General features: G+C 66.6%; 59 protein-coding genes (2 of these 59 cut by a window edge). 31 read left to right on the forward strand and 28 right to left on the reverse strand.

Translation table 11 applies throughout. From position 1 onward, the window contains the following. Positions 1-16, reverse strand: the 5' end (the start) of a protein-coding gene (locus Q7V45_RS01240) for a DUF445 domain-containing protein (protein WP_304845645.1). The gene continues 1256 nt to the left of window position 1, outside the view; the window shows 16 of its 1272 coding nt (coding positions 1-16); the start codon lies at positions 14-16; the stop codon falls past the left edge of the window. A 179-nt stretch (positions 17-195) separates the two neighbouring features. Between Q7V45_RS01240 and Q7V45_RS01245 the strand changes: the two genes are divergently transcribed. Then, positions 196-1086 carry an NAD(P)-dependent oxidoreductase gene (locus tag Q7V45_RS01245; protein WP_304845647.1) on the forward strand — a complete coding sequence of 297 codons (891 nt, stop codon included), beginning with the start codon at positions 196-198 and terminating at the stop codon, positions 1084-1086. Positions 1087-1217: 131 nt separating this feature from the next. On the opposite strand, the gene Q7V45_RS01250 is transcribed toward Q7V45_RS01245, so the two are convergent. From Q7V45_RS01250 to Q7V45_RS01290, 9 genes are all read right to left on the reverse strand, one after another. After that, positions 1218-1820, reverse strand: a complete 603-nt coding sequence (locus tag Q7V45_RS01250) for an alpha/beta fold hydrolase (RefSeq protein ID WP_304845651.1) — start codon at positions 1818-1820, stop codon at positions 1218-1220. Further along, positions 1817-2470: a glutathione S-transferase family protein gene (locus tag Q7V45_RS01255; protein ID WP_304845654.1), complete on the reverse strand. Its 654-nt coding sequence runs from the start codon at positions 2468-2470 to the stop codon at positions 1817-1819. The genes Q7V45_RS01250 and Q7V45_RS01255 overlap by 4 nt, the downstream gene beginning before the upstream one ends. Positions 2471-2496: 26 nt before the next feature. Further along, positions 2497-3756, reverse strand: a complete 1260-nt coding sequence (locus Q7V45_RS01260) for an Nramp family divalent metal transporter (RefSeq protein WP_304845657.1) — start codon at positions 3754-3756, stop codon at positions 2497-2499. Positions 3757-3898: 142 nt separating this feature from the next. Next, a complete protein-coding gene (locus Q7V45_RS01265) occupies positions 3899-4693 on the reverse strand; it encodes a phosphodiesterase (RefSeq protein WP_304846113.1) in 795 nt (264 codons plus the stop codon). Further along, entirely contained in the window at positions 4693-5064 is a 372-nt protein-coding gene (locus Q7V45_RS01270; RefSeq protein WP_304845660.1) for a hypothetical protein, read from the reverse strand. Before Q7V45_RS01270 ends, Q7V45_RS01265 begins: the two co-directional genes overlap by 1 nt. Further along, positions 5061-6737, reverse strand: coding sequence for an NAD+ synthase (locus tag Q7V45_RS01275; RefSeq protein ID WP_304845663.1), 1677 nt, complete (start codon positions 6735-6737; stop codon positions 5061-5063). The genes Q7V45_RS01270 and Q7V45_RS01275 overlap by 4 nt, the downstream gene beginning before the upstream one ends. 9 nt (positions 6738-6746) lie before the next feature. After that, positions 6747-7517: a gamma-glutamyl-gamma-aminobutyrate hydrolase family protein gene (locus Q7V45_RS01280; RefSeq protein ID WP_304846116.1), complete on the reverse strand. Its 771-nt coding sequence runs from the start codon at positions 7515-7517 to the stop codon at positions 6747-6749. A 342-nt stretch (positions 7518-7859) separates the two neighbouring features. Next, on the reverse strand, positions 7860-8168 hold the full coding sequence (locus tag Q7V45_RS01285) for a hypothetical protein (protein WP_304845666.1): 309 nt from the start codon (positions 8166-8168) through the stop codon (positions 7860-7862). Between the two features lie 17 nt (positions 8169-8185). Beyond that, positions 8186-8575, reverse strand: a complete 390-nt coding sequence (locus tag Q7V45_RS01290; protein ID WP_304845669.1) for a RidA family protein — start codon at positions 8573-8575, stop codon at positions 8186-8188. Positions 8576-8621: 46 nt separating this feature from the next. Here Q7V45_RS01290 and trmFO point away from each other — a divergent pair, with 46 nt between their 5' ends. The 7 genes from trmFO (at position 8622) to Q7V45_RS01325 (ending at position 16257) form a co-directional block, all read left to right on the forward strand. Further along, a complete protein-coding gene (trmFO, locus tag Q7V45_RS01295; protein ID WP_304845672.1) occupies positions 8622-9992 on the forward strand; it encodes a methylenetetrahydrofolate--tRNA-(uracil(54)-C(5))-methyltransferase (FADH(2)-oxidizing) TrmFO in 1371 nt (456 codons plus the stop codon). A gap of 13 nt (positions 9993-10005) precedes the next feature. After that, complete coding sequence (locus Q7V45_RS01300) at positions 10006-10971, forward strand: hypothetical protein (RefSeq protein WP_304845675.1); 966 nt, start codon at positions 10006-10008, stop codon at positions 10969-10971. A 108-nt stretch (positions 10972-11079) separates the two neighbouring features. Next, positions 11080-11379, forward strand: a complete 300-nt coding sequence (locus Q7V45_RS01305; protein WP_304845678.1) for an acyl carrier protein — start codon at positions 11080-11082, stop codon at positions 11377-11379. A 66-nt stretch (positions 11380-11445) separates the two neighbouring features. Further along, a complete protein-coding gene (locus Q7V45_RS01310) occupies positions 11446-12801 on the forward strand; it encodes an MATE family efflux transporter (protein ID WP_304845681.1) in 1356 nt (451 codons plus the stop codon). A 150-nt stretch (positions 12802-12951) separates the two neighbouring features. Beyond that, entirely contained in the window at positions 12952-14076 is a 1125-nt protein-coding gene (gene ppk2, locus Q7V45_RS01315; protein WP_304845684.1) for a polyphosphate kinase 2, read from the forward strand. 133 nt (positions 14077-14209) lie between these two features. After that, positions 14210-15352: a zinc-binding dehydrogenase gene (locus Q7V45_RS01320; protein ID WP_304845687.1), complete on the forward strand. Its 1143-nt coding sequence runs from the start codon at positions 14210-14212 to the stop codon at positions 15350-15352. Positions 15353-15360: 8 nt separating this feature from the next. Next, positions 15361-16257, forward strand: a complete 897-nt coding sequence (locus Q7V45_RS01325) for a polysaccharide deacetylase family protein (RefSeq protein ID WP_304845690.1) — start codon at positions 15361-15363, stop codon at positions 16255-16257. Positions 16258-16518: 261 nt separating this feature from the next. On the opposite strand, the gene Q7V45_RS01330 is transcribed toward Q7V45_RS01325, so the two are convergent. From Q7V45_RS01330 to Q7V45_RS01345, 4 genes are read right to left on the reverse strand one after another with little or no spacing between them, the layout of a single operon-like run. After that, positions 16519-17709 carry an FAD-dependent monooxygenase gene (locus tag Q7V45_RS01330; RefSeq protein ID WP_304845693.1) on the reverse strand — a complete coding sequence of 397 codons (1191 nt, stop codon included), beginning with the start codon at positions 17707-17709 and terminating at the stop codon, positions 16519-16521. Continuing rightward, complete coding sequence (locus tag Q7V45_RS01335) at positions 17706-18938, reverse strand: LLM class flavin-dependent oxidoreductase (RefSeq protein ID WP_304845696.1); 1233 nt, start codon at positions 18936-18938, stop codon at positions 17706-17708. The genes Q7V45_RS01330 and Q7V45_RS01335 overlap by 4 nt, the downstream gene beginning before the upstream one ends. Positions 18939-18948: 10 nt before the next feature. Continuing rightward, positions 18949-19833 (reverse strand): alpha/beta hydrolase, encoded by an 885-nt coding sequence (locus Q7V45_RS01340; RefSeq protein ID WP_304845699.1) that lies wholly within the window; start codon positions 19831-19833, stop codon positions 18949-18951. A gap of 20 nt (positions 19834-19853) precedes the next feature. Next, positions 19854-20513 (reverse strand): squalene/phytoene synthase family protein, encoded by a 660-nt coding sequence (locus Q7V45_RS01345; RefSeq protein ID WP_304845702.1) that lies wholly within the window; start codon positions 20511-20513, stop codon positions 19854-19856. A gap of 109 nt (positions 20514-20622) precedes the next feature. Between Q7V45_RS01345 and Q7V45_RS01350 the strand changes: the two genes are divergently transcribed. After that, on the forward strand, positions 20623-21219 hold the full coding sequence (locus Q7V45_RS01350; protein WP_304845705.1) for a urate hydroxylase PuuD: 597 nt from the start codon (positions 20623-20625) through the stop codon (positions 21217-21219). Between the two features lie 74 nt (positions 21220-21293). Here the strand turns inward: Q7V45_RS01350 and Q7V45_RS01355 are convergent, their stop codons facing one another. Genes Q7V45_RS01355 through yajC form a run of 4 tightly spaced genes read right to left on the reverse strand, consistent with a single transcriptional unit; the run spans position 21294 to position 25025 of the window. Continuing rightward, positions 21294-21698 (reverse strand): Mth938-like domain-containing protein, encoded by a 405-nt coding sequence (locus tag Q7V45_RS01355; protein WP_304845708.1) that lies wholly within the window; start codon positions 21696-21698, stop codon positions 21294-21296. Beyond that, complete coding sequence (gene secF / locus Q7V45_RS01360) at positions 21695-22888, reverse strand: protein translocase subunit SecF (protein ID WP_304845711.1); 1194 nt, start codon at positions 22886-22888, stop codon at positions 21695-21697. The genes Q7V45_RS01355 and secF overlap by 4 nt, the downstream gene beginning before the upstream one ends. Positions 22889-22897: 9 nt before the next feature. After that, positions 22898-24568, reverse strand: coding sequence for a protein translocase subunit SecD (secD, locus tag Q7V45_RS01365; RefSeq protein ID WP_304845714.1), 1671 nt, complete (start codon positions 24566-24568; stop codon positions 22898-22900). A 25-nt stretch (positions 24569-24593) separates the two neighbouring features. Beyond that, positions 24594-25025, reverse strand: a complete 432-nt coding sequence (yajC, locus tag Q7V45_RS01370; protein ID WP_370692536.1) for a preprotein translocase subunit YajC — start codon at positions 25023-25025, stop codon at positions 24594-24596. 118 nt (positions 25026-25143) lie between these two features. On the opposite strand from yajC, the gene Q7V45_RS01375 reads away from it, so the two are divergent. The 4 genes from Q7V45_RS01375 to Q7V45_RS01390 all read left to right on the forward strand — a co-directional run bounded on the left by Q7V45_RS01375 (position 25144) and on the right by Q7V45_RS01390 (position 28381). Continuing rightward, entirely contained in the window at positions 25144-26007 is an 864-nt protein-coding gene (locus Q7V45_RS01375) for an ATP-binding protein (RefSeq protein ID WP_304845717.1), read from the forward strand. Between the two features lie 16 nt (positions 26008-26023). Beyond that, the gene (locus tag Q7V45_RS01380) at positions 26024-26617 is read left to right on the forward strand and encodes a pyridoxamine 5'-phosphate oxidase family protein (RefSeq protein WP_304845720.1); all 594 of its coding nucleotides are present in this window, start codon (positions 26024-26026) and stop codon (positions 26615-26617) included. A 121-nt stretch (positions 26618-26738) separates the two neighbouring features. Further along, on the forward strand, positions 26739-27488 hold the full coding sequence (locus tag Q7V45_RS01385) for an aspartate/glutamate racemase family protein (protein WP_304845723.1): 750 nt from the start codon (positions 26739-26741) through the stop codon (positions 27486-27488). 5 nt (positions 27489-27493) lie between these two features. Then, positions 27494-28381 carry a polysaccharide deacetylase family protein gene (locus Q7V45_RS01390; protein WP_304845726.1) on the forward strand — a complete coding sequence of 296 codons (888 nt, stop codon included), beginning with the start codon at positions 27494-27496 and terminating at the stop codon, positions 28379-28381. A 23-nt stretch (positions 28382-28404) separates the two neighbouring features. On the opposite strand, the gene Q7V45_RS01395 is transcribed toward Q7V45_RS01390, so the two are convergent. Continuing rightward, positions 28405-28878, reverse strand: coding sequence for a PaaI family thioesterase (locus Q7V45_RS01395; protein WP_304845729.1), 474 nt, complete (start codon positions 28876-28878; stop codon positions 28405-28407). Between the two features lie 170 nt (positions 28879-29048). Here Q7V45_RS01395 and Q7V45_RS01400 point away from each other — a divergent pair, with 170 nt between their 5' ends. From Q7V45_RS01400 to Q7V45_RS01430, 7 genes are all read left to right on the forward strand, one after another. Further along, on the forward strand, positions 29049-30086 hold the full coding sequence (locus Q7V45_RS01400) for a 2Fe-2S iron-sulfur cluster-binding protein (protein ID WP_304845732.1): 1038 nt from the start codon (positions 29049-29051) through the stop codon (positions 30084-30086). Beyond that, positions 30083-31042, forward strand: a complete 960-nt coding sequence (locus tag Q7V45_RS01405) for an SDR family NAD(P)-dependent oxidoreductase (protein ID WP_304845735.1) — start codon at positions 30083-30085, stop codon at positions 31040-31042. The genes Q7V45_RS01400 and Q7V45_RS01405 overlap by 4 nt, the downstream gene beginning before the upstream one ends. A 99-nt stretch (positions 31043-31141) precedes the next feature. After that, positions 31142-31564, forward strand: coding sequence for a putative toxin-antitoxin system toxin component, PIN family (locus Q7V45_RS01410; protein WP_304845738.1), 423 nt, complete (start codon positions 31142-31144; stop codon positions 31562-31564). Next, entirely contained in the window at positions 31561-31782 is a 222-nt protein-coding gene (locus Q7V45_RS01415; RefSeq protein ID WP_304845741.1) for a ribbon-helix-helix protein, CopG family, read from the forward strand. The genes Q7V45_RS01410 and Q7V45_RS01415 overlap by 4 nt, the downstream gene beginning before the upstream one ends. Positions 31783-31980: 198 nt before the next feature. Continuing rightward, on the forward strand, positions 31981-32817 hold the full coding sequence (locus tag Q7V45_RS01420; RefSeq protein WP_304845744.1) for an alpha/beta fold hydrolase: 837 nt from the start codon (positions 31981-31983) through the stop codon (positions 32815-32817). 9 nt (positions 32818-32826) lie between these two features. Further along, positions 32827-34362, forward strand: coding sequence for a M81 family metallopeptidase (locus tag Q7V45_RS01425; protein WP_304845747.1), 1536 nt, complete (start codon positions 32827-32829; stop codon positions 34360-34362). Positions 34363-34373: 11 nt separating this feature from the next. Continuing rightward, on the forward strand, positions 34374-35939 hold the full coding sequence (locus Q7V45_RS01430) for an ABC transporter substrate-binding protein (RefSeq protein ID WP_304845750.1): 1566 nt from the start codon (positions 34374-34376) through the stop codon (positions 35937-35939). A 146-nt stretch (positions 35940-36085) separates the two neighbouring features. Here the strand turns inward: Q7V45_RS01430 and Q7V45_RS01435 are convergent, their stop codons facing one another. After that, positions 36086-36964 carry a pirin family protein gene (locus Q7V45_RS01435; protein WP_304845753.1) on the reverse strand — a complete coding sequence of 293 codons (879 nt, stop codon included), beginning with the start codon at positions 36962-36964 and terminating at the stop codon, positions 36086-36088. A gap of 619 nt (positions 36965-37583) precedes the next feature. Between Q7V45_RS01435 and Q7V45_RS01440 the strand changes: the two genes are divergently transcribed. The 7 genes from Q7V45_RS01440 (at position 37584) to Q7V45_RS01470 (ending at position 45694) form a co-directional block, all read left to right on the forward strand. Then, positions 37584-38888 carry a peptidoglycan DD-metalloendopeptidase family protein gene (locus Q7V45_RS01440; protein ID WP_304845756.1) on the forward strand — a complete coding sequence of 435 codons (1305 nt, stop codon included), beginning with the start codon at positions 37584-37586 and terminating at the stop codon, positions 38886-38888. Positions 38889-39018: 130 nt separating this feature from the next. Then, the gene (locus Q7V45_RS01445; protein ID WP_304845759.1) at positions 39019-40050 is read left to right on the forward strand and encodes an amino acid ABC transporter substrate-binding protein; all 1032 of its coding nucleotides are present in this window, start codon (positions 39019-39021) and stop codon (positions 40048-40050) included. A 119-nt stretch (positions 40051-40169) separates the two neighbouring features. Then, positions 40170-41183, forward strand: coding sequence for an amino acid ABC transporter substrate-binding protein (locus tag Q7V45_RS01450; RefSeq protein WP_304845762.1), 1014 nt, complete (start codon positions 40170-40172; stop codon positions 41181-41183). An 80-nt stretch (positions 41184-41263) separates the two neighbouring features. Further along, entirely contained in the window at positions 41264-42301 is a 1038-nt protein-coding gene (locus tag Q7V45_RS01455; protein ID WP_304845765.1) for an amino acid ABC transporter substrate-binding protein, read from the forward strand. A 131-nt stretch (positions 42302-42432) separates the two neighbouring features. Further along, positions 42433-43620 (forward strand): amino acid ABC transporter permease, encoded by a 1188-nt coding sequence (locus Q7V45_RS01460; RefSeq protein WP_304845768.1) that lies wholly within the window; start codon positions 42433-42435, stop codon positions 43618-43620. Positions 43621-43622: 2 nt separating this feature from the next. Continuing rightward, a complete protein-coding gene (locus Q7V45_RS01465) occupies positions 43623-44903 on the forward strand; it encodes an amino acid ABC transporter permease (protein WP_304845771.1) in 1281 nt (426 codons plus the stop codon). A gap of 20 nt (positions 44904-44923) precedes the next feature. Next, complete coding sequence (locus tag Q7V45_RS01470; protein WP_304845774.1) at positions 44924-45694, forward strand: amino acid ABC transporter ATP-binding protein; 771 nt, start codon at positions 44924-44926, stop codon at positions 45692-45694. A 180-nt stretch (positions 45695-45874) separates the two neighbouring features. Here Q7V45_RS01470 and Q7V45_RS01475 read toward each other — a convergent pair whose 3' ends face one another. From Q7V45_RS01475 to Q7V45_RS01500, 6 genes are read right to left on the reverse strand one after another with little or no spacing between them, the layout of a single operon-like run. Next, positions 45875-46978, reverse strand: a complete 1104-nt coding sequence (locus Q7V45_RS01475; RefSeq protein WP_304845777.1) for a DegT/DnrJ/EryC1/StrS aminotransferase family protein — start codon at positions 46976-46978, stop codon at positions 45875-45877. Further along, positions 46975-47418 (reverse strand): FdtA/QdtA family cupin domain-containing protein, encoded by a 444-nt coding sequence (locus Q7V45_RS01480; protein WP_304845780.1) that lies wholly within the window; start codon positions 47416-47418, stop codon positions 46975-46977. Before Q7V45_RS01480 ends, Q7V45_RS01475 begins: the two co-directional genes overlap by 4 nt. Positions 47419-47431: 13 nt before the next feature. Continuing rightward, positions 47432-48364, reverse strand: a complete 933-nt coding sequence (locus Q7V45_RS01485) for a DMT family transporter (protein ID WP_304845783.1) — start codon at positions 48362-48364, stop codon at positions 47432-47434. Then, a complete protein-coding gene (locus tag Q7V45_RS01490; RefSeq protein WP_304845786.1) occupies positions 48361-49281 on the reverse strand; it encodes a DMT family transporter in 921 nt (306 codons plus the stop codon). The genes Q7V45_RS01485 and Q7V45_RS01490 overlap by 4 nt, the downstream gene beginning before the upstream one ends. Positions 49282-49293: 12 nt before the next feature. Continuing rightward, positions 49294-49668, reverse strand: a complete 375-nt coding sequence (locus Q7V45_RS01495) for a dihydroneopterin aldolase (RefSeq protein ID WP_304845789.1) — start codon at positions 49666-49668, stop codon at positions 49294-49296. Further along, positions 49665-50426 carry an SDR family oxidoreductase gene (locus Q7V45_RS01500; protein WP_304845794.1) on the reverse strand — a complete coding sequence of 254 codons (762 nt, stop codon included), beginning with the start codon at positions 50424-50426 and terminating at the stop codon, positions 49665-49667. Before Q7V45_RS01500 ends, Q7V45_RS01495 begins: the two co-directional genes overlap by 4 nt. A 54-nt stretch (positions 50427-50480) precedes the next feature. On the opposite strand from Q7V45_RS01500, the gene Q7V45_RS01505 reads away from it, so the two are divergent. The 3 genes from Q7V45_RS01505 (at position 50481) to Q7V45_RS01515 (ending at position 53502) form a co-directional block, all read left to right on the forward strand. Next, positions 50481-51602 carry an NAD(P)/FAD-dependent oxidoreductase gene (locus tag Q7V45_RS01505; RefSeq protein ID WP_304845797.1) on the forward strand — a complete coding sequence of 374 codons (1122 nt, stop codon included), beginning with the start codon at positions 50481-50483 and terminating at the stop codon, positions 51600-51602. Further along, the gene (locus Q7V45_RS01510) at positions 51599-52426 is read left to right on the forward strand and encodes an alpha/beta hydrolase (RefSeq protein ID WP_304845800.1); all 828 of its coding nucleotides are present in this window, start codon (positions 51599-51601) and stop codon (positions 52424-52426) included. Before Q7V45_RS01505 ends, Q7V45_RS01510 begins: the two co-directional genes overlap by 4 nt. A 101-nt stretch (positions 52427-52527) precedes the next feature. After that, positions 52528-53502, forward strand: coding sequence for a nitronate monooxygenase family protein (locus Q7V45_RS01515; RefSeq protein ID WP_304845803.1), 975 nt, complete (start codon positions 52528-52530; stop codon positions 53500-53502). Here Q7V45_RS01515 and Q7V45_RS01520 read toward each other — a convergent pair. Both Q7V45_RS01520 and Q7V45_RS01525 read right to left on the reverse strand, forming a co-directional pair. Continuing rightward, positions 53499-53891, reverse strand: coding sequence for a hypothetical protein (locus Q7V45_RS01520; RefSeq protein ID WP_304845806.1), 393 nt, complete (start codon positions 53889-53891; stop codon positions 53499-53501). The two genes, Q7V45_RS01515 and Q7V45_RS01520, sit on opposite strands and share 4 nt — an antisense overlap. Before the next feature lie 30 nt (positions 53892-53921). Next, positions 53922-54671, reverse strand: a complete 750-nt coding sequence (locus tag Q7V45_RS01525; RefSeq protein ID WP_304845808.1) for a VOC family protein — start codon at positions 54669-54671, stop codon at positions 53922-53924. A gap of 43 nt (positions 54672-54714) precedes the next feature. Here Q7V45_RS01525 and Q7V45_RS01530 point away from each other — a divergent pair, with 43 nt between their 5' ends. Beyond that, positions 54715-55005 carry the start of a branched-chain amino acid ABC transporter permease gene (locus tag Q7V45_RS01530; RefSeq protein ID WP_304845811.1) on the forward strand. 648 nt of this gene lie beyond the right edge of the window, so only the first 291 of its 939 coding nucleotides appear in the window; the start codon lies at positions 54715-54717; its stop codon lies beyond the right edge, outside the window.

Genomic DNA, 55005 nt, shown 5'->3' on the forward strand with positions numbered 1-55005 from the left:
TCAAGGGCTCGCCCACACGCCCTCCTTCAAGATGCCCTCAAGCGGATTCTCTCCCGTCACAACGTCGAAACGCGACCTGCGGGATGCAGTTTCGCGGCATGAAGCGTCATTCCTGCCGGTGTCCTGGTCCCTGTGGCAAGGGGGCGACGTTTCTGTTCGTATGGTTCGGATTACGCACGTCCCCGGGAGGAAGCCATGAAGGTCGGATATATCGGTGTCGGAAATATGGGCGGCCCCATGTGCCGCAACCTCATCAAGCGCAGCAATCATTCGGTCACGGTGTTCGACCTGAACCCCGAGGCGGTGAAGACCTGCACCGACCTCGGCGCCAGCGCGGCCAAGTCCGTCGCCGAGGCGACCCGGGGCGCCGACATCGTGATGACGTCCCTGCCCATGCCACGCGACGTCGAGGCCGTCACTCTGGGCGACGACGGCATCCTGGCGAATGCAAGCAAGGGCCAGACCTACATCGATCTCAGCACCAATGCGCCCTCGATGGTGAAGAAGATCGGCGCCGCCATGGCCGCCAAGGGCATCGCCATGCTCGACGCGCCGGTGAGCGGCGGTACGGTCGGCGCCGAGGCTGCGACCATCGCCATCATGGTCGGAGGGGACAAGAAGGTGTTCGACGACGCGCTTCCGGTGCTGCAGTCGTTCAGCGCCAACGTGATCCACATGGGCGAACTCGGCACCGGCACGGTGGCCAAGCTTGTCAACAACATGATGGCCTTCTGCAACGCCGCTGCCGCGGCCGAAGGCCTGATGCTCGGTGTCACCGCCGGCCTCGATCCACAGAAGCTCGTACAGGTGATCTCGAGTTCGAGCGGCAATTCCTCGGCGTTCAAGTCATTCTCGGAGCGCGCGCTCTCCGGCAAGTTCTCGCCGCCGTCCTTCGCGCTCAACCTCGCGCACAAGGACCTGCACCTCGCCCTGGAACTGGCCGACGAACTCGACGTGCCACTGCCTCAGGGCTCGGCCACCCACAACCTGCAGCGCATGGCGCGCCGCATGGGCCTGGGCGGAAACGACAGTTCGACGATCCTGCAGGTCTACGAGTCGGTCCTGAAGAAGACCGTCAAGCCTTAGACGAACACAAACCTCATGCTGAGGAGCGCTCCGGAGGAGCGCGTCTCGAAGCATGGGCGCGCGCACCCCGTCTGTTGCTCATCCTTCGAGACACCGCGCTTCGCGCGGTCCCGCAGGATGAGGTGGTATCCCTACGCCAAGTGCTTTGAGATCAAACGCGCGACGAGGTCGGCATGGGTGCTGGCCACGTCGTGATCGCCGCCGGTCACGATCTCGAGCCGCGCGTTCGGGAGCCGATCCGCCAGATGCCGGCCGACGGCGACGGGGCTGACGGGATCCGTGTCGCCCCAGATCAGCAAGGTGGGCGCCGCGATCTTCTCCACGGGTAGTGGCGGCGTCTGGGCGCCGTCGGTGATCCATGCAGCGGCCCTGGGGAAGGAGCGGCGGTAGTCGGCACGCCAGTCCGACGCGCCGAGGCCTGCCATGTCGACGCCGCCCGAGGTCACGCAGAGAACGAGGCGGCGCACCAGTTCAGGATGCTCCAGCGCGATCCGCGCGGCGATCACGCCGCCCATCGACTGCGCCACCAGGTCGACCGGCTCACGCATGGTCGCCGTCACCAGCTGCTTCAGGTCGTCGAGCCCACGGATCGCCGGATCGTGGGGCTGCGCGCCGAGGCCGGGCCAGCCGAAATGCTCCTTCGGCCAGGCGGCCGGCAGAGCCTCGGCGACCGGCTTCCAGAACTGTGGAGAGCCGCCGGCGCCCGGCAGGAACAGGATCCGCGGTCGGGTCATGACGGTAGTCCCAGCCTGGCCATGAAGGGCGGCAGGGTCCGCCCGATCGACAGGAGATAGCGGCCCATGGCGCCGGCCACCTGCCGCACGGCCGGACGGTCGCTCATTCGGTCGCGCCAGGCCTGCAGGCGCGCCAGCTCGGCCGGAACCGGTGCCCCCATCCGCTCGCCGAAGAGCTGCGCCATATAGAACGCGATGTCGGCATAACTGTAGGCGCCGGCAATCCATTCCTGGTCGCCGATCGTGCGCTCCATCTCTTCATAGAAGCGCGCCGCGCCCTCGTGGGCGCCCGGCGACTTGGGGTCGCCCATCAGCCGGATGATGTGCGGAAAATAGACCTCGTCGGATTTGTGTTCGAGCAGGCGCGTCCGCGCGCGGGCCCGTGGCTCCGCCGCCCACAGCGCCGGGTCGCGCTTCAGTGTTTCCAGGTACTCGAAGATCTGCGTCGAATCGAACAGTTCGAGGTCGCCGTCGATCAGGACGGGGACCTGGCGCTTGGGATTGATGCGCACGACCTCGGGATGCTTCGGCTCGTAGAGCACCTTCATCTCGAAGGGCACCATCTCGAGCTCGAAGTCGAAGCCCTTCTCGCGCAGGACGATCTCGGCCTTGGCGCCGAACATGCTGAGTGGACCGGAGTAGAGTTTCATGACGACCAGCTTACGGGGTCGCCGACCTACATCAACACGAACATCCCGATGGCGGCCGCCGCCATCAACACCAGGGTGAGCCAGCCCAGCACGCGCTGCCAGACGCTCGCCGTGAAATCGCCCATGATCTCGCGGCGCGAGGCCACGATCATCATGGCTCCGATGATCGGCACCACGATCACACCGTTCAGCACCGCGCTCCAGATCAGCGCCTTGATCGGGTCGATCGGCAGCAGCGCGACGCCCAGCCCCGCCAGGATCGCCACCGCGATGGTGATGTAGAACCGCCGCGCCTCGCCGAACTCATGCTCGAGCCCGATCCGCCATCCCCGGACCTCTCCAAGTGCATAGGCCGCCGACCCCGCGAGCACCGGAACCGCCAGCAGGCCCGTGCCGATGATGCCGAGGCTGAACAGCAGGAAGGCCGCGTCACCGGCGATCGGCCGCAGCGCTTCGGCAGCCTGCTGGGTGCTCTCGATGTCCGTCTTGCCGTTGGCGTGGAGCGTGGCCGCCGTCGTCAGGATGATGAAGAAGGCGACCAGGTTCGACACTGCCATGCCGATGCCCGTCTCCCAGCCGATTCGCCTCAGCTCACGCGGCGCCTGTTCAGGATTCTCGGTGAGCGGCCCCGCCTCGGCATCGCCCTCCTCGTCCTCGACTTCCTGCGAACTCTGCCAGAAGAAGAGATAGGGGCTGATCGTGGTGCCCAGCACCGCGACGACCAGCATCAACGTGTCCTTGTCGAGCGCAAACTTCGGCACCAGGGCGCCGATGCCGACCGCGCGCCAGTCGATATGGGCCGTGAAGACCACACCGACATACGCGAACAACGAGAAGGTCAGGTATTTCAGGAAGCCGACATAGCGGCTGTAGGGAATGAAGACGATGGCCAGCACCGAGGCGATCGCGAACAGGAAGGAGAAGAACACCTGTCCTCCGCCCACGAGCATCGCCACCGCCGCCCCCATGGCGGCGAGATCGGCGCCGATGTTGATGGTGTTGGCCACGAACAGCAGCAGGACGGCCCCCAGCACCACGGGGCGGGGAAAAGCCCGGCACATATTGGCGGCAAGGCCGTGGCCGGTGACGCGACCGATGCGGGCGCTGACCGACTGAACCGCGACCATCAGCGGCCAGGTCAGCACGACCGTCCAGAGAAGTCCGAAGCCCGCATGGGCGCCTGCCTGCGAGTAGGTCGCGATGCCGCTCGGATCGTCGTCGGCGGCACCGGTGATCACACCGGGACCGAGCCTCTTGATCAGCCCCTGTGTGCTGGTTGCGACCATCTTGCCTCCGAAACGGAAGACCCCCGCGCAAGTTCCACCTGGATGGGTAGCAGCGTGCGAGGGGCGATAACGTCCGACAGCGATGGGCTGACCTGACGTGAGAGTCCACCTGCATCCCCGTCCGACCTACTGGAACAGAGCGTCAGCTGAACGGGCGCGGCCCCTCATAGGCGCCGACGTAGCTCACATGGGTGATCAGACCCGTGCCGGGCCGCCACAGGTGCAGCGCCACGCCCGGCGGATCCATGGTCATCGAGAGCTTGGCGCCCTCGCGCAGGTCCAGCGAGGCCTGATGGGCCGTGCTGGGGGCGATCGACGCCATCGTGCCGGCCCAGCGGACCTGGATCGGCCGGTGCACGTGACCGCACAATACGCGTTCGACGTTGCCGTGTGCACGGACGAGCGCCTCCAGCCGGTCCCCGCCTTCGAGCAGCCGCGCCGCATCGAAGGGTGCGATGCCGACATCGAACGGCGGGTGATGCATGAACAGCAGCGTGCCGCGGTCGCTCTCTTGCAGCCGCGTCTCCAGCCAGTCCAGCCGCTCGCGGCACAGTGCACCATGGCCCTTGCCTTCGACGAGCGTATCGAGGGCGATGAGGCGCAGCGGCCGGTATTCCACGACATACTGAAGGAAGCCGGTCTTCGGCAGATAGGCGTGATCGGGAAACGCTTCACGCAGTGCGTCCCGCGCATCGTGATTGCCCGGGATCAGGTAGAACGGAATCTCCAGCTTCGACAGCAGGCGCTTCAGGTTCGCGTATTCCGCCGGCGCGCCCTTGTCGACCAGATCGCCCGTCACCAGGGCGATGTCGGGCCGCGGATCGAGCCCGTTCACATGCGCCACCGCGCGTTCGAGAAAGCCCTGCGTGTCGATGCGTCCGTAGAGCAGTTCGCCCTCGCGCTTCACGTGCGGGTCCGAGATCTGGACGATCAGCATCACGAAGCATCCTTGAGATGGAAGGGCAACGTCGCCAGCTCGGGCGCCAGGTCCTTGACCTCGTCGAAGAACACGATGAAATACCGCGCCACGAGGCGTTGCAGGTCGCCGCCCGGCTGGTCGTCGCCGTCCGCCGTCGTCATCTCCAAGCCGTCCTTCGTCCGCACCCACAGCAGAGCATTGCGCGGCGCGTCGGGCAGCTCCGCGAAACTCAGCAGGCCGAAGGCGACGGCCTGCCGCCGACGGGCGTGCTGGGCCAGCGCATTGTCCTTGGCCAGGTCGCACAGGGCGAAGGCCAGCCTTCCCTGCGTGCCGTCCGGCAGCGTGACGTCGTATTCGCGGGTGGTCAGGCGCCCCAGTGCGTCGCTCATGAGGAAACTCCTGCGCCCTGTCCCCGGAACCCGTTCACGATCGGATAGCGGCGCTCGCGGCTGATGCTGCGGGAAGTGATCTTCACGCCGGGCGGCGCCTGGCGGCGCTTGTACTCGGCGCCTTCGAGCAGGCGCCACACGCGGTCCACGGTCGCAGGGTCGTGACCCTCCTTCGTTAGCGCCACGGTATCGAGGTCGCGCTCGATCAGGCCCTTCAGGATGGAGTCGAGCGTCGCATAGGGCGGCAGCGAGTCGGAGTCCTTCTGGTCGGGCCGCAGTTCGGCCGAGGGCGGCTTGTCGATGATGCGCGGCGGGATCACCACGCCCGCACGTCCCAGCGCGCCCAGCGGCAGGTGCGCATTTCGCCAGCGGCAGAGTTCAAAGACGGTTGTCTTGTAGACGTCCTTCAGCACATTGAACCCGCCGCACATGTCGCCGTAGAGCGTGGCGTAACCCACCGCCATCTCCGACTTGTTGCCGGTCGTCACCACCATGCCGCCCAGCTTGTTCGACACCGCCATCAGGGTGACGCCGCGGGCACGGCTCTGGATGTTCTCCTCGGTGACGTCCTCGGCCCGGTTGCCGAACAGCGGCGCCAGCATGCCGCGGAACGCCTCCATCGCCGGCCCGATGTCGACGATGTCGTAGCGCACCCCGATCGCCCGGGCGCAGGCCTCGGCATCCTCCAGCGAGTCGCGGCTAGTAAAGGGCGACGGCATCATGATCGCGTGCACGCGATCGGGGCCCAGAGCGTCGGCCGCCACCGCCGCCGTGATCGCCGAATCGACGCCGCCCGAGAGGCCGATCACCACCGAGGGGAAGCCCGTCTTGTTCACATAGTCGCGCAGGCCGAGCACCATCGCCTGATAGATCGAGTCGAGGCGGTCCAGCTCGGGCGCGATCGGCCCGGGCTGGCATTCCCAACCGCCGGCGCCGCGCCGGAACTCGATCGTGGCGACCTGCTCGGCGAAGGAGGCGAGCTTGGCCTTGAGCGAGCGGTCGGCGCCCAGCGCGAAGGAGGCGCCGTCATAGACGACCTCGTCCTGGCCGCCGACCTGGTTGAGATAGACGAAGGGCAGGCCGCTCTCGACCACGCGCCTGACGCCCAGTTGCACGCGCAGGTCGGTCTTGCCGGCCTCGTAGGGCGACCCGTTGGGCACCAGTAGGATCTCGCCGCCGGTCTCGGCGATGCATTCGACGACATCGGGCGTCCAGACATCCTCGCAGATCGGCACGCCGATCCGCACACCCCTGAAGACGATCGGTCCGGGCATCGGCCCCGGCGAGAACACGCGCTTGTCGTCGAAGACTCCGTAGTTCGGCAGATCGACCTTGTAGCGCTTGCCGACGATCTCGCCTTTGTCGAGGGCGACGATAGCATTGTAGAGCTTACCGTCCTCGCGCCACGGCGTGGTGACGAACAGCGCCGGGCCGCCATCGCGGGTGTCTTCCCGAAGCGCCTCGACCGCATCGTGGCAGGCGTCCTGAAAGGCCGGCTTGAGGACGAGGTCTTCCGGGAAGTATCCCGCCACCACCATTTCGGAGAAAAGCACCAGATCGGCGCCTTGCCGGGCCGCCTGCGCGCGGGCGGCCCGCACCTTGGCGAGATTGCCCGCCACGTCGCCGACCTTGGGATTGAGCTGCGCCAGCCCGACCTTGAGCGTGTCCGTCATCGCAAAGCCTCAGGAGGAGCGCATGTTCTCGCGGAGAGCCTCGCCGAATGCCTGGAACAGGGCGCGGTTGATCGGGTTGGATTGCGGGTCGTATTCGGCGTGCCACTGAACGCCCACGGCGAAGGCCGGCGCGTCGGTGATGCAGATCGCCTCGATCGTGCCGTCCTCCGCCACGCCTTCGATGGCGACCCGCTTGCCGGGATCGAGGATCCCCTGCCCATGGAGCGAGTTCACGCGAATGCACTCGCAGCCGAGCAGCCGGGCGAAGTAGCCGTCCTTCACGAGCTGCACCTCGTGGCGGTCAGCAAACACCACGGTGGGATCGGGATGGATCTCGCCGTTCTCCAGCCGCGGCATGCGGTGGTTGAGGCGGCCCGGAATCTCCCGGATCTCGGGATGCAGGGAGCCGCCGAAGGCCACGTTCATTTCCTGGAAGCCGCGGCAGATGCCGAAGATCGGCACGCCACGCTCGACACAGGCATCGATCAGCGACAGGGCCATCGCGTCGCGCTCCTGGTCGTAGGGTTCGTGGGCCGGATGCGGCTCGGCCCCGAAGCGCGTCGGATGGACGTTGGCCCGGGCGCCGGTGAGCAGGATGCCGTCGACCGCGCCCAGCAGGGCCTCGATGTCGGTGATGTCGGGGGTGCCGGCAAACATCAGCGGCAGCGCCCCCGCGACGTCCGCGACCGCCCGCATGTTGCGCTGTCCCACGAGTTGGACGTTGTGACGGTCGTTGATCACGCCGGAGTTGCCGATCACCCCGACCACGGGCTTCTTGATGCTGGGAACCAACCTACGCCTGCCTGGACTTCGAAGGCGCGATAATGGCACCGCATCCACCGCCGGGCGAGTCCGCCGTCGCGAATCGCCGTTGACAGCCGCTCCCGCCGGTGCGTGAATTCGCCCATCACGTTCGGCAGGGAGGTTTTGATGAATCCACCCAAGCAACGTGCCGCAGTGATTGTCGAGGCAATCGTTCGGGCATCGGCATAGCGGCAGACGCGAACGGCACGGCGGGAGCGGCCCCTGCGGGTCGCATCAGTTGGGCATGACCCCAAATCGGCCGCTCCCGACGTTCCTTTCCAAGTTTTCAGAGATGTCGGAAATCCGCGAGCGCCGAATTCATTGAAACGGCGGCACGTCGCGTCGCAGGTCGCCGCTCCCCTGGCTGAAGTAAAGCGTCAGGCGCCCGGCGATATCCTTCCCGCCGTGCGTCGTTCCGGCAGGAAGCTCGGTTTTCAGCCCGCGCGCGCCCAGTTCCTCCACCAGCTCGTGCAGGCGGTCGCCGGGAATCTCGAACTGGAGGACCGCCATCGCATCGGAGAGCAGGGAATGGCCGGAAACCCAGCCACCCGCCCGCGTGATCGCCTCCGACGCCGCGTTCACGCTCGCATGAAAGGCGTCCCGTGCGACGGCTTCGAGGCGAAGCAACCTCGCCTCCGCTCGACCTAGGACTTCGCTGCGACCACTTCGACTTCGACCAGCATGGCGGGATCGGCGAGACCGGCCACGACCAGCAGGGTCGATGCGGGATAGGGTTCCTGCCCGACATACTTGCCGCGCCCCTCGCGGAAGGCCGGGATGAAGCGGCTGTCGGTCAGGAACACAGTGAGCTTGACGATGTCGCGGAAGTCCATGCCGCCGGCCTTCAGCACCTCGCCGATGTTCTTCCAGACCTGATCGCACTGCGCCTCGATGCCGTCCTGCAGCTTGCCCGCAGAATCGACGCCGACCTGGCCCGATACGTAGAGCACGCGCGCCTCCGGAGGCACCTCGACGCCGAGGGTGTATTTGCCGGCGACGGAGACGGACTTGGGATTATGGAACTTGATGGCCATGTCAGACCCTCCATTGTAAGGAGACGCAGGTTTCAGGTCGGAGAGCATGACGTCAAGCACCAAGCCCGTACACGTCGTCGGCGGCGGTCTCGCAGGCAGCGAGGCGGCCTGGCAGCTCGCGCAGGCGGGTGTGCCCGTGGTGGTGCACGAGATGCGGCCGGTGCGCGGGACCGAGGCGCATCTCACCGATAGCCTCGCCGAGCTGGTCTGCTCCAACTCCTTCCGCTCCGACGATGCCGCCAACAACGCGGTCGGCGTGATCCACGAGGAGATGCGGCGCGCCGGCTCGCTGATCATGCATTCGGCCGACGCGCACAAGCTGCCGGCGGGCGGCGCGCTTGCGGTCGACCGGCATGGCTTCTCGGCGGCGGTGCAGGAAACCCTGCTCGCCCATCCGCTGGTGACGCTCGAGCGCGAAGAGGTGGTGGGCCTGCCTCCGGAAGAGTGGGACAGCGTCATCGTGGCCACCGGGCCCCTCACAGCGCCGTCGCTCGCCGAGGCCATCGCGAAGCTCACCGGCGAGGATTCGCTCGCCTTCTTCGATGCCATCGCGCCGATCGTCCATTACGAGAGCATCGACCAGTCGATCGCCTGGAAGCAGTCGCGTTACGACAAGGTCGGCCCCGGCAATGTCGAGGGCAGCGATGGCGCGGACTACTTCAACTGCCCGATGGACAAGCCGCAGTACGAGGCGTTCGTCGCCGCACTGCTGGCCGGCGAGAAGACCGAGTTCAAGCAGTGGGAACACAACACGCCCTACTTCCAGGGCTGCCAGCCGATCGAGGTCATCGCCTCGACCGGGCCGCAGAGCCTGCGCTTCGGGCCGATGAAGCCGGTGGGCCTGCGCGATCCCCGCACCGGCCATCGCCCCTGGGCGGTGGTGCAGCTGCGCCAGGACAATGCGCTGGGCACGCTTTGGAACATCGTGGGCTTCCAGACCAAGCTGAAGCACGGCGAGCAGACGCGCATCTTCCGCACCATTCCAGGGCTCGAGAATGCGGAGTTCGCGCGGCTGGGCGGGCTCCACCGCAACACCTTCCTCAACAGCCCACGCCTGCTCGACGCCACCCTGCGCCTGAAGGCGATGCCGCGGCTGCGGTTCGCCGGCCAGATCACCGGCTGCGAAGGCTATGTCGAGAGCGCCGCCGTCGGCCTGATGACCGGGCGGTTTGCGGCGGCCGAGAGGCTGGGGCGCGCGCAGGCACCGCCGCCGCCCACCACGGCGATGGGCGCGCTGCTCGGCCACATCACCGGCGGCGCCGACGCCACGACCTTCCAGCCGATGAACATAAACTTCGGCCTGTTCCCGCCCATCGCCGGCAGCTTCAAGGGCAAGGAGCGCAAGCAGGCGATGGCGGTGCGGGCGCTGCGCGATTTCGACGACTGGCTGAAGCCCACGCCGCTCGCCGCGGAGTGACACGGAGATCCCCATGCGCCTGATGCAGCCGGAGCCCGCCGCCGCCCTCCTCGGCCTACGCGCCATGAAGACGGTTGCTTCGGTCGCCGGAGGTCCGGGCAAGTCGCAGCTGGCGCTGATGGAGGCGGCACAACGGGTCATCCTGCGCATCGACGCCGACATCGCGGCCTTGCCACCGGTAACGCCCGCCGAACTCGCCGCGGGATTTCCGTCGGGTGACCTCCGCCATCAGTTCGTCAACGGCCTGCTGGTCCTGGCGCTGGCCGACGGCGTGCCCTCGCGCGAGACCGTTGCCCGCGTCGAGGCCTTCGCCGAGGCGCTGGGCATCGCCACGCCGGAACTCGTCAACCTGCGCCGGCTGGCCGAGCAGCACATGACCTTGTTCAAGCTCGACCTGCTGCGCCGCAGCCAGGTCGGCGACATCATGAAGGACCAGTTCGAGCAGCACGGCGTCGTGGCGCTCGCGAAAAGCATCCTGGGCATGCGCGGATTGATCGAGGATCCGGAGCTGGCCGCCCGGTATCGCGCCTGGGAGAGGCTGCCGGACGGCACCTTGGGCCGGTCGATGTGGGAATACTTCCAGCGCAACAAGTTCGGCATGCCGGGCGAGCGGTTCGGGTTCCCGGAGGCCGGTCTCTATCACGATTTCTGTCATGTGCTGGGCGACTACGGCACCGATCCGCAGGGCGAGCTGCAGGTCGCCTCCTTCACCGCCGGCTTCAAGCAGACTCGACCCTTCTACCTGATCCTCTTCGCCGTGCTGATCTTCAGTGCCGGCGTGAACGCGCGACCGACCGCCGATGGCTACACGACCATCGGCGTGCTGGGCGAACCGGGCGCCGCCGAGCGGATGTTCGCGGCCATCGAACGCGGCGCCCTCGTGAACACCGATCTGTCCGACAAGTGGGACTACTGGCCCCATGTCGAGAGACCCATCGACGAGGTGCGGCGGCGGCTCAACATCCTTCAGTCGGCCTGACGGGCAGAAACATTCCGTAACGTCCCGCAACAGTGGGTAACCAAACGTTATTTCACATCCGGTCTTCATCGGGGTGAAATGCGCTCACCCCCTTCGACGGAGTGAGTCATGCAGGCCGTTCAGGAACTGGTCGCCCCCCCTACGTCCATCTCCGCCGCGTCTTCGCTGCAGTACGACGTGATGCGCGAGATTTTCAGCCTCCTGGCGCCGTACAATGCCGGCGGCAAAGCGATCACGCCGCAGACGGTCATCTCCAAGGGCCTCACCGTCGATTCGCTCACGATCATGGATGTCATCATGGAGCTCGAGGACCGGTTCGACGTCACCATCCCGATGAACGTCGCCGCCGACATCGTGACCATCGACCAGCTCGCCGAGGCCGTCGTTTCGCAGCGCGCGAGGCGCTGACAAAACTCCTCACCTCATGAGATAAGTTCGCGAGCCGGTGGCGCGGCGCGTGCTACGTAGCCGGCAATGACTCCTGCACAACGCCGGCAGATGATGCTGGCCGGGCCGATCGTGCCCACCATCCTCACCCTTGCCGCCCCCAACGTGCTGAACGTGGCCATGCAGAGCCTGGTCAGCGTCGCCGACGGCTATTTCATCGGCCAACTCGGCGTCGTCGACCTCGCGGCTCTGGCGCTGGTGTTCCCGACGCAGATGACGCTCGGCATGATGTCGGCCGGCGCCATGGGAGGTGGCATCTCCTCCTCGGTGGCCCGTGCCCTGGGATCGGGCAACAAGGCGGCCGCCGAGGCTGCGGCGGCGCATGCACTGGCGATTGCGATCGGCATGGCGGTGCTGTTCGGCGTCCTGTTCGTGGGCTTCGGCCGTCAGATCTACGGCGCCCTGGGCGGCAGCGGCGAGGCTCTCGACCGTGCCGAGGCCTTCGCCACCATCCTGTTCACGGGGTGCATTGCCCATTGGGTCGCCAATTCGATGGCCTCAGTCCTGCGCGGCACCGGCGACATGAAGACGCCGGGCCTGGCGCTGGTCGTGACGGCCGGTATCCAGATCCCCCTCACCGGCGCGCTGACCCTGGGGTGGTTCGGGCTGCCCGCCTTCGGCATTCGCGGTCCCGCCATCGCCGCGGTGATCGCCTTCGCCCTAGCCGCCCTCTGGATGCTCTCGAAGCTCACCGGCCCGAAGGCCCCGCTGCGCCTGCGCTGGCCGGTCGACGGGTTCCGCTGGCGCGCCTTCCGCGACATCCTGAAGGTCGGGCTGGTCGCCTGCCTCGTCGTCATCCTGACCAACGGCACGGTGCTGGTCGTCACCGGCCTGATCGGGCGCGAGGGCGACGCCGCGATCGCGGGCTACGGGATCGGTTCGCGGCTCGAGTACATGCTGATCCCGATCAGCTTCGGCATCGGTGGGGCGCTGACGGCGCTGGTCGGCACCAACATCGGCGCCAAACAGTATGCCCGCGCCCAGCGCCTGGCCTGGACCGGCGCCCTCATGGCGGGCGCGGTCGCCGCCGCCATCGGCCTCATCGTGGCGCTCTGGCCCGACCTGTGGCTCGGACTCTTCACCACCAATCCGGGCGCGCTGGCCTCGGGCCGCCACTATCTCAGCATCGTCGGGCCGGCCTACGGCTTCTTCGGCCTCGCCATGGCGCTCTATTTCGCCTCGCAGGGCACCGGCGAGATGGTCTGGCCGGTCGCCGCCAACCTCACGCGAATCACCATCGCGGGCGGCGGCAGCCTGCTGGCCCTCGACCATTTCGGCTGGGGTCTCTCGGGCCTCTATACCTGCGTGGCGCTGGGAATCGTGGCCTTCTCCGCCGTGCTCGCCTTCTCGACGACGCGGCGGGCCTGGACCGGCCGAGGCTGAGGAGCCGGTCGCAGCCCCAGGTTCGCGCGGTTGCTTGTCCACAAATTGGTGGCCTGGCTTGATCTGGATCATTCCGGGATCGGATTGGCAGCCTTCAACTTCCATGCTCACTTGGGCATCGGTTCGAAGTCCCCTTCCAGGATTGCAAACATGAAGAAGAAAAGTCGTGCCCGCGGGACTGCGAGGCGCCCCGTGAAGCTGGGAGACACCGCAGTGTTGGGGTCGTCCCGTTCCATCGAAGAGTCGGTCGAGAATGATGCGATTCAGGCAGCGGAGTACTCACGGGAAATCGCTGTTCGAGACATGCTTGGCATGATGGCTCCCGACCGGAATCACCAGTTGGCGGACGCACTGCAGGCGATCATGGCGGGGGCCTCGCCTGACGATGCCATAGCCTTGAAGCGCGCCCTGCAGACTTCCGAAGCAGAGCAGGCTCTCGCGGGCCCCAATCCCGATGAAGAACTCGTGGATGACTGGCGACAGGGCGGCTATCCCTATCGCAATCTCATGCTTCGCAAGAGCTACGAGAAAGCCAAGTACGGGCTGCAGGTTGAACTGCTGAAGCTGCAGAACTGGACAAAGGAGCGGAAGCAGAAGGTCGTCATTCTCTTCGAAGGCCGCGACGCTGCCGGCAAGGGCGGCGCGATCAAGCGGTTCATGGAGCATCTGAACCCTCGCGGCGCGCGCGTCGTTGCGCTCGAGAAACCATCGGAGGCGGAGCGCGGCCAATGGTATTTCCAGCGCTATGTGCAGAACCTCCCCACGGCGGGTGAGATCGCTCTCTTCGACCGCTCCTGGTACAATCGGGCCGGTGTCGAAAGGGTGATGGGCTTCTGCACCGACGAGGAATACAGGGAGTTCATGCGCCAGGCCCCGGAGTTCGAGCGCAACCTGACGCGCAGCGGGCTGCATCTGATCAAGTTCTGGTTCTCGGTCAGCCGCGAGGAGCAGAGAAGGCGCTTCAAGGAAAGACAGGTTCACCCCCTCAAGCACTGGAAGCTGTCGCCTATAGATCTGGCATCCCTGGACAAGTGGGAAGAATACACGAAGGCGAAGGAGTCGATGTTTCAGCACACCGACACCGCCGATGCGCCGTGGACGGTCATAAAATCCGACTGCAAGAAACGCGCGAGGCTCAACGCCATGCGCTACCTGCTGCATCGCCTTCCCTATGACGGCAAGGACCCTGAGAAGATCGGTCCGCTCGACCCCTTGCTGGTCGGGCGCGCCCACCTCGTCTATGAGCGCGGCGAAAACGCAGCCACGGTGCTCTGAAGGACCCATCGCCTCGCCGAAGCCGATCTGCCGGCTTGCGAAACGGAAGCCACCCATCCATGGAGCCGCGGCGAGAGACTTCACCTGCACGCCGTCGTGCTATGTTGCGGGTCAAACACCATGGAGATTGACGATGAGCGACACCAACAAGACATCGGGCCTGCAGCTTCGCTCCCTGATCTCCACCGAAGGTCAGCTCGAACTGTCGCTGGCACGGGTCGACGTGCCCGAGCCCGGCCCTGACCAGGTCGTGGTCAAGGTCGAGGCGACGCCGATCAACCCGTCCGACCTCGGTCTGCTCACCGGTCCCGCCGACCTCAGCAAGGCCACTTCGAGCGGCAGCGGCGAGGGCGTCAAGGTGACGGCGCCTGTGCCTGCAGCGGCCCTGCCGTTCCTGGCGACGCGCCTGGGCGAGTCGCTCCCGGTCGGCAATGAAGGCGCCGGTACCGTGATCAAGGCGGGCTCGTCCGACGCCGCGCAGGCGCTCAAGGGCAAGCTCGTGTCCATGGTCGGCGGCTCGATGTATGCGCAGTACCGGCTGCTCAACGCACGCGACTGCCAGCCCCTGCCCGCCGGTACGACGGCCGCCGAAGGCGCCTCGTGGTTCGTCAATCCGCTGACGGCACTCGGCATGACCGAGACCATGAAGCGCGAGGGCCACAAGGCGCTGGTCCACACCGCGGCGGCCTCCAACCTCGGCCAGATGCTGGTCAAGATCTGCAACGAGGACGGGATCGGCCTCGTGAACATCGTGCGCAGCGCCGAGCAGGCCAAGCTGCTGAAGGGCATCGGCGCCAAGCACGTCGTCGATTCGAGCGCCGCGGGTTTCCAGGACGATCTCGTGCAGGCGCTGGTCGAGACCGGCGCCACCATCGCCTTCGACGCGATCGGCGGCGGCAAGCTCGCGAGCCAGATCCTGACGGCCATGGAAATCGCCATCAACAAGACCGCCACGACCTACAACCGCTACGGTTCCTCCGTGCACAAGCAGGTCTATGTCTATGGCAGCCTCAACACCGGCCCGGTCGAGCTGACGCGCAACTACGGCATGGCCTGGGGCGTCGGCGGCTGGCTGCTGACGCCGTTCCTGCAGAAGATCGGCCGCCCCGACCAGCTGCGCCTGCGCGAGCGCGTCGTGAACTCGCTCAAGACGACCTTCGCCAGCCACTACACAAGGACCATCTCGCTGCCGGAAGCGCTCGACCTCCAGAACCTCACCGCCTACGCCAAGCGCGCGACCGGCGAGAAGTTCCTGATCAACCCGAACAAGGCCTAGCGCCGGCGATGAGCCGCGAAACCGGAGACAGCGTGCGCGGGCGCACGCCCTATCTGCCGATCCACAAGCGGCCGAAGCTCGTGCTGCCCGGCAATGCACGGGTTGCCGTCTGGACGATCGTGAACGTCGAGAACTGGAGTCCGGCCGGGGCGATGCCGCGCACCGTCCTGCCGCCACCGATGGGCGTGCCGCTGCTGCCCGACGTGCCCAACTGGGCGTGGCACGAATACGGCATGCGCGTCGGCTTCTGGCGTTTCCTCGAGACGCTGAACGCCCGCAAGCTCAAGGCGACCTTTGCGGTGAACGGCACGGCCTGCGAGCTCTATCGCGAGGCTTGCGAGGCCGCGCATGAGGCCGGCTGGGACTTCATGGGCCATGGCTGGGTGCAGAAGCCGATGCACAGGGTCGAGGACCAGAAGAGCGCGATCGCCGACACGATCCGCGCCATCAAGGACTTCACCGGCAAGCCGCCGCGCGGCTGGGAAAGCCCCGGCCTCACCGAGACCGACGAGACGCTCGACCTGCTGGCGGAGGCCGGCATCGAATACGTCGCCGACTGGGTGATGGACGAGCAGCCGCTGCCCTTGAAGACCGCACACGGCGAGATCGTGTCGGTCCCCTACACGGTCGAGATCAACGACGTCGTCATGAGCGCCGTGCAGCAGCAGCCGTCGGACGAGATCTTCCGGCGCGGCCGCGACCAGTTCGACCGCCTCTACCTCGACGGCAGGACCGCACCGCGCGTGATGGCAATCTCGATCCACCCGTATCTCACGGGCGTGCCGCACCGGATCAAGTATCTGGAGATGCTCTACGACTACATCCTCGGACACGAGGGCGTCGTCATGTGGACCGGCGCCGAGATCCTCGACTGGTACCGCACGCAGGTGCCGCCGGCGCGGTAGAGCCGTGAGGCTCCAGGTTCGGCCGTATCCCGCTTTTGCGAAGTCGTTCCGGCCTTCATCTGGTTTTGAAGGGTCGAAGCCGCCGCGCCCCATGCCAAATTTCCGGGGGAGGCCCCTTTCCCGTTCAATTGTTTCGTTTATTTCGTTTGTTTCGTTTATTCGGCCCGACGAGGTCGCCGGGGCGGGGCGCGGCCCCCGTGCAGTCCCGCTACGCAACGGAATCAGATCGCCCCCTCAAGGGGCATCCCTTTCGAGTCCTCTTCAACTCAAGACGCTCGAGGGTGCGCCGGCGTCGTGATCGTAGAGCCACGCGATATTGTCGAGCGAGCGGTCGCCCCCGTTCGTCATGGCGGCATCGCGGGCCTGCTGATCCGGCCCGTCAGGCAGGTGGAACCGCACGCGGTTGACCGCGCTCGCCTCCTGCAGGCGCGTCGCGCGCGGCTTGCGCAGCTCTTCGTAGCGGTGCAGCGCGGCGGGCACGTCGTCCTTCATGATCGCCAGGATCGCCGCCAGCGTGGCGCCGTCCTCGATCGCCTGGGCCGCGCCCTGGGCCATCATGGGCAGCATGGGGTGGCAGGCATCGCCCAGTAGCGCGACCCGGCCCTGCGTCCAGGCCGGCAGGGGCGCACGATCGTGCAGGGCCCAGATGAAGGTCTCGGGAAAGGCCTGGATCAGCCCACGCACCGTCGGATGCCAGTCGTCATAGCGCGCCATCACATCGGCCACGTTGCCCTTGTCGGTCCAGGACTCGCTCTGCCAGGTGCCCTGTTCGACGATGCAGACGACGTTCATCAGCCGCTTCGCCGACACCCAGTAGTGGACGCAATGCCCGCCCGGCCCCATCCAGTTGTGCGAGGCGACTTCGATTTCGAGATGGGCGATGCGATCGGCCGGCACGAGGCCGCGCCAGGCGACGCAGCCGGTAAAGCGCGGCTTCTCGGGCCCGAAGGTGAGATGGCGCACGCGGGAATGGATGCCGTCGGCGCCGATCAGCAGGTCGGCTTCGGCAGAAGCGCCGTTCTCGAAGCGGGCGACCACGCAATCGCCCTTCTCTTCGATGTCGACCAGACGATGGCCGGCATGCGCGCGATCTTGCGGCATCGCTTCGGCGAGCAGGAAGGCCAGGTCGCCGCGATGGAAGTGATAGTAGGGCGCACCGAAGCGCTGCTCGACTTCCGGCCCCAGCGGCGCACGCTGCAGGGTACGACCGTCATCCCAGCGCTTCTGGTGGACGGCGAGCGGTCGCACGCCCCAGCGCTCCATCGAGTCCCTGAGGCCCAGCCGATGCAGCAGGCGCGAGGCGTTGGGGCTGATCTGCAGGCCGGCACCGATCTCGCCGAAGCGCGGCGCCTGTTCGTAGACCTGGACATCGAACCCGGCTTTCAGCAGCGCCAGCGCCGCCGAAAGCCCGCCGATGCCACCGCCGACGACCGAGACGCGCAAGGCTCTCACGCGCGCTTCGCCGCGGCCTCTTTCTCGGCCATCTTCTGCTTCAACTGCTCGGGCGTGAGGCGGACGATGTGTTCGTTCTGGTGGCTGAAGATGTCGTACTTGGCCACGTCGAGGTCCTCGAGCACGATCTCGCGGTCGAGCACCTTCTGTTTCCACGCGGCATGCTCGGCCTCGGCGGCATGGAATTCCGGCATCACCTCGCGGGCGAAGAGGTCGAGCGAGGCGCAGATGTCCTCGTGGCTGGTCTTGCCGGCCTGGTTCAGCAGGATCACCTGGTCGACCCTGCTGGCCTGGAACTGGCGCAGCTTCCTGCGGATGGTTTCCGGCGAGCCGATGAGGCCCGATTCGAGCGCCTTCTTCTCCTCCGGTCCGCCGCGCCAGGCCTGGTACTCGTCCCACAGGTTCGAGGTACCCGGCGCATCGACGCCTTTGCGGCCATAGTAGGAGAGCGCGAAGATGAAGAAGGTCCAGCCGGCGGCCTTGGCCTCGGCCTCCTCGTCGGTGGGCGCGCACATGAAGCCCGACACCATCGCGACGTTGGGATTGCTGGGATAGTCGGCAAGCTTGTGCGAGTTGTTGAGCAGGTTGTTGTAGTACTTGTGCACCCAGGCTCGCGCCGCTTCCGGTGTGACGAAGGTGAAGCCCAGCGCCCCCATGCCCCATTCGCCGGCCTTGCCGATGGTCTGGATGTTCGAGCAGGCGACCCACAGCGGCGGATGCGGCTTCTGGAACGGCTTGGGGATCACGTTGCGTGCCGGGAAGTCGTAGTACTGGCCGTGGAACTCCCAGCTCTCCTTGGTGAACATGGGGACGATGGCCTTCACCGCCTCCTCCCAGCGCTCGCGCTTGTCGCGCACCCGGATGTTGAACGGATGCAGCTCGGCCGGTCCCGCCGCCTCGCCCATGCCCAGCTCGACACGGCCGCCCGACAGAAGATCGAGCGTCGAGACTTTCTCGGCGACGCGGTGCGGGTTGTTGGTCGTGAGCTGGATCACGCCATGGCCCAGCCGGATGCGCTTGGTGCGCTGGCTGGCGGCGCCGAGGAACACTTCCGGTGCCGAAGAGTGCGAATACTCCTCGAGGAAGTGATGCTCGACTTCCCACGCATAGTCGTAGCCCAGCCGGTCGGCGAGCTCGATCTGGGTGAGCGAATCCTGCAGGAGTTGATACTCGCTCTTCTCGCCCCACGGCCGGGGCAGCTGATGCTCGTAGAAGATACCGAACTTCATGGTGCGCTCCTCAGGCAGCCTTGCAGAACTTCGAAACGCTCTCGACGAGCCTCGGCACCATCTGCTCGGGCACGTCGTGTCCCCAGCCGGGAAAGGTCTCGATCTTCGCGCCCTGCACGAGAGCCGCGACGTCGCGACCGCACTCGACAGGCAGCAGCGGATCGTCCTCGCCGTGCAGCACCAGGGTGGGCACCTTGACCGTCTTCAGGAGATCGACGCGCGGGCCCGAGGCCATGATCGCCAGATACTGCCGCGCCGCGCCCGGCGGATAGTAGCGCCGGTCGATGTTGCGTTCGACCAGGGCGCGCATCGCGGCAGCGTCCGTCGGATAGCCCGGGCCACTGATGACGGTGCGCAACTTGATGCCGTGGGCCACGAGCTGCTCGCGCTCCGTCCCCTCGGGCTGCGCCGACAGCATCGCCACGGCTTCGGGCTTGCCCATCGGCAGGCCGAGGCGCCCGCTGGTCGACATGACGGAGACGAGCGAGCGCGTGTGCTGCGGATGGGAGGCCGCGATCACCTGGGCGATCATGCCGCCCATCGAGGCGCCGACCATGTGCGCGCGATCGATCTCCAGCGCGTCGAGCAGGCCGGTCGCATCGGCCGCCATGTCGGCCAGCAGGTACGGCGTCTCGACCTTCTCGCCCTTCATCAGTTTGGCGAAGGCCCCCATGAGATCGGGCACGCCCCACCGCTCGAAGTCCGTCGACAGGCCGACATCGCGATTGTCGTAGCGCACGACGAAGAAGCCCCGCCCGGCCAGCCCCTCGCACAGCGATTCCGGCCAGAGCGTGAGCTGGGCGCCCAGGCCCATGATGAGCAGCAGGGCCGGATCCTTCCGGCTGCCGAACGTCTCGTACTCGATCTCGATACCGTTTGCGTTCGCGCGTGCCACGCTTCCTCCCGGGTTGCCCTTCAGTATCGCCCGCGCCTCGCCGACCACCAATAGGCCAACGGTCGCCGCAGCGGCCCCAGCGGCCGACCGAGCGAGAGCGCCGGCAGCAGGATCGGCAGGGCGGCCGGATCGACCTTGCGGCGCAGCGCCCGCGCGTCGCCCACGAGCTGGTCGCGCTCGGGGCCTTCGCCCATCAGCCAGGCCGCGCCGACCGCGTGGGCCGCCTGCCGGGACGCTGCGTCCTCGACCCCCAGGACGCTGAGCTCCAGGTCGGCCAGCGCATGGCCGGCGCGCATGACGTCGAGCGGTCCCTCGATCTCTTCCTCGCGCGCGTCGATCAGATCGACCAGGCTTTCGAGCGCGAGTCCGTGCCGGCGGACCGTTTCCGCGAGCGCGTCGACGATGGGCTGGGCGCGGGGTTTGCCCGCCCCCGCGGCTTCCGCCATCGCCTCGCGCCACCATTCCAGCCGGATGCGCGCCAGCATTGGTTCCCGGGTCACGCTGCGGGTCCGCGCCAGCTCGTGATCGAAGGCGAGCAGCGCCAGCAGCCCGCGGCGCTGCGGCTCCGGCGCAAACAGGGCGCCGAGGAAGCGCTCGCGGTCGGCACCGTGCACGAGGTCGAGAACGTAGCGGTGCGATGCCTCGGCGGCGCTGTAGGGTTTGGGCGGGGAGTCGGACATAGGGATCAAAGGCGAAGGTGCGACAGTTGAACGCAGTGCGGCTTCAGACTAGGATACAGCGATCGGGGATTCATTAATCCCTTCAATGACATAAAAGGGGAAGTTCAACATGGGTGCCGTGTTTACCTCGCTTGGACGAACCGTTTCCGCAGGTATCGTGCTCCTGATCCTGATCATCGTGGGCGCCGGCGCGGTGACCGGACAGTCGATCAAGATCGACCATGCCTATGCGACGGTCATCATGCGGTGGCTGCACGTGATTTGCGGTGTCATGTGGATCGGCCTGCTCTGGTACCTGAACTTCGTGCAGGTGCCCACCATGCCGAAGATCCAGCCTGCCGAAAGCCGCACCGCCATCACCAAGTTCATCGCGCCGACCGTGTTGTGGTGGTTTCGCTACGCCGCCGTCGCAACCGTCGTCACCGGCCTGCTGCTGGCCGCGATGAACAAGTACATCATCGAGGCGCTGACCCTGCGTCCGGGCTTCATCATGATCGGCGTCGGCATGTGGATGGCGCTGGTGATGGCCTTCAACGTCTGGTTCATCATCTGGCCGAACCAGCAGAAGGTCCTGGGTCTCGTCGAAGCCACGGCCGAGGAGAAGGCTGCAGCGGCGACGAGGGCGCTCTATGCCAGCCGCTTCAACACCATGTTCTCGATCGGCATGCTCTATTGCATGGTGGCCCAGCAGAACGCGCCGATCTGACGGACCACTCCCACTGTACGAACAACGAAACGGGGCCCCGCGGGGCCCCGTTTTCATGGGACCACCATCGCCCGCTACAGCGGAATGAGGGCCGCCGCCACCCGCCGGCTCTCGGCCAGCAGCACGTTGTAGATGCGGCAGGCCGATCCCGTATCGACCACCTCGAGGCCCATGCCGGCCGCCTTCAGGGCCGCCCGCAGATCGGGCGGAACGAACACGGCGCGCGCGCCACAGCCCAGGACGAGGATCTCCGTCGGCACCGCCGCCCCGCGCAGTGGCGCCAGACTTTCGACAGTGAAATCCCCGGCTCGCGTGATCGCCCAGGGATGGGTAACGCTCGGCGTCACCAGCACCGGCGACCGCCATTCACGATCACTGATCATGAAGCGACCGGGACCGTAGCTGCGAATGTACTGGACCTGTGCCGGATCGGGTGTCGGCAGGGTCTTGTCGGCGGGTCCCGGGAGTGGCGGCTTCACGCCCCCGCCTTCTCCGCCTTGTCGCCCTGGTCAGCCTTGTCGTCGGCCGGGCGAAGCTGGTCGGGGCGCAGGCCGAGATAGACGAGGCCCGCACAGGCGACCCAGACCGAGGAATAGGCGCCGACGATGACGCCCCAGAGCATGGCCACCGAGAAGCTCTGCAGGACCGGCCCGCCGAACAGGACCAGCGCCGCCACGGCCACAAACACCGTCCCCGAGGTCATCAAGGTACGCGACAGGGTCTCGTTGACGCTGTGGTTCAGCAGATCGATCAGCGGCATCTTCTTGTACCGGCGCATGTTCTCGCGCACGCGGTCGAAGATCACGACGGTGTCGTTGATCGAGTAGCCGGCAATGGTCAGAACCGCAGCGAGGGCCGTCAGGCTGAAGTCGAGCTGGAACAGCACGAAGATGCCGATGGTCGAGATGACGTCGTGCAGCATGGCAATCAGCGCGCCGACCGCGAACTGCCATTCGAAGCGCACCCAGACGTAGATGGCGATCGCAAACATGGTGGCGATCACGGCCCAGATGCCGCTGCGCATCAGCTCGTCGCCAATCTTGGGGCCGACCGACTCGGTGCCGCGCAGTTCGTAGTTGCTGCCGATCGCATCCTCGACCAGCTTGATCGCGACCTGCTGGCACCATTCGGCGCGCTGCTCGACCGACATGTCGATCCTGGCCGTGTTGGTCGAACCGCGCGGAAGCTGACGCTCCTGCAGCGTCAGACCGGCGCGGCTTACCGCATCGCGCCAGCTGGCGGCATCGAGCGCGGCCGGAGACGTGAAATCGACGTCACCGGTTCCGGCGGCGCCCGGCTTCACCTGCCAGCCCTGACCGGCCGCCTTCTGCATCACGCGCTGGGCGCCGGCGACGCACTGATTGTCGCCCTCCTGGCGCTGGACGCGGATCAGGACGGTGCTGGGATCGCCGAATTCCTGCAGGGAAACCTCGCCGACGCCCAGGTTTCCCACGACGGTGCGCAGCTGGTCGAGTTCGGCCGTGCCATCCTTGGCCTTGGCCTGGATGGCGATGCCGCCCTTGAAATCGATGCCGAAGTTGAGGCCGATGGTGAAGACACCGACGATCGCCACGACGTTGATCAGGGTCGAGATGATCAGTGCGGCGCGGCGATGGACGAGGAAGTCGAACTTCCTCTTGAAGGTGAACAGGCGGACAGGCTTCCACATGGCTGCGCCTCAGATCACGAGTTCGGCGGGACGGCGCCAGCGCACCCAGACCGAAAGCAGCATGCGCGTGAAGATCGTCGAGCTGAACATCGAGGTGATGATGCCGAGCGTCAGGGTCGTCGCGAAGCCGCGGATCGGCCCGGAGCCGAAACCGAACAGCAGGACGCCGGCGATGAGGGTCGTGAGATTGGCGTCGATGATCGCCGACATCGCCTTCTCGTAACCCGTGGCGAGCGCGCTGAACGGAGACCGGCCCAGCGCCTTCTCCTCGCGCACGCGCTCGTAGATCAGCACGTTGGCATCGACAGCGAGGCCGGCCGTGAGGACGAGGCCTGCGATGCCCGGCAGGGTGAGCGAAGCGCCCAGGATCGACATGCCGGCGAACACCATCAGGAGGTTCACCAGCATGGCCAGGTTGGCGAAACCGCCGAACACCGGACCGTAGGCCACGAACATGAAGATCGCGACCAGCGCCGTGCCGACCAGCGCCGCCACGGTTCCCGCCTGGATGGCGTCCGCGCCCAGGTCGGCGCCGACGGTGCTTTCCTGGATGATGGTGAGCGTCGCCGGCAGCGCGCCGGAGCGCAGCAGCAGCGACTGTTCCTGAGTCTGCTGGGTCGTGAAGCTCCCGGTGATGATGCCGCTGCCGCCGCAGATCGCGCCCTGCACGACCGGGGCGCTGATGATCTCGCCGTCGAGCTGGATCGCCAGCCGCTTGCCGATGTTGGCGCGGGTGGCGGCGCAGAACGCGCGGCCGCCGGCCGAGTTGAAGGTGAAGCTGATGATCGGGCGGCCGCCCTGCTGCTGCTCGAAGGTGGCCTTGGAATCGTCGAGGTCCTCGCCGCCGACGACCACGCGCTTCAGCACGGGCAGGCACTGCGGCTGGTAACGCCGGCATATCTGCTCCGGCGACAGGCGCGGATTGGCGGCCTGGATATCCTCCCAGGCCTTCGGATTCGTGCGGCGCAGTTCCTGCATGCCTTCGCGCGTCGGCACCAGGAAGGTGGTGGGCGGCAGGGTCTGCGGGATGTTCTGGCCGGTCGCGGCCACGTCCTCGTTCACCAGATGAAAGGTGAGCTTGGCGGTCTGGTTGATCTTGCGCTTGAGGTCGCTCGTATCCTTGATGCCCGGGACCTGCAGCAGGATGCGTTCGTCGCCCTGGCGGGTGATGGTCGGCTCAAGCGTACCGGTCTCGTCGACGCGGCGGCGGAGAATCTCGATCGACTGGTCGATCACCTCCTTCTTTCGCGTCGCCAGCTCCTGCGCGGAATAGGCCACCCGGATCGTGTCGCCGCTGCCCGACAGCGCCAGCGCCGGATCGACCGCCCGGATCGCCTCGAGGGCCTTGGACCGGTTCGCCTCGTCGCGCAGGGTGACCACGAGATTCTTGCCGGCGTCGACCGTCACGTCCCGGAACGGCACCTGCTGCTTGCGCAATTCCGCACGCACCGCGTCCGACAGGTTGGTCAGGCGCTCGGTCAGCACCGATCGCAGGTCGGCTTCCAGCAGGAAATGGGCGCCGCCGCGCAGGTCGAGGCCGAGATTGATCCGGCTGGTCGCATACCATTGCGGCAGGTGCTGCAGCACGCTGGCCGGCAGCAGGTTCGGCAGGGCGAACAGCGCCGACAGAAGCGTGATGACGGCAATGGCGATGGTCTGCCAGCGCGGAAGGTTGAGCATGCCGATTTGAGCCCTTCTTCGGCCGTTACTTCTTGCCGCCGCCGAACAGGCCGCCCAGCAGGCTCTTGCGCTCCGGCGCCGGGGCCGGCGGCGGCAGCATGGGCTTGTCGTCCTCTTCGCTGCTCTCCTTCGGGCCGCGCACCGACTCGCCGCGCGTCAGGATGTCGGTGATCGTCTGCTTGATGATGCGAACCCGCACGCCCTCGGCAAGTTCCACCTGGACCTCGTTGTCCGAGATCACCTTGGTGACCAGGCCGATGATGCCGCCGCCGGTGACGACGCGATCGCCGCGCTTCACCCCGGCCAGCATCTCGCGCTGGGCACGCACCTTGGCCTGCTGCGGACGGATCAGCAGGAAGTAGAAAACGACGAAGATGAGGACCAACGGGAAGAGCTGAACGAGGAAATCCCCGCTGCCGCCACCCGTGCCCTGCGCCCACGCCTGCGAAATAAACATCTTCTGCTCCCGAGTCTTCCGGCCGTCGAAAAAGCGCGCGGACTATAGCGGTCTCCCCCCGCTTTGCAACGCAAGCCGGGGACGATATGGTCGCCCCCCTTTTCAGCGGCCGGCGACAATGGATCAAGACCTTAAAGCCACTATTTCACGCATTGCGGCAGCGCTCGACCGCCTGGCGCCTCCGACCCCTCCCGGCGCCGACATCAACGGGGCGGAAGCCTATGTCTGGCACGCGGCCGGGCACCGCCTCGAAGCGGTCCCCAAGGTCAACCGCGTCAACATCGACCTGCTGGTCGGCATCGACCGCCAGAAAGAGACGCTGGTCGAGAATACGCGGCGCTTCGCCAAGGGCCTGCCGGCCAACAATGCGCTGCTCTGGGGCTCGCGCGGTGCCGGCAAGAGCTCGATCGTGAAGGCCGTACACGCCCATGTGAACCGCGAGATGGGCGGACCTCCGGGCCCCCTGGCCCTGATCGAGATCCATCGCGAGGATATTCCCTCGCTGCCCGCGCTGCTCACCATGATCCGCGATTCGAGCCGCCGCTTCATCGTGTTTTGCGACGACCTCTCCTTCGACGGGCAGGACGCCGCCTACAAATCGCTGAAGGCCGTGCTCGACGGCGGCATCGAGGGCCGGCCGGAGAATGTCGTGTTCTACGCGACCTCGAACCGGCGCCACCTGATGCCGCGCGACATGATCGAGAACGAGCGCTCGACGGCCATCAACCCGTCCGAGGCCGTCGAGGAGAAGGTCTCGCTGTCGGATCGCTTCGGCCTGTGGCTCGGTTTCCACAATGCCGACCAGGACACGTTCTTCGCGATGATCGAAGGCTATTGCGAGTTCTTCAAGCTCGACATCCCCAGGGATGAGCTGCGCAAGCGGGCGGTCGAATGGTCGATCACGCGCGGGTCCCGCTCGGGCCGCGTCGCCTGGCAGTTCATCCAGGAAATCGCGGGCGAGCTCGGCAAGAAGCTGGGGTGACGATGGAGCGGCTGGGATGAGCGATCCCGAAGACGTGATGTTCTCAGCCGGAGTGAAGGCGGAGCAGACGCGTCTCGGATCGCGCGCCCAGTTCGAGGGCCGGACCTGGAACACCGAGATCACCGACGATCTCCGCCGCTTCCTCGGCGTCATCGACACGTTCTTCTTCGCCACGGCCAGCGCCGACGGGAGACCTTATATGCAGCACCGCGGCGGGCCGCCGGGGTTCCTGAAGCCCATCGGAACGCATACGCTGGCCTTCGCCGATTTCGCCGGCAACCAGCAGTACATCTCGCTCGGCCACCTGCGGGAAAACGACCGCGCCCACATCTTCGTCCTGCACTTCGCCACCCAGCAGCGCCTGAAGCTCTGGGGCCGGGCGCGAATCGTGGAGGGCGACCTCGAACTGATGGAGCGTCTGGTCGATCCGGCCTATCGCGCCCGCCCACAGCGGGCGATCGCCTTCACCATCGAGGCCTGGGACATCAACTGCCGCCAGCACATCGTGCCGCGCTACAGCGAGGCCGACATCGCCCCGGCCGTCGACAGTCTCGCCCAGCGGATCAAGGAACTGGAGGAGGAAGTGGCACGGCTCAGGGGACCGCAATAGGCACGGCCCTTGCTTCCAATCCTGTCGCCGACGGTCTCGCTCTGCTCGCTATCCTGGTGCGCGTGGATCGGCGACTGGCTCGTGGGCTTGCGCACGCTCGCCGACCTCTAAGAATGGTCTCATGAAAATCCTCGTCGCCAATCCCAATACCTCCACCGGCGTCACCGACCGTCTCGTGGCCTCGGGCCGGCTCGTCGCGAGCCCCGGCACCGAATTGCTGCCGATGACCGCGCCGCGCGGCGTGCCCTACATCGCCACGCGCGCCGAAGCCGCGATCGGCAGCGCCATGATGCTCGAGATGCTGGCCGAGCGGCGCGGCACCTTCGATGCGGCCATCGTCGCAGCCTTCGGCGACCCGGGCCTGGGCGGGGCGCGCGAGCTGTTCGACTTCCCCGTGGTGGGCATGGCGGAAGCCGCGATGCTGGTCGCCTGTACGCTCGGCCGCAGGTTCGCGATCGTGAGCTTTGCCAAGGCGCTCGAGCCCTGGTTTGCCGAGATCGTCGAGTGGCACGGCATGTCGAGTCGTTGCGCCGCCATCCGCACGCCCGACGAGGGCTTCCGCTCGATCGACGACGTGCAGCACGAGAAGGAACAGGTCCTGATCGACCTCGCCCTCGGCACGGTGAAGAACGACGGCGCCGACGTGGTCATCCTGGCCGGCGCACCTCTGGCCGGCATGGCCAACACGATCCGCGACAGGGTGCCGGTGCCGCTGGTCGACGGTATCCAGGCCGCGGTGACGATGGCCGAGGGGCTGGTGCGGCTCAATCCGCGCAAGGCCACCCAGGGCACCTATCGCCGGCCCGCGGCCAAGGACTCCAAGGGTCTCGCCGGCCCCCTGGCCGACATCATCGGCCATCGGGAGTCGTGACCGCGATGCGCGATCTCAAGGGCTACGGCCGCACGCCACCCGATCCGCAATGGCCTGGCGGCGCGCGGGTCGCCGTCTCCTTCGTGATCAACTTCGAGGAAGGCGCGGAGATGTCGTTGTCGGCGGGCGACGCCCACAACGAGAAGGTCTACGAGGTCACCGACGAGGTCGTGGGCGTTCCCGACCGGTGCATGGAGTCGCACTTCGAGTACGGCACCAAGGCCGCCTGGTGGCGCATCGCCGACTCGCTGGAGCGGCTGGGCGTTCCGGCCACGGTCAGCACCTGCGGCCTCGCGGCCGAACTCTCGCCCTGGCTGATCCACGACGCGGTCGCGCGCGGCCATGAAATCTCCTGCCACGGCTGGCGCTGGGAAAAGCATGCCCACATGGAGGAGGCGAAGGAGCGCGAGATCATCGCCCGCACCGTCAAGGCGCTGACCGAAATCGCCGGCACGCGGCCCGTCGGCTGGCACACCCGCTCGACGCCCTCGCCCAACACGCGACGTCTGCTCGTCGAGGAGGGCGGCTTCCTCTACGACAGCGACGACTATTCCGACGACCTGCCCTTTCATGTCGAGGTCGCGGGCAAGCGGCACCTGGTGCTGCCCTACAGCTTCGACACCAACGACATGCACTATCACCAGGGCTTCCACCGCTTCGTCTCGGCGCGCGACTTCGCGGACTACACCAGCGACGCCTTCGACACGCTGTGGGCCGAGGGCGAGAAGTCGCCGAAGATGATGTCGATCGGCCTGCACCTGCGCATGATCGGCCGCCCCGGCCGCATCGCCGCGCTGGACCGCATCGTGTCGCACATGAAGCAGAAGGGCGGCGCCTGGTTCGCGACGCGCCGCCAGATCGCCGAGCACTGGCAGGCGCGGTTCGGAAGTTAAGCTCGTCGTCTCGACGACGGAGCTTAAGCCTTCACCTTCGGCCGGACGATCTTGATCGTCGAGGTCGAGTGGACGATCAGGCGGCCCTTCTCGTCCTTGAGATCGCCGTCGAGGAAGCCGACCGAGCCGCCCCAGCGCATCACGCGGCCCTCGGCATAGACGAGGCCTGGCCCCATCGCTTCGAAGAAGCTGATCTTGAGTTCGAGCGTCGGCACGGCGACGCCGAGCTTGCCCTTGACGATGGCGGCATTGGCCATCGCCGTGTCGACCATGCCGGTCAGGAAGCCGCCCTGGCAGACGCGCCCCTGCGAATGGCAGAAGGCCGGCACGATCTCGAACCGGAACCGCGCATAGCCGCGCGTCGAGTCGATATCGAGCAGTTCGCCGTTCAGTGTCTTCAACACCTCGGGAGGATTTGCGCGCAGGATCTCGAGCATCTCCGAGTCGTGCACGAGATCCCTGGGAAAATTCTGGAAGTCTGGATGGGCTGAGCTCATGGCGCGCGGACTATAGCGAACGCGCCGACGCGCGCACCTTCTCCAGCAGGTCGATCAGGGTTCCCGTTTCGGCGGTCGAAAGGCCGGTCGAGTGCCGCAGGTGGACGGCCCTTCGCCGGAACGCTAGACGCGGACTGTTTCGGAAGCACACCCATTCGCTGGCGCACCAGATGAGTTTCAAAGTTCGCATCGCCTCCGCCGACCGCACGATCGACGTGCCGACCGGCGCCACCATCCTGGAAGCCGCGCTCGATGCCGGCATCTCCTATCCGTTCGGCTGCCAGTCCGGGAACTGCGGCGCCTGCAAGTCGCATCTCGTGAAGGGCGAGGTGGCGATGGAGGGCTATTCCGAGTTCGCGCTGTCCGACGAGGAGAAGGACCGCGGCCTGATCCTCGCCTGCCGCGCCGTGCCGTGGGACGAATGCGAAGTCGCCTGGCTTGAGGAGGATGACCTGATCGTCCATCCGCGCCGGCTGCTCACCTGCAAGGTCGTGTCCCTCGACGACGCCACGCATGACATCAAGCGCATCCGGCTCGAGCTCGTCTCGGGCGGCCCCTTCGACTTCTCGGCCGGCCAGTTCGCCTCCGTGACCTTCGAGGGCTGCCCGCCGCGCGACTACTCCATGGCCAACGTGCCGGGCGACCCGATCCTCGAATTCCACGTCCGCCGCACGTCGGGCGGCGCCACCAGCGCCCATGTCGCGGAGAAGCTCAGGGTCGGCGACCAGGTGAGGGTCGAGGGCCCGTTCGGTGCTTCCTACCTGCGCGAAAGCCATCGCGGCCCCATCATCGCCGTCGCCGGCGGCTCGGGCATGGCGCCGATCAAGTCGGTCGTCGAGCGCGCCCTGCAGAAGGAACTGCCGCAGCACATCTATCTCTATTTCGGCGTCCGCAACGAACGCGACCTCTATCTCCACGACCACTTCGCGGCGCTGGCCGAGAAGCACAGGAACCTGCATTTCATTCCGGTGCTGAGCGACGGCGGCGATTCGAGCCTGCGCCAGGGGCTGGTGCACGAGGCGGTCGCCCAGGATTTCGACGAGGTCGACGGATGCACGGCCTATCTCGCGGGCCCGCCGGTGATGGTCGAGGCCGCGACCCTGCTGCTGGAACAGCGCGGCATGCGGCGCATCGATATTCATGCCGACGCCTTCTACACGGCGGCCGAGATGGCGAGCCTGGCCAAGAAAACCGGAGCGGAGCAATGAGCGGTCTGCTGCCGGGGCGCGTCGCCATCGTCACCGGCGCCGGCCGCGGCATCGGCCGCGCCATCGCAGAGTCGCTGGTGACCGAAGGCGCCAAGGTCATCGTGGCCGACAACGGAACGTCGATCGCTGGTGATGGCGGCGATCCAGAAGTGGCGCGTACGGCAGCCAAGGAACTGAACGACAAAGCAGGTGCCGGGAGCGCCGTCGCCTTCACCGAAAGCATCGCCTCGCCGGGCGTCGGCAAACAGCTCGTCGACCTCGCGGTCAAGACCTTCGGCGGCATCGACATCGTCGTGAACAATGCCGCCATCCTGCGCGACGCTTTGGTTTTCCGCTCCGATCCGGCCGACTGGGACGCGGTGATCCGCACCAACCTCTCCTCGGCCTTTTACCTGATCAACGCCGCCTCGCGCGTCATGCGCGACCAAGGCAAGTCGGGCCGCGGGGGCCAGGATAACAAGGGGGACGCCTACGACTGGGGACGCATCGTCAACATCGTCTCCTCGGCCGGACTCTACGGCAACCTGGGCCAGGCAGCCTATGCCAGCGCCAAGGCCGGACTGTTCGGGCTCACGCGCGCCACCGCGATGGACCTCGCGGAGGCACAGATCACGGCCAACGCCGTGGCGCCGTTCGCCCGCACCCGCGTCACCGACATGATCCAGCCGGCCGACGAGGCACAGAAGACCTACAAGGAGCGCGCGCTGAAGATCGGCGCGCACGATGTCGCCAACCTGGTGACGGCGCTCTGCTCGCCCGACGGCAAGGCCATCACCGGCCAGCTGCTGGGCGTGCGCGGCCGCGAGGTCTTCCTGTTCGGGCAGCCGCGGCCGGTCGCACGCCTCGAAGCCGGTGCGCCGGAGACGCTTGCGCAGGACGTGCTGGACAAGCTCGGCGGCCAGTTCACCGATCTCACGACCGATCTCGAAGCGTTCAATACCGACCCCCTCGTCTGAGGAGAGCGACGATGCCCTCGGTCATCGTCGTCAAGACCGTCGAGGAATTGCATCTTCAGACGGCTGGTTGGATGGTGGCAAATTTGCTACCATTCTTTTGTGATCATCGTCGTCGACACCAACGTCTTTATCGGAGCCTGCCTCGGGATCGGCGCGTCGAGCACCGTCGTCGCCGCATGCTTGCAAAGGCGTGCAGTGCCGCTGATGGGTTCGGCATTGCTGGCGGAATACGAAGATGTCCTCGGGCGCAGGTCTCTGTTCGCGCGATCGCGGCTGTCTGCAAAAGAGAGAAGCGAACTCCTGGATGTCTTCCTGGCGCACTATGAATGGACGCGTATTTACTTCGGCTGGCGGCCGAACCTGCGCGATGAGGCGGACAATCACCTTATCGAACTTGCCTTGGCAGGGGGCGCAAGCCACGTCGTGACGAGAAACGTTCGCCATGTCGGCCGGATGGAACTGAGATTTCCTCAGCTGTTTGTCGTTACGCCCGAGAAATTCATCAAGGAGCATACAGGATGAGCGCACTTACTCTTCGTTTGCCCGATGACAAGCATGCGCGCCTCAAGTCCCTCGCGCGTCGCCGAGGTACCAGCGTCAATCGTCTCATCGAGGAAATGGCGACCGTCGCCATTGCGGAGGCCGATGCCGAGGCGCGCTTCGCCCTTCGGGCCGAACGCGGGCGTGGCAAGGCGGCCCGTGGCCTTGCGCTGTTGAGGAAGGCCGCTTCTTCCAAGTGACGCGGATCCTCGCGCTGCCCTGACGCGATCCATGTCGCGGCCGGTGCTGTGTCGCAGGCGGTCTTTCAGCTGGCCGTGGCGCACCTTGCCGGCGAGGAAGGCTCGCCGTTCGAAAGCAAGTTCCATCTGTTCGCGGCGGGACGCTGGCCGCTATGCATCGTGGGCTCTAGTCTGATCCTCTTGCAGAGGAGAGGCTCCATGAGTTCCTACGCCGCGCCGTCCCGCACCGTCGGTCGGCTGAAGCGCCCGTTCGGCAATCTCTACTACGAGGTCTCGGGCAACGGACCGGCGGTGATCTTCGCGCATGGGCTGGGCGGCAATCACCTGAGCTGGTGGCAGCAGGTGGCGCACTTCGCGCCCCGCTACACCTGCGTGACCTTCGCCCATCGTGGCTTCGCGCCGTCCGATCCGGTCGCCGGCGGCGTCGATCCGGCCGACTACCCCGGCGACCTCGCCGCCCTGATCGATCATCTCGGCCTTCCCGACGTACGCCTGGTCGCGCAGTCGATGGGCGGCTGGACGATGCTGGAATATGCGCTCGCCCATCAGGACCACGTGAAGGCGCTGGTGCTGAGCTCGACCTCGGGCACGCTCGACCGGCGCGGCAGCGATCCGTCCGGCGGCACTGCATACGATGCCTGGCTCGCGGCGGCCGAAACCACGATCGCCGCCGGCATGGCGTGCGGCATCCACCCGGCGATCGGCAAACGTGCGGCCGAACGCTTCCCCGCGCTTCATCTCCTCTATCGCAGCATCGACGAGATGGCGGGCGCGCTCGACAAGGAGAAGCTGCGGGCCGGACTGCGCCGCACCGCAACGCGCACGCTCGCCGACCTCACGACGTTTCGCGTGCCCACGCTGCTGATCGCCGGCGGCGAAGACGTCGTCTTCCCGCCCTTCCTGGCAAGCGCCATCGCGACAAGCCTGCCCTGCGGCCACGCCGAGACCATCGACGACGCCGGGCACTCGCCATACTTCGAGCAGGCCGCTAGATTCAATGCACTGGTCGACGCGTTCCTCGCGCGACCGCGCTAGGAGGTTTCTTTGTCCCAGGACAATCCGCGTATCGCCGTGCTCGGCTTCGCCATCGAATGCAACCGGTTCGCGCCGGTGACGACGGCGGAGGATTTCGAGCATGACGTCGACATCCGCGGCAATCGCATCGTGAGCGAGGCGCGCTCCGGCAAGTCGATCACCATGCCCGACCTGCCCGGCTTCTTCACCGAGATGGATCGCACCGGCAACTGGACCCCGGTGCCGCTGCGCGTCTCGCTGGCGCAGCCCGGCGGCCCGGTCGAGGAACAGTTCTTCAAGGCCTATCTCGCCGAGATCGAGGCCGGCCTGAAATCGGTCCTGCCGGTCGATGCGATCTTCGTCTCCTGCCATGGCGCGGCTCTGGCAGAGGGAACGGACGATCCCGACGGCGACCTGTTCGAAATGCTGCGCCGCGTCGCCGGTCCCGAGGTGCCCATCGTCTCTGTGTTCGACCTGCACGCCAACGTCTCGCGGCGCATGACCGACAATCTCAGCGTCTTCGTCGGCTATCTCGAGAACCCGCATGTCGACATCTACGAGCGCGGCGTCGAGGCGGCCAGGCACATGCGCGAGCTGCTGGCCGGTACGCGCACCGCGGTCGAGATGGTCAAGATCCCGCTGGTGCCGCCGCAGATCGCCCTGCTGACCGCGCGCGGCCCCTATGCCGACCTCATCAAGTACGGCCAGACCAAGGTCGGCGGAGACATCCTCAACGTCTCGGTGATGGCGGGCTTCGCCTACAGCGACAGTCCCAAGAACGGCCTCACCGCCGTCGTCACGGCGCGCAACGGCAACGCTAAGGCGGCGGCCGACCTGGCGCTCGACATCGCCCAGCGCGCCTGGGGGACGAGGGAGCGCTTCAAGCGGGAGATGATGACTTTGGCCGATGCGGTCCAGCACGCTACCGCCATCGGCCGCGACAAGCGCCGCAAGCCGATCATCCTGGCCGACGTCGCCGACAATCCCGGCGGCGGCGGACGCGGCAACACCACCTATCTCCTGCGCGCGCTCAAGGGGGCGCGGGCCCAGGGCGTCTATTTCGGCGTGTTCAACGACGCGGCGCTCGCCGCCCAGGCGCACGAGCTGGGCGAAGGCGCGATCTTCAACGCCTCGTTCAACACGCAGGAGCACCATGAATTCTCCCTGCCCTTCGATTGCGAAGCGAAGGTCGTCAAGCTCTCCGACGGCCAGTATGTCGGCCGGCGCGGCGTGCTCAGGAACGTTTCGGCCGACATGGGGCCGTCGGTGCTGCTCGATCTCGGCGGCATCCTCATCGTGGTCATCAGCATCCGCTGCCAGTGCATGGATCCGCGCCAGTTCGAGATGTTCGGCCTGGACATTGCCGAGGCCCGCACGGTGGTCGTGAAGAGCCGCGGCCACTTCCGCGGCGGCTTCGACGAGTTCTTCAAGCCGGAACAGATCTACGAAGTCGACTGTCCGGGCTTGACGTCGCCGGTCCTGGCGAACTTCACTTGGACCAAGCTGCCGAGGCCCGTCTACCCGCTCGACGAAGAAGCGAGCTGGAGTCCTCCGACATCAAATTAAGGGAGCCTTTCATGCTGCGTCGTGCTCTGTTTGCCGCCTTGGCGTTGTTCATCGCAACGCCCGCTTATGCCCAGCCGAGCAAGACGCTGAAGGCCGTCATGCACTCGGATCTCAAGATCATCGATCCGGTCTGGACCACCGCCTACATCGGCCGCAACCACGGCTACATGATCTACGATACGCTGTTCGCTCTTGACGCCAAGCTCGAGCCGCGGCCGCAAATGGTCGAGAGCTGGACGGTGAGCGACGACCAGCTCACCTGGACCTTCAAGCTGCGCGAGGGCCTGAAGTGGCATGATGGACAGCCGGTCACCGCGGCGGACGTGCTGCCGTCGATCAAGCGCTTCACCGACAAGGACACGCTGGGCGGCCTCATGGGCAAGCAGACCCGGGAGATGAAAGCGATCGACGACCGGACCTTCCAGATCGTCCTGAAGCAGCCCTACGGCATGATGCTGAGGACGCTGGCCAAGCCATCCTCGGTCCCCCTCTTCATCATGCCCAAGCGGGTCGCCGAGACGCCGGTGACCCAGCAGATCTCCGACACGACCGGCTCGGGCCCGTTCATCTTCAAGCGGGACGAGTGGAAGCCCGGCGAGAGGGTCGTCTACCTGCGCAATCCCGACTACAAGCCCCGTGCCGAGCCGCCTTCGGGATTGGCCGGCGGCAAGGTCGCCAAGGTCGACCGCGTCGAGTGGGTGTCGATCCCCGACACACAGACCGCGATCAACGCCCTGCAGCAGGGCGAAATCGACATGATCGAGCAGCCCTCGCACGACCTGCTGCCGGTGCTCGAGAAGGACAAGAACGTCGAGATCGTCATTCCCGACCAGCTCGGCTCGACCTACATCCTGCGCTTCAACTGGAAGCAGCCGCCGTTCAACGACGTGCGTTACCGGCGCGCCGCCATGATCGCCCTGAACCAGAAGGACTTCCTGCAGGCCGTCATCGGCGATCCGCGTTACTATAAGGTCTGCAAGGCCATGTTCGGCTGCGGCACCCCGCTCGAGAACGCGGCCGGCACCGACGGCATCCTGGAGTCGCGCTTCGATGAGTCGAAGAAGATCCTGAAGGAAGCCGGCTACGACGGCACGCCGATCGTGCTGCTGCAGTCGACCGATCTCGCCGTCCTGACCAACCTCGCACCGGTCGCCAAGACGCTCCTGGAGCGCGGCGGCTTCAAGGTCGACATGCAGTCGATGGACTGGCAGACGCTGGTCGCCCGGCGGGCCAAGAAGGTTCCGGTGGCCGAGGGCGGCTGGAACATCGCGATGACGGCGGCGGCCGCGGTCCTGCTGATCGACCCGGTCAACAACCACTATGCCGAGGCGAGCGGCGACCGCGCACAGTTCGGCTGGCCGCTCGACGAGGAGATCGAGAAGCTGCGCCTGGCGTTCGTCGGTGAAGGCGATGCGAAGAAGCAGTTCGAGATCGCCGAGCAGGTGCAGAAGCGCATCCTGGAAGGCGGCGTCACGGTGCCGCTCGGCCAGTTCCTGCAGCCCATGGCCCGGCGCAAGGGCGTGACGGGCAACATCGAGTCGCCCATCACGGTGTTCTGGAACGTCGAGAAGAAGTAGCCTTCCCGTCGTCTCGACCGGAGCCTCGCGTAGCGAGGCGTAGTGGAGAGACCTTCGTTCGACAAAAAGCCGCCAAATCGCGGAGAGAAGGTCCCTCCACTCCGCGCTGCGCGCTCCGGTCGAGACGACGGGTCCTTCGTACAGATCTACCGGTCCGGCAGCGGGATGAACTCGGGGTCCCCTGCCACCATGGCGAAGCGCTTCTCGCGCCAGTCTTCCTTGGCCTTCTCGATCCGCTCCTTGCTCGAGGAGACGAAGTTCCACCAGATGTGACGCGGGCCGTCGATCTTGGCGCCGCCCAGCAGCATCGCCTTGGCGCCTTCCGGACCGGCCAGCACCTCGACCGTCTGGCCGGGCGCCAGCACCGCGAGGTCACCGACACCGAGCTGGCTCTCGCCGACCACCATCATGCCCTCGGCGAGGTAGATCGCGCGCTCCTCGTGATCGGGCGTGATGGCCAGCGTTGCGCCGGCGGTCATCTCCACGCCGACATAGAAGATCGGCGAGAAGTGGGTGGTGGGCGCCGTGCGACCCGCATAGGTGCCGACGATCAGACGCAGCGAGGCCCCACCCTCGGTCCAGGCCGGCAGCCGCGCCGCTTCGATATGCTCGAAGGCGGGCGCCGTCTCCTCGTGCGCCCTGGGCAGCGCCACCCAGGTCTGGACGCCGTGCATGCGGAAGCCGGTGGCCCGCATCTCCGGCTCGGTCCGCTCGCTGTGGACGATGCCGCTGCCGGCGGTCATCCAGTTGACGTCGCCCGGACGGATCGCCTGCGAGTAGCCCAGGCTGTCGCGATGGTAGATGCCGCCGTCGAACAGGTAGGTGACCGTGGCCAGACCGATATGCGGATGCGGCCGGACTTCCATGCCGCCGCCCGGCGGCACGTCCATCGGGCCGAAATGGTCGAGGAAGATGAAGGGCCCGACGGTGCGCCGCTTGACGCTGGGGAGCACGCGGCGGACCGCGAAGCCACCGCCCAGATCGTGGGCGCGTCCCTGGATCAGAAGGTCGATCGGATCGGCCATCTCGTTCTCCTGCGCCTGTGCTGCAACCAACGCGTCCCGCGGGCACCGCGCCGTCATGCAGATGCTCCGTCAGGCCGGTTATGGCGGAAGGGTCGTGCCGGTCAATCCCAGGGGGGATCGATACTCGGTTAAGAGTCGGTGACCGCGATCACTGCCATGGAGCTCGCGATCGACCTCGCGGTACGGCATGACGGGCACTGGCCCCGGCTCCGCGGCCGGGGTGCGGGCGCGCTATCCGATTCTTCGCAAATGCAGCAATCGGAAAGGTTGCCCACTGTGACCTTTAGCGATTGAAAACACGTCTGAGCGTGAAATCATAACCTTTTCAACATGTTAGGGACCTTGCGCGGGTGTTGCATTTTTGCAACTTTTTGTTGGACTTGTGGATACTCCGTGGCCAGTATCGTTTTCAAGCGAGGCACGCGGGGGCACCGACCGGGGGAGGTCGGTGGGTCGTTGGTCGCCTCACCTGTCAATCAGTAGCGTTCAATGGAACGGGAGCGGCCGACCGATGACGTCCACCATGACGCGTTTCCAACGCGCCCATAGCTGGCGAACCGTCCGCAGCCTCATGGCAGCGACCTTTGTGATCTCTTCGACTTTTTGTGCCGTCGACGCGATGGCCCAAGTAAAGGCCCCGCCCAAGAACCAGTTCAAGAAACCCGCCGCAAGGCCCGCGCCGGCCGTCCCCAGCGAGGATGTGCAGGCCTTCTCCATCGCGGCCGACAGCTCGGTCGCCCAGCAACTCGTCAGCCTCCACGTCGACCCCAACGACGCCCAGGCCGCCGCCGACGCCGTCGGCAAGGCGTTGAGCCAGCCCGAGGTCAAGGCCGCCAGTTCCGGCCGTGCCGTGCTGGCCCCCCAGGGCGCCGGCCAGCCCAAGCGGCTGGTCTCCCTTCAGCTCTATTCGAACAAGTCGCTGGCCGTCGACCTCTCCCGCAGCGCCGATGGCGCGTTCGGCTTCAAACTCGCTCCTGGCGCCACCGAGGACGACGACGAGCGAGTCTCGAGCCTGCCGGGCTCCGCGCCGCCCAGTACCAGCCCGGGCGCCCGCGCGGTAGTTCCCGATTCGGTCAAGACAGTGAAAGCGAGCAGCGCCACGCTGGCGACCAGCCTCGCCCCGACGGGTTCCAATCCGGCCGCTCTGAAGGAACTGACCCAGGCACTCTCCGGCTTCGCGCCGGCCGCCGCCAGGATCGACGTCGTCCAGGGGCGCACGATGGATGGCACACCGCGCATCCTCGTCGCGAGCCTGGGCGACGGCACCGCCAGGCAATCCTTCTGGTGGTTCGCTCCCCAGAACCAGCCCGAGGGCTGGTTCGACGATCAGGGCCGCCGGCTCGGTGGCACCGCGCTCGCCAATCCGCGGCCGGAGGCCCGCCAGTCCTCGCCGTTCGGCACGCGCCGGTACTATGGCCGCAAGAGCGGCGGCGGCTTCCACAACGGCATCGACTTCGAGGGCAAGACCGGCGACCCCATCTACGCAGCCGCCGACGGCGTCATCAATCACCAGGGCTGGTACTTCAACTACGGCCGTACGGTGAAGTTGAGCCACGCCGAAAACTTCGAGACGCTTTATGCGCACATGTCGCGCTTCGCCGAGGGGATGGGCCCCGGCATACGCGTCCGAAAGGGGGACCTGATCGGCTATGTCGGCTCGACCGGCCGGTCGACTGGCGCGCACCTTCACTTCTCGGTGATCGTGAACGGCCAGTTCGTCGACCCCCAGCCCTATATCTCCGGGAATGGCGGCAGCAGTGCGCTGGGGGGGGAGCAACTCGTCTCCTATCGCCAGTGGCAGCAGGAGATCAGGCGGGCCTCCGAGCGCAGCCGCGGCAGCAGCGACAATCGCCTCCAGGGCCTGCAGGGTGCCGATCCGTGGTCGTCCCACCCCTTCTCGTCGCGCGCCGCCGACCGCCTCTGAGCGGCAGCGATCGAGGGCTCGGCGCCGTTGCGCCCGCAAGATTGTTCGCCTACGAATTGCGTCATCGCTTCTGAACGGTCGCACCAGGCGGCCGACGGGAACGTCACAGGCAACCACGAGGGATGACAAAATGCTCAAGAAAATGGCGGCCGGCGTCGTCACAGCCGGTCTGATCGGTGTCGCCGGTACGGCCCATGCCGGCAAGGATCTCGATGCGGTGAAGGCACGCGGCCAGCTCATCTGCGGCATCGCCACGGGCGTCGCGGGCTTCGCCCAGCAGGACGACAAGGGCAAGTGGCTCGGCCTGGACATCGATGTCTGCCGCGCGGTCTCGGCGGCGATCTTCGGTGACGCCGAAAAGGTCAAGTACGTCCCGACCACGGCCCAGCAGCGCTTCACCGCCCTGCAGTCGGGCGAAGTCGACATGCTCTCGCGCACCACGACCTACACGCTGACCCGCGACACCGCGCTCGGCCTCGAGTTCACCGGCATCAACTATTACGACGGCCAGGGCTTCATGGTGCCGAAGAAGCTCGGCGTGAAGAGCGCCAAGGAGCTGAACGGCGCCACCGTCTGCGTCCAGCCGGGCACGACCACCGAACTCAACCTCGCCGACTATTTCCGCGCCAACAAGATGACCTTCAAGCCGGTCGTCATCGAGAAGGTCGAGGAAATCCGTGCCGCCTTCTATGCCGGCCGCTGCGACGTCTACACGACGGACGCCTCGGGCCTGTACTCGACGCGCGCGGCGAACACCCCGGCGCCGCTCAAGCCGGACGACTTCGTGATCCTGCCGGAGATCATCTCCAAGGAGCCGCTGGGACCGGTCGTCCGTCACGGCGACAACCAGTTCACCGACATCGTGCGCTGGGCCTTCTACGCCATGGTCGAGGCCGAGGAGCACGGCATCACCTCGAAGAACGTCGACGAGATGCTGAAGAGCGACAATCCCTCGATCAAGCGCATCCTCGGCGTCACGCCGGGCATGGGCAAGGCACTCGGCGTCGACGAGAAGTGGGTCTACAACATCGTCAAGCAGGTCGGTAACTACGGCGAGAGCTTCGACCGCAACGTCGGCATGGGCTCGCAGCTCAAGATCGCCCGCGGCCTGAACGCGCTGTGGACCAACGGCGGCCTGCAATACTCCCCGCCGATCCGCTAGCCTCCGGAACACGACAAGACGACGAACCGCCGCCTGAAAAGGCGGCGGTTTTCGTTTGGCCGTTGCAAACGGCCCGGCAATACGGGCAGTCTCGGACCGGGGAAGTGTCGGGGGACACAATGTTCAAGTTGACGCTGTCGGTAATCGCCGCTTTTTCGACTTTGGCGGCCACGCAGGCCATGGCCGGTCCCGTCCTGGACGCCGTCAAGGCACGGGGTCAGCTCCTGTGCGGCGTCAGCGCGGGCCTGGTGGGTTTCATGCATGCCGACAGCCAGGGTGTCTGGCGCGGGCTCTCGGTCGACATGTGCCGTGCCACGGCGGCCGCCTTGTTCGGCGACGCCAGCAAGGTGAAGTACATCCCGCTCGAGCCGCAGAAGCGCTTTCCGGCCCTCGAAGCCGGCGAGGTCGATCTCCTCGCCTCCAATTCGACCGCCACGCTGGGCCGCGACGCCGGCGCCGATTTCGTCGCGATCTACTACTATGACGGCCAGGGCTTCATGGTGCCGCGCAAGCTCGGCAGGCGCGTCATGAGGGATCTCGACGGCGCCAAGGTCTGCGTCCAGCCCGGTACGACGACGGAGGCCAACGTCGCCGACTATTTCCGCCAGAACAAGATGAGCTTCACGCCGGTGCTGCTCGACAAGATCGACGATCTGCGCACCGCCTTCTTTGCCGGGCGCTGCGACGTCCTCACGGCAGACGTGTCCAACCTCTACGCGACAAGGGCGGCCTATGCCCCCAACCCGAGCGACTACACGATCCTGCCCCGGACCATTACCAAGGAACCCCTGGGCCTGGCGGTCCGCCACGGCGACAACCAGTTCGGCGACATCGTGCGCTGGTCGCTCTATGCCATGATCGAGGCCGAGGAATACGGGATCACGTCCCGGAACGTCGACGAGGCGCTGAAGAGCGAGAATCCCACCTTGAGACGCATCCTCGGCACGGCGCCGGGCATGGGCAAGGCGCTCGGGGTCGACGAGAAGTGGGCCTACAACATCGTCAAGCAGGTCGGGAACTACGGCGAGGTCTTCGACCGCAACCTCGGGCCCAACACGGTGCTCAAGATCCCGCGCGGCATGAACACGCCTTGGCGCGACGGCGGCATGTTGTACGCCCCGCCGATCCGATGACCGACCCGTAATTTTGGCCTGCGGCTTGCAAGCCTGCGGAAGAAGGCGGCATTGTGGGTTCAAGAACAATGGGAGGTGAAATGCGCACCAGGATCGTGGCGGCAGTTGCCGGATTGGCCGCGTCGGTAGTCGGCTTCGCCGGGACCGCCCAGGCGGGCAAGGATCTCGACGCCGTCAGGGCACGCGGCACCGTGAATTGCGGGGTGGGCATCGGGACCGCAGGCTTCATGCTGGCCGACAGCCAGGGCAAGTGGAAGGGTCTCTCGGTCGACGTCTGTCGCGCTGTCGCGGCCACCATCTTCGGCGATTCGGAGAAGGTCAGGTACGTTCCCCTCACCTCCCAGCAGCGCTTCACCGCGGTCCAGTCGAGCGAAGTCGACATCGTGATGGGCAACGCCACGTACACCCTGACGCGCGACACGGCGCTGGGGCTCGATTTCACGGGCATCTACTATTATGACGGCCAGGGCTTCATGGTGCCGAAGAAACTCGGCGTGAAGAGCGCCAAGGAGCTGAGCGGCGCCACCGTCTGCGTCGCCCCCGGTACCACCACCGAACTCAACCTCGCCGACTATTTCCGCGCCAACAAGATGACCTTCAAGCCGGTCGTCATCGAGAAGGTCGACGAGATCCGCGCGGCCTTCTTCTCCGGCCGCTGCGACGTCTACACGACCGATGCGTCGAGCCTGGCCGCCACGCGCGCCGCCAACGTGCCGCCGCCGCAGACCATCGACGACTACGTCATCCTGCCGGAGATCATCTCGAAGGAGCCGCTGGGACCGGTGGTGCGCCACGGCGACAACCAGTTCGCCGACATCGTGCGCTGGGCGCTTTACGCCATGGTCGAGGCCGAGGAGCACGGCGTCACGTCCAAGAATGTCGACGAGATGCTGAAGAGCGACAACCCGTCGATCAAGCGTATCCTCGGCGTCACGCCGGGCATGGGCAAGGCGCTCGGCGTCGACGAGAAGTGGGTCTACAACATCGTCAAGCAGGTCGGTAACTACGGCGAAAGCTTCGACCGCAACGTCGGCATGGGCTCGCTCCTCAAGATCGCCCGCGGTCAGAACGCGCTGTGGACCCAGGGTGGCCTGCAATACTCCCCGCCCATCCGCTGATGCGGGGAGACCGAGGCCGGGGATGGCGGGTTTTGCCCCGTTGCGCAGGGGCAATTCCCACATACACTGAGGGCAATACCGGGCCTATAACGCCCGCGCGGGAAAACCGCGCCAGTCAGGGGGAATAGCGTATGGCAGTCGAGGCTCTCGGCTCTACGCCACGTGCGAAAGTGGCACCGTGGAACGATCCGGTCGTTCGGGGCTGGGTTTTCCAGATCGTCGTGGTCGGTGCCGTTGGCTTCCTTGCCTGGTATCTGGTCAGCAACACGATCGACAACCTGCAGCGCCAGAAGATCGCGAGCGGCTTCCACTTTCTCGAGCGCGAAGCCGGCTTCGAGATCGGCGATACGATGATCGAGTACTCGCCGGCCAGCACCTACGCCCGCGCCATCTGGGTCGGCATCCTCAACACGCTGCGCGTTGCCGTCCTTGGCATCCTGCTCAGCACCCTTCTCGGCACCCTGATCGGCGTCGGACGGCTGTCGCCCAACTGGCTGCTCAACCGCATCTGCGGCTGGTACGTCGAGGCCTTCCGCAACGTGCCGCTGCTGCTGTGGCTGTTCCTCTTCTACAAGCTGATCAGCGAAGCCTTTCCCGGTCCGCGGCAGGCGCTCTCGCTGTGGAACAGCGTGTTCCTCAGCAACCGCGGCGTCTACTTCCCGGTGCCGCTGGCCGATCCCATCCATAAATGGATGGGCATCGCGTTTCTGGTCGGCATTGCCGCTGCCTGGTTCGTCAACCGCTGGGGCAAGAAACGCCAGGAAGCCACGGGTCAGCCCTTCCCCGGGATTTCCGCGGGCCTCGCGATCATCATCGGCCTTCCGGCCCTCGTCTGGCTGGCCGGCGGCGCGCCGCACCATATGAGCTGGCCCGAGCTGAAGGGCTTCAACTTCACGGGCGGAACCGTCATCCAGCCCGAGTTCACCGCCCTCCTGATCGGCCTCGTGCTCTATACCTCGGCGTTCGTGGCCGAGATCGTGCGCTCCGGCATCCTGGCCCTGCACAAGGGCCAGAGCGAAGCGGCGGCGGCGCTCGGCCTGTCGCGCGGCCAGTCCATGCGTCTCGTGCTGCTGCCGCAGGCGCTGCGGGTCATCGTCCCGCCGATGACCAGCCAGTATCTCAACATCACGAAGAACAGTTCGCTCGCCATCGCGATCGGCTACCCCGACCTCGTCGCCTCGATCAACGTGACCATCAACCAGACCGGCCAGGCGATCGAGAACATCCTCATCATCATGGCCGCCTACCTCTCGGTCAGCCTGTCGATCTCGGCGTTCATGAACTGGTACAACAAACGCATCGCGCTGAGGGAGCGCTGAGCATGACCGACGCCATGCCTGCCGGCGACCGCAAGCCGATCGCCCCTCCCGTCGACGAGACCGGCCCGCTCGGCTGGGCCCGCAAGAACCTGTTCTCGAGCTGGGGCAACGGCATCACCACGATCGTGCTGCTCGCCTTCGTCGTCTGGGTCCTCGACTGGTTCCTCGAATGGGCGCTGTTCACCGCCAACTTCACGGCCACGACCGGCGCCGAGTGCCGCGGCGGCGGTGCCTGCTGGGCGCTGATCCGCGAGAAGTTCCGCTACATCTTCTTCGGCTCCTTCCCCTACGAGCAGCACTGGCGGCCGCTGTTTGCCGTCATCGCCATGCTGGCCATGCTGGTGCTGAGCGCCGACCGCCGCATGTGGAACTGGCGCCTGCTGGTGATCTGGGGCGTTGGCTCGTTCGTCACCTTCCTGCTGATGTTCGGCCAGCTCCACATTCCGCTGAGCCTGATCCTCGCCGTCGCCCTGATCGCGGGCGGTATCGGCCTCGCGCTGCGCAGCGGCCTGGCGACTCCATCGGAGCGGATGGCCTATTACGCCCTGGTCGGGATCGGCGCTGTCGGCCTCGTCCTGCGCATCGCGGGCGTGCTGCCGAGCTGGAGCATCGCCATCGCCCCGCTCAGCTACGTCGAGACCAGCCTGTGGGGCGGCCTGCCGGTGACTCTGATCCTGGCGACCTATGGCCTGGCCTTCGCCTTCCCCTACGGCATCCTGCTGGCGCTGGGGCGGCGGTCCAACCTGCCGCTGATCAAGGGCCTGTGCGTGGGCTTCATCGAACTGATCCGCGGCGTGCCGCTGATCAGCCTGCTGATCATGGCCTCGGTCATGCTGCCGCTGTTCCTGCCCTCGGGCACGACCATCGACAAGTTCCTGCGCGCCCAGGTCGCCGTCATCCTGTTCGCCGGGGCCTACATCGCCGAGGTCATCCGCGGCGGCCTGCAGTCGCTGCCCAAGGGCCAGTTCGAGGCTGCGGACGCAATGGGACTCAACTACCCGCAGAAGACGCTGCTGATCATCCTGCCGCAGGCCCTGCGCGTCGTGATCCCGCCGCTCATCAATACCTTCATCGGCTTCTTCAAGGACACGTCGCTGGTGCTGATCATCGGCATCTTCGACTTCCTCAACACGGCCAACCAGGCGCTGGTCGATCCCAACTGGGCGGGTTTCCCGGGCGAGGTCTACCTGTTCGCCGCCTTCGTCTACTTCATCTTCTGTTATTCGATGTCGCGGTACAGCAAGTACCTCGAACTCGAACTCAACAAGGGTACGCGCCGCTAGGCGCCGTCAGGGAGCACGTCATGGCCGCAACCGCGCGAGATCTCTCGAAGGTCGAATCGGTGATCCAGCTCAAGGGCGTCAACAAGTGGTTCGGGCAGTTCCACGTGCTGACCGACATCAATCTCGACGTGAAGGAAGGCGAGAAGATCGTCATCTGCGGACCGTCGGGATCGGGCAAGTCGACCTTGATCCGCTGCATCAACCGGCTGGAGGAGCATCAGCGCGGCGACATCGTCGTGCACGGCGTCACGCTCTCCAACGACGTGAAGAACATCGAGGCGATCCGCCGCGAAGTCGGCATGGTGTTCCAGTCGTTCAACCTCTTCCCCCACCTCACCATCCTCGACAACCTCACCCTGGCGCCGATCTGGGTGAAGAAGACGCCGAAGAAGGAGGCCGAGGAGATCGCCATGAGCCTGCTCACCCGGGTGCGCATTCCCGAGCAGGCGCTGAAATATCCCGGCCAGCTCTCGGGCGGCCAGCAGCAGCGCGTGGCGATCGCCCGGGCGCTGTGCATGCGTCCCAAGATCATGCTGTTCGACGAGCCTACGTCAGCGCTCGACCCCGAGATGGTGAAGGAAGTGCTCGACGTCATGATCGAGCTGGCGCGCGAAGGCATGACCATGCTCTGCGTCACCCACGAGATGGGCTTCGCCCGCGCCGTCGCCGACCGCGTGATCTTCATGGATCGCGGCGAGATCGTCGAACAGAACGAGCCCGAGGCGTTCTTCGCCAATCCCCGGAACGAGCGCACCAAGCTGTTCCTCGGCCAGATCCTGCACAATCACTAGAAGAATAACTTTCCTCCCCATTCAAATGGGGAGGTGTCGGCGTACCGCGGCTTGTAACCAAGCCGCTGAGCCGACGGAGGGGTCATACGCGTTGCGACGCCCATGACCCCATCGCCCCGTATGACGGGGCACTTCCCCATTTGAATGGGGAAGCCGGGGCATTCACTCGGCGCCGGAAACCTACGCGACCAGCGTCTCCCGGATCACCGCGCAGACCTGATCGACCGACTCGAGCGGCATGTGCGGGCCCATCGGCAGGCTGAGGACGGTCTCGGCCAGCTTCTCGGCGAGGGGATAGGTCCCCTTGCCCTGGCCCAGTTCGGCATAGGCCTCCTGAAGGTGCGGCGGGATCGGATAGTGGATCAGCGATCCGATGCCGGCCGCCTCCAGCGCCTTCACCAGATCGGCACGCCGGTTCGTTCGCACCACGTACAGGTGCCACACCGGATCGGCCCATTGCGGGACATTGGGCAGGGCGAGACTCGCGATGTCGGACAGCCTGTCATCGTAGCGCGCCGCCACTTGCCTGCGGCGGTCGTTCCATTCGTCGAGCTTCGTGAGCTTCACACGCAGGAAAGCTGCCTGCAGTTCATCGAGGCGTGAGTTCAGGCCCTTCTCGAGGTTCACATACTTCACGCGGCTGCCGTAGTTGCGCAGCGTGCGCAGCCGCTCGGCGAGCTTCGGATCGTCCGTCGTGACCGCCCCGCCATCGCCAAAGGCGCCGATGTTCTTGCTCGGGAAGAAGCTGTGGGCGCCGGCGTCTCCCAGCGAGCCGGTTCGACGCCCGCGGACTTTGGCGCCCTGCGCCTGGGCCACGTCCTCGACCACCTTCAGCCCGTGCTTGGCGGCGAGCGCCATGATCGCGTCCATGTCGGCCGGCTGGCCGTAGAGATGGACCGGCATGATCGCCTTTGTGCGCGACGTGATCGCCGACGCGATGCGGTCGGGATCGATGTTCGGCCCGCCGGGCGTCGGCTCCACCGGAACCACCTTGGCCCCGACCGCCGTCACCGCGAGCCAGGTTGCTATGTAGGTGTTGGACGGCACGATGACTTCGTCGCCGGCGCCGATGTCCCAGGCGCGCAGCGCGAGTTCCAGCGCCTCGAGACCGTTGCCCAGTCCGACACAGTGCTTGGTGCCACAGAAGGCGGCGTACTCGGCCTCGAAGGCTTCGACCTCCTTGCCGAGCACGAACCAGCCGGACTCCATCACGCGCAGATAGGCGGCATCGAGCTCCGGCTTCAGCTCGGTGTAGACGGACTTCATGTCGAGGAAGGGGATCATGCGCGGGCCGCCGCCGCAGCTTCGCGCTTGAAGGCCTCGTAATCCCGAAGGTACTCGCTCTCGTCGTACAGGGTCGAGGCGATGACCAGGATGACGGTCTGCGGCGCGAAGTTGTCGAGCTCGTGCCAGACCATCGGCCCGATATGAAGCGCGCGCCCCGGATCGTTGAGGACGACCGTCTCCTTTACCCTGCCGTCGTCCAGGTGCAGCTGGCACGAGCCGTTCATCACCAGGGTGACGAGGTGCGACTCGCGGTGCCCGTGCCGGCCGCGCCACTGGTCGGGGGCGATGTCGTGCAGCCAGAACAGGCGCCGGACCGTAAAGCCCAGCTGGTGATCGAACTCCAGGAAGTTGATCTTGCCGCGGACGTCGCCTCTTCCGGGGACGGAGAGCCAGCGGCAGTTGGAGACCTTGAGGTGAGGAAGAGACATGTCGGGCATGGCAGAGCCTGTCTTATCGCTTTGTCGTTTGAAGCTTTCGCCATTGCATGTAGACGACGCCACTCAGGGCGACGAGCCCACCGGCGATCTGGTAGGCGTTGGGGATGAAGCCATAGGTCATTGACCACAATACGGCGAAAAACGGCACGAGATTGACCCAGAGCGACGCAATTGCAACCCCCAGCCTGCTGGCGCCGACGTTCCAGAGATAGGCGCCCATGCCGCTGGCGAAGACCGCCACGAGCAGGAGCTGGCTCCACACCCAGCCGTCGGTCACCGCGAACGGCGAGCTGGCCCAGCCGAAGCCGACCAGTACCAGGCTCAGGACCGCCATCCAGCCGAGGGCGGAAAACGACGCGACATAGGCCCGATGGAGCTGGCTCGCCCGGTCGAACCACGCCTGCGCCTTCAGACTGTAGACCGTCCAGAGCGCGTTGGAGAGCAGCACGATGATCTCGCCGCCGCCCAGCGTCAGCGCGCCGCGGCCGAACAGGCTGCCGGCCGCCAGAATGGCTCCGCCTGTCAGGGTGAGTGCGAGGGCAACGCCGAATCCCGGGTCGAAGCGCATGCCCGTCGCCAGCCGCACCGTCACCGCGGCCACCAGCGGTCCCGCCACCTGCACCGCGGCCGCCGAGATCGGATTGCTGAACTGGATGCCCAGGGTGAAGATCGTGAAGAAGCCGCTCATCATCAGGCCGATCAGCAGGAAGCGCTTGAGGCCGATCTCGATCCGCAGCTTTCCGACACCCTCCACCAGGACCAGCAACAACCCCAGTGTCGCCACCGCCGCCAGGGTCCGTATGGCCAGCATCGGGACGATGTCGAAGTGCTGGAGCATCACCTTGGAGACGGGCACGTTGGCGCCCCAACTGAGGCCAACGAACACCATCGCGGCGAAGGCGCCCAGCATGTGGCGGCGATCTCGTGCGCCCGGAGATGTGCTCATCGCCGGGCCGCGCGGGTCTGGCGGATCTGCAGTTGGGCGATGCCCGCCAGGACGATGAAGCCGCCGACGACCTGCAGCCAGCTCGGCTCGCGCCCCATCAGGGCCGCAAGGCCGATCGCGAAGACCGGCGCCGAGTTCGCGAACAGGGAGGCGACGGGCACGCCGACCAGGGACACGCCGGTGTTCCACAGCAGGACGGCCACCGCGACGCCCAGGACGCCGATCCAGGCGACCATGCCCCACTCGATCGGTGTCGGCGGCCGCGTCGGCCAGGCGATGCCGCCCAGCGCCCAGACCACGGCGCAGACAATGCCCAGCAGCACGCTGGCCACCGTCGAGGTGATGGCCGACAGGGCGATCTGGCCGCGGTCCGACAGCCATTGCTGGGCACGGATCGAGTACCAGCTCCAGCACAGCTGGGCGATCACCAGCAGTGCTTCGCCGCCTTCCAGGCCGAACGAGCCCGCCGCACGGCCCGGCGTGCCAAGCACGACGACGATGCCGCCGGCGACGACCAGCACGAGCGTGATCCCGAAGCCCGGAGGCGTGGTGGAACCGAGCATCCCGCGCGCCAGCAACGTCGCCCAGATCGGACCGCACATCAGCACGATCGCGGCGGTCGCGGGATGGGCGTGCGCCACGCCGAACGTGTAGAGCACCGAGAAGGCCGTCATGGCGGTCCCGAGTTTCAGCAGCCGGCCCCCGTCGAGCGGTCGCGGCGCCGCCGCCGGCTTTCGGCTCAGCAGCACGGCCAGCCAGAGGACGGGCAGACCCAGGATGTAGCGCGACCAGGACAGCAGCCAGTTGTCGTAGTGCTCGGCCAGCGCCGCGAGCACCGGGATCATCGATCCCCAGATCATGGCGGCGAGCAGCAGCACCAGGGAGGCACGCCGCAGCGCGCCGACGGACGGAGACATCAGGCGTGCCGCTCAGCCCGTGGCGCGACGGCGGACCGCCTGATAGCCGACGCGGCAGTCCTTGTAGACGTCGGGCTTCTCGGTCGAGACGCGCGCCTCGACGACCTGCGGCTGCGCCAGGCAAAGATCGAGGATGGCCTCGACCAGCGTTTCCTGAAGATTGAAGTGCTTGCTGCCGGCGAGATCCACGATGCCGTCGTGGACGATGTCGTAGTTGAGGACGTTGGTGATGCTGTCGCCGTGCGCGCGGTCGGGGTCCACCAGCAGCAGCTCGACGTTGATGACCACCGCCTGCGGCTTGGCCAGTTCGAAGTCATAGATGCCGATCGACACCGGGAGCCGCATGTCGCGGATGAAGATGCGGCGCTCGGAGGTGACCATGGTCATTTCTTCTTCTTCAGGTCGAAGGCGATGTCGCGCGGCCGGCCGATCAGGTGTTCGCCGCTGTCGACGACGAGCGTGTCGCCGGTATAGCTCGGCGTCGCCACGATGAAGCGCAGCGCACGGACCAGATCGTCGGCCGTCACGCCCACTCCGAGCGGATTGGCGGGATGCTGCTCGGCGAAGCGCGCATCCGTCTGGCTGCCGCTGCGCAGGGTCAGCCCGGGCGCGATGCCCGCCACCCGCAGTCGCGGCGCGAAGGATTGCGCCAGCAGGGTCGTCAGGCCCTGCAGGCCGATCTTGGAGAGCGTGTAGGTGAGAAAGTCGGGATTGAGGTTGTAGAGCTTCTGGTCGAGCACGTTCACGACCAGGCCAGTCTCGTCCGCGGGCAGCTGCCGCGCCAGCGCCTGCGCCAGCAGCAGCGGCGCCCGCAGGTTGATCGCCATGTGCTGGTCGAAGTCGGCGGCCGTCGCCGTCGGCGCCCGATCGAGCTTGAACAGCGAGGCGCTGTTGACCAGGCAGGTGAGCCGCACGCCGCGCGCCCGGCACTTGCCCACCAGCGCCTCGGCCTGCCGGGCCGAGGCGAGATCGGCGCGCACGGTCATTGCCTTGCCACCGGCCTTGCGGATCGTCGCGACGGTTTCCTTCGCCCCGGCCGCCGAGTCCTTGTAGTGCACGAAGACGAAAAACCCGTCGGCCGCCAGCGCGAGCGCCAAGGCACGGCCGATCCGTATGCCCGCCCCCGTGACCAACGCGCCTTTCATGATGCGACACCCGCCCTTGGTGACTGAAAGAGGCGGCGGTTCTAGCATGCGACCATGAATTCGTCCCCGTTCGAAACCGTCGACTGCGTTGTCATTGGCGCAGGTGTTGTCGGCCTTGCCGTCGCCCGTGCCCTGGCCCTTGCCGGCCGCGAGGTCATCGTCGTGGAGGCGGCCGACGCCATCGGCACCGAAACCAGCTCGCGCAACTCCGAGGTCATCCACGCCGGCATCTATTACCCCAAGGGCAGCCTGATGGCGCGCTCCTGCGTTGCCGGCCGGCGCATGCTCTATGCCTATTGCCAGGACCACGGCGTGCCGCATCTCAACTGCGGCAAGCTGATCGTGGCGACCAACGCGGCCGAGAGCGAGAAGCTCGCCGAGATCAAGGGACGTGCGGAAGCCAACGGCGTCGAGGGCATGCGCTTCCTGAGCGCCGCCGAGGCGATGGCGATGGAGCCGAACCTGCACTGCACGGCCGCCCTGTTCTCGCCCAGCACCGGCATCGTCGACAGCCATTCCTACATGCTGGCGCTGCAGGGCGACGCCGAGGCGCACGGCGCGATGTTCGCCTTCAACAGTCCGGTGAAAGGCGGCCGCGTCGTCGAGGGCGGCGTCGAGATCGAGGTCGGCGGAACCGAGCCGATGAACCTGCGTTGCCGGCTGCTGATCAATGCGGCCGGACTGCATGCGCCGACGCTTGCGAAAAAAATCGTCGGGATGCCATCCGAGCATATTCCGACCGCGTACTACGCCAAAGGAAACTACTTCACCTTGACCGGCCGTTCTCCCTTCTCCCGCCTCATCTACCCCGTCCCGGTGCCGGGCGGGCTGGGCGTGCACATCACCGTGGACATGGGCGGCCAGGCGAAGTTCGGGCCCGATGTCGAGTGGATCGACGGCATCGAGTACACGGTCGATCCGCATCGCGCCGACAAGTTCTATGCTGCCGTGCGCAAGTACTGGCCGGGCATCAAGGACGGTTCGCTGCAGCCCGGCTATGCCGGCATCCGGCCGAAGATCGTGCCGCAGGGCGCGCCGGCGCAGGATTTCACCATCACGGGGCCTGCCGACCATGGCGTACCCGGCCTCATCAACCTGTTCGGCATCGAATCGCCCGGCCTCACCGCCTCTCTGGCGCTGGCCGAGCAGGTGCGCGACCTCGCCGGTTCTGCATGACGCTGGCGCGCCGAGGCCTCATCGCCAGCGTCCTCGGCCTGCTCGGCGGCTGCTCTCCTGCGGCGCTCCTGAACACGACCGTCGCGCGCGCGGGCTACACGCTCGACGCCGACATTGCCTACGGCAGCCTTCCCCGCCAGAAGCTCGACGTCTACACGCCCGAGCAGCCGCGCGCCGACGGCAAGGCGGTGATCTTCTTCTACGGCGGCTCCTGGGACTCGGGCGCCAAGGGCGTCTATCTGTTCGTCGGTCAGGCGCTGGCCGCACGCGGCATCACCACCATCATTCCCGACTACCGCGTCTATCCTGAGGTTCGCTATCCCGACTTCCTCGACGATGGTGCGGCGGCGACGGCCTGGGCGGCACGGAAGGTCGGCGCCGAGAAGCTGTTCGTCGCGGGGCACTCGGCGGGCGCCTACATCGCGATCATGATGGTCGCCAACACGCCCTATCTCGCGGCCGCCGGTGTCGACCGCATGAAGCTGCCGGGCGGAATCGGCATCGCCGGACCCTACGATTTCCTGCCCCTCACCTCGCGCCGGCTGAGGGAGATCTTCGGTGGCGATCGCCGCGAGACGCAGCCGATCGAATATGCCCGTGCGCCGCTGCCGCCGCTCCTGCTGCTGCACGGCACCGCCGACAGGACGGTGAAACCCTTCAACAGCGAACGTCTGGCAGCGGCCTGGCGCAAGGCCGGCGGAAGCGCCGAGCTGAAGCTCTACCCCGAGGTCGACCATATCGATATCGTCGGCTCCTTTTCCGAGCTGCTGCGCCAGCGTGCCCCCTCCCTGGACGACACGATCTCCTTCATCGACCGCACCTGATCCGCATCGCGAACGGCATATCCACGCTGCGATCCGTGGGCTGGCCCCCGGCGTTCCGGTTCGGTAATGCTTGGGGAACTTACCCAGGGGGAAAAATCCAGATGATCAAGACGCGCTTCACCGAGATGTTCGGCATCAAGCATCCGATCGTGCAGGGTGGCATGCAGTGGGTCGGCCGCGCCGAACTCGCCTCGGCCGTTTCCAACGCGGGCGCGCTGGGCATCCTCACCGGCCTCACCCAGCCGACGCCCGAGGATCTGCGCAAGGAGATCAAGCGCTGTCGCGAGATGACGGACCAGCCGTTCGGCGTGAACCTCACCATCCTGCCGACGCTCGTGCCGCGTCCCTATGGCGAGTACATCGACGCCATCATCGATTCCGGAATCAAGATCGTCGAGACCGCCGGCAACAATCCCAAGCCCTTCCTGCCCAAGCTGAAGGAAGCCGGCGTGAAGGTGATCCACAAGTGCACGGCGGTCCGGCACGGACTCTCGGCCGAGAAGGCCGGTGTCGATGCGATCTCGATGGACGGTTTCGAGTGCGCCGGTCACCCGGGCGAGGATGACGTGCCGAACCTCGTGCTGCTGCCGGCGGCCGCCAACGTCATCAAGATCCCGATGATCGCCTCGGGCGGCTTCGCCGATGCGCGCGGCCTGGTGGCGGCGCTGGCGCTGGGCTGCGAGGGCATCAACATGGGCACCCGCTTCATGGCCACCAAGGAAGCGCCGATCCACCAGAACGTGAAGGAGAAGATCGTCTCCTCCGACGAGCGCAGCACGTCGCTGATCCTGCGCACCATGCGCAACACCAGCCGCGTCTACGGCAACAGCATCGCCAAGAAGACGATCGAGATGGAAGGCGCGGGCAAGACCATCCAGGAGATCGGCCCGATCGTCGCCGGCGCCAAGGGCAAGGTCGTGTACGAAACCGGCGACATGGAACACGGCATCTGGTCGGCCGGCACCTGCATGGGCCTGATCAACGACATCCCGACCTGCAAGGAACTGGTCGAGCGTATCGTCCGCGAAGCCGAGGAGATGATCCGCGGCCGCCTCGCGAAGTCGCTCGCGGCCTAACGCGGTCGCGCGCGATGGCGCTTCCAGCGTCGCCATAGCAGGCCGCCGAGCGGCGGCAGGAAACACAGGCTCGCGGCGATGATGGCCATCGCCGCGACGAGGCAGCCCCAGCCGCGCTGACGGCCCACGACGCATTCCCAGTCGAGGGCCATGAAGACGAGCGCCCCCAGAAAGACCGGGTTGGCAAGGATGGCGACCGGCCAAAGCTGCGAGGCCGGCGCCTCGACGCCGGGTTTCCACTGGCACACCAGCGAGCTCACGATCGCGCCGGCCAGCATTCCGACGCCGCAGATCAACATGGCCTCGGCGGCCAGGAAAGCGCCCGCCCCCGCCCCTACCAGGAGCGCGGCGACGAGGTGGCCCATGACGAAGGGTCGGATGCGCAGCACGATCCTGCTTCTATGCCTGAACTCGCCCCCTCAGACGAGATTGATGCGGCAGCCGCAGACCTCGACCTGACCGACTCCATGCCGGCGGCCCCGCTTCTCGGCCGCGGCCAGGACGCGCTCGCGATCCACGACCTTCACGTCGTAGGCCGACACGCCCGGCCCGCGTCCGTCGACGTTCGGGACGAAGCGGATCTGCGAACCGTCGAGCCGGATGATGTTGTCGACGGCCGGCCGGTCGAGGATGCGCGACCAGGAGGCGGCGGCGCCGTCGGGATCGTCGTGCTGGATCTCGACGCCCGCCAGGCCGTTTGTGACGTCGGAGCGCGCGTGCTTCACCCAGTCCTTTTCGGCCGGTGGCCACCACAAAGCGGGATCGACGCCGGGCGGCGCAAAGGTCGTGTCGATCGACAGCAGCACGCCGTTCGTGTCCGAGGGATGGAAGTGGGTGTACTGGTACTCAGGCAGGTCCTTCTCGGCAACGGCACGCACGCCCAGCGCGGTGACACGCTGGCGCTCGGCCACCGCATCGGGCACCTGCAGGATCACCATGTAGCCGCCATCGCCCTTGCGGCGCTCGATGTAGCGGCCGGCCGACGTGCCGTCCTTGAACGGCGAGACGATCTCGAGGAAATCGTTGCCGGTCGGGCAGACGACGTTGGCCAGGCCCCACTTGGCGACGCCGGGATCGCGATAGGCGACCTCGATGCCGAGAATGTCGCACAGCTCCTCGGTGGAACTCTCCAGGTCCTTGCAGACGAAGACGCATTGCCTCAGTCTCATCGCTTCGCTCCCCTTCCTTAGTTGTGTGGTCTATCGTAACGCCATGCGGACCGTATGGACCATGGGCTTCGTGGCGGCGGCCGCCCTCTCGTTCTGCTTCCCGGATTTCGTCGTCTTCCGCTTCACCCAGGCGGCGATCTGGTCGATCGCGCTGTTGGGCCTGGTGATCCTGTGTGGCATCAGCGGCCAGTTCTCGCTGGCCCAGGCCGCCCTGTTCGGCCTCGGCGGCTATGGCGCGGCGATGCTGGCGGCACATACGCCGCTCACCCCCTATGCCGGTCTGGCCCTCGCCCCGCTCCTGGGCTTCGCCGCCGGCTATGGCATCGGCCGGGTC

Origin of the sequence: Reyranella sp. (genome assembly GCF_030651995.1) — a bacterium.
Classification (GTDB): domain Bacteria; phylum Pseudomonadota; class Alphaproteobacteria; order Reyranellales; family Reyranellaceae; genus Reyranella.

Coding starts and splice junctions, on each gene's coding strand:
- Q7V45_RS01245 (WP_304845647.1), top strand. CDS start 196: ATGAAGGTCGGATATATCGGTGTCGGAAATATGGGCGGCCCCATGTGC.
- Q7V45_RS01250 (WP_304845651.1), bottom strand. CDS start 1,820: ATGACCCGACCGCGGATCCTGTTCCTGCCGGGCGCCGGCGGCTCTCCA.
- Q7V45_RS01255 (WP_304845654.1), bottom strand. CDS start 2,470: ATGAAACTCTACTCCGGTCCACTCAGCATGTTCGGCGCCAAGGCCGAG.
- Q7V45_RS01260 (WP_304845657.1), bottom strand. CDS start 3,756: ATGGTCGCAACCAGCACACAGGGGCTGATCAAGAGGCTCGGTCCCGGT.
- Q7V45_RS01265 (WP_304846113.1), bottom strand. CDS start 4,693: ATGCTGATCGTCCAGATCTCGGACCCGCACGTGAAGCGCGAGGGCGAA.
- Q7V45_RS01270 (WP_304845660.1), bottom strand. CDS start 5,064: ATGAGCGACGCACTGGGGCGCCTGACCACCCGCGAATACGACGTCACG.
- Q7V45_RS01275 (WP_304845663.1), bottom strand. CDS start 6,737: ATGACGGACACGCTCAAGGTCGGGCTGGCGCAGCTCAATCCCAAGGTC.
- Q7V45_RS01290 (WP_304845669.1), bottom strand. CDS start 8,575: ATGGCCATCAAGTTCCATAATCCCAAGTCCGTCTCCGTCGCCGGCAAA.
- trmFO (WP_304845672.1), top strand. CDS start 8,622: ATGACGTCAAGCACCAAGCCCGTACACGTCGTCGGCGGCGGTCTCGCA.
- Q7V45_RS01300 (WP_304845675.1), top strand. CDS start 10,006: ATGCGCCTGATGCAGCCGGAGCCCGCCGCCGCCCTCCTCGGCCTACGC.
- Q7V45_RS01305 (WP_304845678.1), top strand. CDS start 11,080: ATGCAGGCCGTTCAGGAACTGGTCGCCCCCCCTACGTCCATCTCCGCC.
- Q7V45_RS01310 (WP_304845681.1), top strand. CDS start 11,446: ATGACTCCTGCACAACGCCGGCAGATGATGCTGGCCGGGCCGATCGTG.
- ppk2 (WP_304845684.1), top strand. CDS start 12,952: ATGAAGAAGAAAAGTCGTGCCCGCGGGACTGCGAGGCGCCCCGTGAAG.
- Q7V45_RS01320 (WP_304845687.1), top strand. CDS start 14,210: ATGAGCGACACCAACAAGACATCGGGCCTGCAGCTTCGCTCCCTGATC.
- Q7V45_RS01325 (WP_304845690.1), top strand. CDS start 15,361: ATGAGCCGCGAAACCGGAGACAGCGTGCGCGGGCGCACGCCCTATCTG.
- Q7V45_RS01335 (WP_304845696.1), bottom strand. CDS start 18,938: ATGAAGTTCGGTATCTTCTACGAGCATCAGCTGCCCCGGCCGTGGGGC.
- Q7V45_RS01345 (WP_304845702.1), bottom strand. CDS start 20,513: ATGTCCGACTCCCCGCCCAAACCCTACAGCGCCGCCGAGGCATCGCAC.
- Q7V45_RS01350 (WP_304845705.1), top strand. CDS start 20,623: ATGGGTGCCGTGTTTACCTCGCTTGGACGAACCGTTTCCGCAGGTATC.
- secF (WP_304845711.1), bottom strand. CDS start 22,888: ATGTGGAAGCCTGTCCGCCTGTTCACCTTCAAGAGGAAGTTCGACTTC.
- secD (WP_304845714.1), bottom strand. CDS start 24,568: ATGCTCAACCTTCCGCGCTGGCAGACCATCGCCATTGCCGTCATCACG.
- yajC (WP_370692536.1), bottom strand. CDS start 25,025: ATGTTTATTTCGCAGGCGTGGGCGCAGGGCACGGGTGGCGGCAGCGGG.
- Q7V45_RS01375 (WP_304845717.1), top strand. CDS start 25,144: ATGGATCAAGACCTTAAAGCCACTATTTCACGCATTGCGGCAGCGCTC.
- Q7V45_RS01380 (WP_304845720.1), top strand. CDS start 26,024: ATGAGCGATCCCGAAGACGTGATGTTCTCAGCCGGAGTGAAGGCGGAG.
- Q7V45_RS01385 (WP_304845723.1), top strand. CDS start 26,739: ATGAAAATCCTCGTCGCCAATCCCAATACCTCCACCGGCGTCACCGAC.
- Q7V45_RS01390 (WP_304845726.1), top strand. CDS start 27,494: ATGCGCGATCTCAAGGGCTACGGCCGCACGCCACCCGATCCGCAATGG.
- Q7V45_RS01395 (WP_304845729.1), bottom strand. CDS start 28,878: ATGAGCTCAGCCCATCCAGACTTCCAGAATTTTCCCAGGGATCTCGTG.
- Q7V45_RS01400 (WP_304845732.1), top strand. CDS start 29,049: ATGAGTTTCAAAGTTCGCATCGCCTCCGCCGACCGCACGATCGACGTG.
- Q7V45_RS01405 (WP_304845735.1), top strand. CDS start 30,083: ATGAGCGGTCTGCTGCCGGGGCGCGTCGCCATCGTCACCGGCGCCGGC.
- Q7V45_RS01415 (WP_304845741.1), top strand. CDS start 31,561: ATGAGCGCACTTACTCTTCGTTTGCCCGATGACAAGCATGCGCGCCTC.
- Q7V45_RS01420 (WP_304845744.1), top strand. CDS start 31,981: ATGAGTTCCTACGCCGCGCCGTCCCGCACCGTCGGTCGGCTGAAGCGC.
- Q7V45_RS01430 (WP_304845750.1), top strand. CDS start 34,374: ATGCTGCGTCGTGCTCTGTTTGCCGCCTTGGCGTTGTTCATCGCAACG.
- Q7V45_RS01435 (WP_304845753.1), bottom strand. CDS start 36,964: ATGGCCGATCCGATCGACCTTCTGATCCAGGGACGCGCCCACGATCTG.
- Q7V45_RS01440 (WP_304845756.1), top strand. CDS start 37,584: ATGGCCCAAGTAAAGGCCCCGCCCAAGAACCAGTTCAAGAAACCCGCC.
- Q7V45_RS01445 (WP_304845759.1), top strand. CDS start 39,019: ATGCTCAAGAAAATGGCGGCCGGCGTCGTCACAGCCGGTCTGATCGGT.
- Q7V45_RS01450 (WP_304845762.1), top strand. CDS start 40,170: ATGTTCAAGTTGACGCTGTCGGTAATCGCCGCTTTTTCGACTTTGGCG.
- Q7V45_RS01455 (WP_304845765.1), top strand. CDS start 41,264: ATGCGCACCAGGATCGTGGCGGCAGTTGCCGGATTGGCCGCGTCGGTA.
- Q7V45_RS01460 (WP_304845768.1), top strand. CDS start 42,433: ATGGCAGTCGAGGCTCTCGGCTCTACGCCACGTGCGAAAGTGGCACCG.
- Q7V45_RS01465 (WP_304845771.1), top strand. CDS start 43,623: ATGACCGACGCCATGCCTGCCGGCGACCGCAAGCCGATCGCCCCTCCC.
- Q7V45_RS01470 (WP_304845774.1), top strand. CDS start 44,924: ATGGCCGCAACCGCGCGAGATCTCTCGAAGGTCGAATCGGTGATCCAG.
- Q7V45_RS01475 (WP_304845777.1), bottom strand. CDS start 46,978: ATGATCCCCTTCCTCGACATGAAGTCCGTCTACACCGAGCTGAAGCCG.
- Q7V45_RS01480 (WP_304845780.1), bottom strand. CDS start 47,418: ATGCCCGACATGTCTCTTCCTCACCTCAAGGTCTCCAACTGCCGCTGG.
- Q7V45_RS01485 (WP_304845783.1), bottom strand. CDS start 48,364: ATGAGCACATCTCCGGGCGCACGAGATCGCCGCCACATGCTGGGCGCC.
- Q7V45_RS01490 (WP_304845786.1), bottom strand. CDS start 49,281: ATGTCTCCGTCCGTCGGCGCGCTGCGGCGTGCCTCCCTGGTGCTGCTG.
- Q7V45_RS01495 (WP_304845789.1), bottom strand. CDS start 49,668: ATGACCATGGTCACCTCCGAGCGCCGCATCTTCATCCGCGACATGCGG.
- Q7V45_RS01500 (WP_304845794.1), bottom strand. CDS start 50,426: ATGAAAGGCGCGTTGGTCACGGGGGCGGGCATACGGATCGGCCGTGCC.
- Q7V45_RS01505 (WP_304845797.1), top strand. CDS start 50,481: ATGAATTCGTCCCCGTTCGAAACCGTCGACTGCGTTGTCATTGGCGCA.
- Q7V45_RS01510 (WP_304845800.1), top strand. CDS start 51,599: ATGACGCTGGCGCGCCGAGGCCTCATCGCCAGCGTCCTCGGCCTGCTC.
- Q7V45_RS01515 (WP_304845803.1), top strand. CDS start 52,528: ATGATCAAGACGCGCTTCACCGAGATGTTCGGCATCAAGCATCCGATC.
- Q7V45_RS01525 (WP_304845808.1), bottom strand. CDS start 54,671: ATGAGACTGAGGCAATGCGTCTTCGTCTGCAAGGACCTGGAGAGTTCC.